60 protein-coding genes (2 of these 60 only partly in view) are annotated in these 53427 nt (G+C 72.0%); 31 read left to right on the top strand and 29 right to left on the bottom strand.

What is annotated here, in order from left to right:
- On the top strand, positions 1–679 hold the 3' portion of the coding sequence (locus ACZ7HT_RS13215) for a C40 family peptidase (protein ID WP_471164068.1). It extends 323 nt beyond the left edge of the window; 679 of the gene's 1002 nt are visible here — the last part of the coding sequence; its start codon lies beyond the left edge, outside the window; it ends in the stop codon at positions 677–679.
- Between the two features lie 233 nt (positions 680–912).
- On the top strand, positions 913–1635 hold the full coding sequence (locus ACZ7HT_RS13210) for a phosphatase PAP2 family protein (RefSeq protein ID WP_471164014.1): 723 nt from the start codon (positions 913–915) through the stop codon (positions 1633–1635).
- Here the strand turns inward: ACZ7HT_RS13210 and ACZ7HT_RS13205 are convergent.
- Positions 1632–1787, bottom strand: coding sequence for a hypothetical protein (locus ACZ7HT_RS13205; RefSeq protein WP_471164012.1), 156 nt, complete (start codon positions 1785–1787; stop codon positions 1632–1634). The genes ACZ7HT_RS13210 and ACZ7HT_RS13205 overlap by 4 nt on opposite strands.
- 130 nt (positions 1788–1917) lie before the next feature.
- Here ACZ7HT_RS13205 and ACZ7HT_RS13200 point away from each other — a divergent pair, with 130 nt between their 5' ends.
- Both ACZ7HT_RS13200 and ACZ7HT_RS13195 read left to right on the top strand, forming a co-directional pair.
- A complete protein-coding gene (locus tag ACZ7HT_RS13200; protein ID WP_471164010.1) occupies positions 1918–2760 on the top strand; it encodes an SCO4651 family lipoprotein in 843 nt (280 codons plus the stop codon).
- A 122-nt stretch (positions 2761–2882) separates the two neighbouring features.
- On the top strand, positions 2883–3068 hold the full coding sequence (locus ACZ7HT_RS13195; RefSeq protein WP_471164007.1) for a hypothetical protein: 186 nt from the start codon (positions 2883–2885) through the stop codon (positions 3066–3068).
- 184 nt (positions 3069–3252) lie between these two features.
- Here the strand turns inward: ACZ7HT_RS13195 and ACZ7HT_RS13190 are convergent, their stop codons facing one another.
- Positions 3253–3615: a metal-sensitive transcriptional regulator gene (locus ACZ7HT_RS13190; RefSeq protein WP_471164004.1), complete on the bottom strand. Its 363-nt coding sequence runs from the start codon at positions 3613–3615 to the stop codon at positions 3253–3255.
- A 194-nt stretch (positions 3616–3809) separates the two neighbouring features.
- On the opposite strand from ACZ7HT_RS13190, the gene ACZ7HT_RS13185 reads away from it, so the two are divergent.
- Positions 3810–4430 (top strand): DUF47 domain-containing protein, encoded by a 621-nt coding sequence (locus ACZ7HT_RS13185; RefSeq protein WP_116159771.1) that lies wholly within the window; start codon positions 3810–3812, stop codon positions 4428–4430.
- A gap of 5 nt (positions 4431–4435) precedes the next feature.
- On the top strand, positions 4436–5434 hold the full coding sequence (locus ACZ7HT_RS13180) for an inorganic phosphate transporter (RefSeq protein WP_471164001.1): 999 nt from the start codon (positions 4436–4438) through the stop codon (positions 5432–5434).
- 102 nt (positions 5435–5536) lie between these two features.
- Here ACZ7HT_RS13180 and pstB read toward each other — a convergent pair whose 3' ends face one another.
- The 11 genes from pstB to mshD all read right to left on the bottom strand — a co-directional run bounded on the left by pstB (position 5537) and on the right by mshD (position 17283).
- Positions 5537–6313, bottom strand: a complete 777-nt coding sequence (gene pstB, locus ACZ7HT_RS13175; RefSeq protein ID WP_266894552.1) for a phosphate ABC transporter ATP-binding protein PstB — start codon at positions 6311–6313, stop codon at positions 5537–5539.
- A gap of 53 nt (positions 6314–6366) precedes the next feature.
- Positions 6367–7443: a phosphate ABC transporter permease PstA gene (pstA, locus tag ACZ7HT_RS13170; RefSeq protein WP_471163997.1), complete on the bottom strand. Its 1077-nt coding sequence runs from the start codon at positions 7441–7443 to the stop codon at positions 6367–6369.
- Positions 7440–8414, bottom strand: coding sequence for a phosphate ABC transporter permease subunit PstC (gene pstC, locus ACZ7HT_RS13165; protein WP_471163994.1), 975 nt, complete (start codon positions 8412–8414; stop codon positions 7440–7442). The genes pstA and pstC overlap by 4 nt, the downstream gene beginning before the upstream one ends.
- A gap of 123 nt (positions 8415–8537) precedes the next feature.
- The gene (gene pstS, locus ACZ7HT_RS13160) at positions 8538–9686 is read right to left on the bottom strand and encodes a phosphate ABC transporter substrate-binding protein PstS (protein ID WP_471163991.1); all 1149 of its coding nucleotides are present in this window, start codon (positions 9684–9686) and stop codon (positions 8538–8540) included.
- Between the two features lie 415 nt (positions 9687–10101).
- Positions 10102–10518 carry an NUDIX hydrolase gene (locus ACZ7HT_RS13155; protein WP_471163988.1) on the bottom strand — a complete coding sequence of 139 codons (417 nt, stop codon included), beginning with the start codon at positions 10516–10518 and terminating at the stop codon, positions 10102–10104.
- Positions 10515–11498, bottom strand: coding sequence for a CHAD domain-containing protein (locus tag ACZ7HT_RS13150; RefSeq protein WP_471163985.1), 984 nt, complete (start codon positions 11496–11498; stop codon positions 10515–10517). Before ACZ7HT_RS13150 ends, ACZ7HT_RS13155 begins: the two co-directional genes overlap by 4 nt.
- Positions 11485–13788 (bottom strand): RNA degradosome polyphosphate kinase, encoded by a 2304-nt coding sequence (locus ACZ7HT_RS13145; RefSeq protein WP_471163983.1) that lies wholly within the window; start codon positions 13786–13788, stop codon positions 11485–11487. The genes ACZ7HT_RS13150 and ACZ7HT_RS13145 overlap by 14 nt, the downstream gene beginning before the upstream one ends.
- Positions 13789–14088: 300 nt before the next feature.
- Positions 14089–15057: an ABC transporter permease gene (locus tag ACZ7HT_RS13140; RefSeq protein WP_471163980.1), complete on the bottom strand. Its 969-nt coding sequence runs from the start codon at positions 15055–15057 to the stop codon at positions 14089–14091.
- Positions 15054–15887: an ATP-binding cassette domain-containing protein gene (locus ACZ7HT_RS13135; RefSeq protein WP_471163977.1), complete on the bottom strand. Its 834-nt coding sequence runs from the start codon at positions 15885–15887 to the stop codon at positions 15054–15056. Before ACZ7HT_RS13135 ends, ACZ7HT_RS13140 begins: the two co-directional genes overlap by 4 nt.
- Positions 15884–16267, bottom strand: a complete 384-nt coding sequence (locus ACZ7HT_RS13130) for a GntR family transcriptional regulator (RefSeq protein ID WP_389236998.1) — start codon at positions 16265–16267, stop codon at positions 15884–15886. The genes ACZ7HT_RS13135 and ACZ7HT_RS13130 overlap by 4 nt, the downstream gene beginning before the upstream one ends.
- Positions 16268–16356: 89 nt before the next feature.
- On the bottom strand, positions 16357–17283 hold the full coding sequence (gene mshD, locus ACZ7HT_RS13125; protein ID WP_471163972.1) for a mycothiol synthase: 927 nt from the start codon (positions 17281–17283) through the stop codon (positions 16357–16359).
- A gap of 151 nt (positions 17284–17434) precedes the next feature.
- Between mshD and ACZ7HT_RS13120 the strand changes: the two genes are divergently transcribed.
- Both ACZ7HT_RS13120 and ACZ7HT_RS13115 read left to right on the top strand, forming a co-directional pair.
- A complete protein-coding gene (locus ACZ7HT_RS13120; protein WP_471163970.1) occupies positions 17435–19267 on the top strand; it encodes a bifunctional metallophosphatase/5'-nucleotidase in 1833 nt (610 codons plus the stop codon).
- A gap of 129 nt (positions 19268–19396) precedes the next feature.
- Positions 19397–20230 (top strand): phosphatidylinositol-specific phospholipase C, encoded by an 834-nt coding sequence (locus ACZ7HT_RS13115; RefSeq protein WP_471163967.1) that lies wholly within the window; start codon positions 19397–19399, stop codon positions 20228–20230.
- Between the two features lie 13 nt (positions 20231–20243).
- On the opposite strand, the gene ACZ7HT_RS13110 is transcribed toward ACZ7HT_RS13115, so the two are convergent.
- From ACZ7HT_RS13110 to ACZ7HT_RS13090, 5 genes are all read right to left on the bottom strand, one after another.
- On the bottom strand, positions 20244–21638 hold the full coding sequence (locus tag ACZ7HT_RS13110) for a sensor histidine kinase (protein WP_471163964.1): 1395 nt from the start codon (positions 21636–21638) through the stop codon (positions 20244–20246).
- Positions 21635–22354, bottom strand: a complete 720-nt coding sequence (locus tag ACZ7HT_RS13105; protein WP_471163960.1) for a response regulator transcription factor — start codon at positions 22352–22354, stop codon at positions 21635–21637. The genes ACZ7HT_RS13110 and ACZ7HT_RS13105 overlap by 4 nt, the downstream gene beginning before the upstream one ends.
- A 32-nt stretch (positions 22355–22386) precedes the next feature.
- Positions 22387–23490 (bottom strand): S1C family serine protease, encoded by a 1104-nt coding sequence (locus ACZ7HT_RS13100; protein ID WP_471163958.1) that lies wholly within the window; start codon positions 23488–23490, stop codon positions 22387–22389.
- A 196-nt stretch (positions 23491–23686) separates the two neighbouring features.
- The gene (locus ACZ7HT_RS13095) at positions 23687–24712 is read right to left on the bottom strand and encodes a LacI family DNA-binding transcriptional regulator (protein WP_471163955.1); all 1026 of its coding nucleotides are present in this window, start codon (positions 24710–24712) and stop codon (positions 23687–23689) included.
- A 24-nt stretch (positions 24713–24736) separates the two neighbouring features.
- Positions 24737–25567 carry a response regulator transcription factor gene (locus ACZ7HT_RS13090; RefSeq protein ID WP_471163953.1) on the bottom strand — a complete coding sequence of 277 codons (831 nt, stop codon included), beginning with the start codon at positions 25565–25567 and terminating at the stop codon, positions 24737–24739.
- 221 nt (positions 25568–25788) lie between these two features.
- On the opposite strand from ACZ7HT_RS13090, the gene ACZ7HT_RS13085 reads away from it, so the two are divergent.
- The 8 genes from ACZ7HT_RS13085 to ACZ7HT_RS13050 all read left to right on the top strand — a co-directional run bounded on the left by ACZ7HT_RS13085 (position 25789) and on the right by ACZ7HT_RS13050 (position 30879).
- The gene (locus ACZ7HT_RS13085) at positions 25789–26595 is read left to right on the top strand and encodes an alpha/beta hydrolase (RefSeq protein WP_471163950.1); all 807 of its coding nucleotides are present in this window, start codon (positions 25789–25791) and stop codon (positions 26593–26595) included.
- A 45-nt stretch (positions 26596–26640) separates the two neighbouring features.
- On the top strand, positions 26641–26895 hold the full coding sequence (locus ACZ7HT_RS13080; protein WP_116159753.1) for a MoaD/ThiS family protein: 255 nt from the start codon (positions 26641–26643) through the stop codon (positions 26893–26895).
- An 11-nt stretch (positions 26896–26906) separates the two neighbouring features.
- Positions 26907–28061 carry a hypothetical protein gene (locus ACZ7HT_RS13075; RefSeq protein WP_471163947.1) on the top strand — a complete coding sequence of 385 codons (1155 nt, stop codon included), beginning with the start codon at positions 26907–26909 and terminating at the stop codon, positions 28059–28061.
- A gap of 121 nt (positions 28062–28182) precedes the next feature.
- Positions 28183–28869 carry an LmeA family phospholipid-binding protein gene (locus ACZ7HT_RS13070; RefSeq protein ID WP_471163945.1) on the top strand — a complete coding sequence of 229 codons (687 nt, stop codon included), beginning with the start codon at positions 28183–28185 and terminating at the stop codon, positions 28867–28869.
- 184 nt (positions 28870–29053) lie between these two features.
- Positions 29054–29134 (top strand): putative leader peptide, encoded by an 81-nt coding sequence (locus ACZ7HT_RS13065; protein ID WP_350497993.1) that lies wholly within the window; start codon positions 29054–29056, stop codon positions 29132–29134.
- A 192-nt stretch (positions 29135–29326) separates the two neighbouring features.
- Positions 29327–30166, top strand: coding sequence for a sulfurtransferase (locus ACZ7HT_RS13060; RefSeq protein WP_471163942.1), 840 nt, complete (start codon positions 29327–29329; stop codon positions 30164–30166).
- Positions 30167–30198: 32 nt separating this feature from the next.
- Positions 30199–30489 carry a DUF1416 domain-containing protein gene (locus ACZ7HT_RS13055; protein ID WP_399700891.1) on the top strand — a complete coding sequence of 97 codons (291 nt, stop codon included), beginning with the start codon at positions 30199–30201 and terminating at the stop codon, positions 30487–30489.
- An 87-nt stretch (positions 30490–30576) separates the two neighbouring features.
- Positions 30577–30879, top strand: a complete 303-nt coding sequence (locus ACZ7HT_RS13050) for a DUF3099 domain-containing protein (RefSeq protein WP_471163938.1) — start codon at positions 30577–30579, stop codon at positions 30877–30879.
- A 27-nt stretch (positions 30880–30906) separates the two neighbouring features.
- On the opposite strand, the gene ACZ7HT_RS13045 is transcribed toward ACZ7HT_RS13050, so the two are convergent.
- Positions 30907–31269, bottom strand: coding sequence for a DsrE family protein (locus ACZ7HT_RS13045; protein WP_471163935.1), 363 nt, complete (start codon positions 31267–31269; stop codon positions 30907–30909).
- Between the two features lie 103 nt (positions 31270–31372).
- On the opposite strand from ACZ7HT_RS13045, the gene ACZ7HT_RS13040 reads away from it, so the two are divergent.
- The 6 genes from ACZ7HT_RS13040 (at position 31373) to ygfZ (ending at position 36057) form a co-directional block, all read left to right on the top strand.
- Entirely contained in the window at positions 31373–32179 is an 807-nt protein-coding gene (locus ACZ7HT_RS13040) for a hypothetical protein (protein WP_471163932.1), read from the top strand.
- A complete protein-coding gene (locus ACZ7HT_RS13035) occupies positions 32176–32964 on the top strand; it encodes a hypothetical protein (protein ID WP_471163929.1) in 789 nt (262 codons plus the stop codon). Before ACZ7HT_RS13040 ends, ACZ7HT_RS13035 begins: the two co-directional genes overlap by 4 nt.
- Positions 32961–33806, top strand: a complete 846-nt coding sequence (locus ACZ7HT_RS13030; RefSeq protein ID WP_471163926.1) for a hypothetical protein — start codon at positions 32961–32963, stop codon at positions 33804–33806. Before ACZ7HT_RS13035 ends, ACZ7HT_RS13030 begins: the two co-directional genes overlap by 4 nt.
- Positions 33807–34031: 225 nt before the next feature.
- On the top strand, positions 34032–34604 hold the full coding sequence (locus ACZ7HT_RS13025) for a heme-binding beta-barrel domain-containing protein (RefSeq protein WP_359517670.1): 573 nt from the start codon (positions 34032–34034) through the stop codon (positions 34602–34604).
- A 39-nt stretch (positions 34605–34643) separates the two neighbouring features.
- Positions 34644–35081 (top strand): Fur family transcriptional regulator, encoded by a 438-nt coding sequence (locus ACZ7HT_RS13020; RefSeq protein WP_356900873.1) that lies wholly within the window; start codon positions 34644–34646, stop codon positions 35079–35081.
- A gap of 10 nt (positions 35082–35091) precedes the next feature.
- Entirely contained in the window at positions 35092–36057 is a 966-nt protein-coding gene (ygfZ, locus tag ACZ7HT_RS13015; protein WP_471163921.1) for a CAF17-like 4Fe-4S cluster assembly/insertion protein YgfZ, read from the top strand.
- Here the strand turns inward: ygfZ and dtd are convergent, their stop codons facing one another.
- Positions 36058–36483 carry a D-aminoacyl-tRNA deacylase gene (dtd, locus tag ACZ7HT_RS13010; protein ID WP_471163917.1) on the bottom strand — a complete coding sequence of 142 codons (426 nt, stop codon included), beginning with the start codon at positions 36481–36483 and terminating at the stop codon, positions 36058–36060.
- 131 nt (positions 36484–36614) lie between these two features.
- Between dtd and ACZ7HT_RS13005 the strand changes: the two genes are divergently transcribed.
- From ACZ7HT_RS13005 to ACZ7HT_RS12990, 4 genes are all read left to right on the top strand, one after another.
- Entirely contained in the window at positions 36615–37229 is a 615-nt protein-coding gene (locus ACZ7HT_RS13005; RefSeq protein WP_471163915.1) for an RsiG family protein, read from the top strand.
- Positions 37230–37364: 135 nt separating this feature from the next.
- Positions 37365–38609: a GNAT family N-acetyltransferase gene (locus tag ACZ7HT_RS13000; RefSeq protein WP_471163913.1), complete on the top strand. Its 1245-nt coding sequence runs from the start codon at positions 37365–37367 to the stop codon at positions 38607–38609.
- Between the two features lie 82 nt (positions 38610–38691).
- Positions 38692–39324: a TetR/AcrR family transcriptional regulator gene (locus ACZ7HT_RS12995; RefSeq protein WP_471163911.1), complete on the top strand. Its 633-nt coding sequence runs from the start codon at positions 38692–38694 to the stop codon at positions 39322–39324.
- A gap of 62 nt (positions 39325–39386) precedes the next feature.
- Positions 39387–41471, top strand: a complete 2085-nt coding sequence (locus ACZ7HT_RS12990; RefSeq protein ID WP_471163908.1) for a HelD family protein — start codon at positions 39387–39389, stop codon at positions 41469–41471.
- Positions 41472–41534: 63 nt separating this feature from the next.
- On the opposite strand, the gene ACZ7HT_RS12985 is transcribed toward ACZ7HT_RS12990, so the two are convergent.
- From ACZ7HT_RS12985 to ACZ7HT_RS12965, 5 genes are all read right to left on the bottom strand, one after another.
- The gene (locus ACZ7HT_RS12985; RefSeq protein WP_471163906.1) at positions 41535–42968 is read right to left on the bottom strand and encodes an MFS transporter; all 1434 of its coding nucleotides are present in this window, start codon (positions 42966–42968) and stop codon (positions 41535–41537) included.
- Between the two features lie 89 nt (positions 42969–43057).
- Positions 43058–43543, bottom strand: a complete 486-nt coding sequence (locus ACZ7HT_RS12980) for a MarR family winged helix-turn-helix transcriptional regulator (protein ID WP_471163903.1) — start codon at positions 43541–43543, stop codon at positions 43058–43060.
- A 93-nt stretch (positions 43544–43636) separates the two neighbouring features.
- Positions 43637–44206, bottom strand: a complete 570-nt coding sequence (locus ACZ7HT_RS12975) for a DinB family protein (protein ID WP_471163900.1) — start codon at positions 44204–44206, stop codon at positions 43637–43639.
- Between the two features lie 92 nt (positions 44207–44298).
- Positions 44299–44715 (bottom strand): VOC family protein, encoded by a 417-nt coding sequence (locus ACZ7HT_RS12970; RefSeq protein ID WP_471163898.1) that lies wholly within the window; start codon positions 44713–44715, stop codon positions 44299–44301.
- A gap of 10 nt (positions 44716–44725) precedes the next feature.
- Positions 44726–45202: a helix-turn-helix domain-containing protein gene (locus ACZ7HT_RS12965; RefSeq protein ID WP_471164064.1), complete on the bottom strand. Its 477-nt coding sequence runs from the start codon at positions 45200–45202 to the stop codon at positions 44726–44728.
- A gap of 109 nt (positions 45203–45311) precedes the next feature.
- On the opposite strand from ACZ7HT_RS12965, the gene ACZ7HT_RS12960 reads away from it, so the two are divergent.
- From ACZ7HT_RS12960 to ACZ7HT_RS12950, 3 genes are all read left to right on the top strand, one after another.
- The gene (locus ACZ7HT_RS12960) at positions 45312–45716 is read left to right on the top strand and encodes a helix-turn-helix domain-containing protein (RefSeq protein ID WP_471163895.1); all 405 of its coding nucleotides are present in this window, start codon (positions 45312–45314) and stop codon (positions 45714–45716) included.
- 27 nt (positions 45717–45743) lie between these two features.
- Entirely contained in the window at positions 45744–46316 is a 573-nt protein-coding gene (locus ACZ7HT_RS12955; protein WP_471163892.1) for a hypothetical protein, read from the top strand.
- Positions 46317–46404: 88 nt separating this feature from the next.
- Positions 46405–46752, top strand: a complete 348-nt coding sequence (locus ACZ7HT_RS12950; RefSeq protein ID WP_471163889.1) for a DUF2516 family protein — start codon at positions 46405–46407, stop codon at positions 46750–46752.
- Between the two features lie 28 nt (positions 46753–46780).
- On the opposite strand, the gene ACZ7HT_RS12945 is transcribed toward ACZ7HT_RS12950, so the two are convergent.
- The 3 genes from ACZ7HT_RS12945 to ACZ7HT_RS12935 form a co-directional block, all read right to left on the bottom strand.
- Positions 46781–48016 carry a PP2C family protein-serine/threonine phosphatase gene (locus ACZ7HT_RS12945; protein ID WP_471163886.1) on the bottom strand — a complete coding sequence of 412 codons (1236 nt, stop codon included), beginning with the start codon at positions 48014–48016 and terminating at the stop codon, positions 46781–46783.
- Between the two features lie 443 nt (positions 48017–48459).
- Entirely contained in the window at positions 48460–49509 is a 1050-nt protein-coding gene (locus ACZ7HT_RS12940; RefSeq protein WP_471163882.1) for a C40 family peptidase, read from the bottom strand.
- A gap of 234 nt (positions 49510–49743) precedes the next feature.
- On the bottom strand, positions 49744–50538 hold the full coding sequence (locus ACZ7HT_RS12935; RefSeq protein ID WP_471163879.1) for a class I SAM-dependent methyltransferase: 795 nt from the start codon (positions 50536–50538) through the stop codon (positions 49744–49746).
- 276 nt (positions 50539–50814) lie between these two features.
- On the opposite strand from ACZ7HT_RS12935, the gene mshA reads away from it, so the two are divergent.
- On the top strand, positions 50815–52182 hold the full coding sequence (mshA, locus tag ACZ7HT_RS12930; protein ID WP_471163876.1) for a D-inositol-3-phosphate glycosyltransferase: 1368 nt from the start codon (positions 50815–50817) through the stop codon (positions 52180–52182).
- Positions 52175–52669, top strand: a complete 495-nt coding sequence (locus tag ACZ7HT_RS12925; RefSeq protein ID WP_471163873.1) for a type III secretion system chaperone family protein — start codon at positions 52175–52177, stop codon at positions 52667–52669. Before mshA ends, ACZ7HT_RS12925 begins: the two co-directional genes overlap by 8 nt.
- 6 nt (positions 52670–52675) lie before the next feature.
- On the opposite strand, the gene ACZ7HT_RS12920 is transcribed toward ACZ7HT_RS12925, so the two are convergent.
- A protein-coding gene (locus tag ACZ7HT_RS12920) for an AraC family transcriptional regulator (protein ID WP_471164061.1) crosses the window boundary here: on the bottom strand, positions 52676–53427 show its 3' portion. 151 nt of this gene lie beyond the right edge of the window; the window shows 752 of its 903 coding nt (coding positions 152–903); its start codon lies off the right edge, out of view; it ends in the stop codon at positions 52676–52678.

Raw genomic sequence — 53427 nt, 5'->3', positions numbered from 1 at the left:
CGGGGACGGCGACCGGGACATCTGGGACCCGAAGGACGCCATCCCCTCCGCCGCCTCGTACGACTGCGAACTGGCGCGCTACGTGAAGGACGTGCCGGGGGACCCGGCGAGCAACATGCTGGCCGCGTACAACGCGGGCGCGTACCGGGTGATCCGGCACGGCGGCGTGCCGCCCATCAGCGAGACGCAGAACTACGTGCGCATCATCCGGTCCCTGGAGAAGAGCTTCGCCCGCCCGGTGGGCCGCGTCGCGCCCTCGCAGCAGGCCGCGTCCGCCATCCAGTACGCGCAGGAGAAGCTGGGCACCCCGTACCTCTGGGGCGGTACGGGCACGGCCGCGCAGAACGGGCGGTTCGACTGCTCCGGGCTCACGCAGGCCGCGTACGACAGCGTCGGCGTGCAGCTGCCGCGCGTCGCCAACGACCAGTACAACGCGGGACCGCACCCGAGCAGGGGCGAGCTACTCCCCGGCGACCTGGTGTTCTTCTCGGACGACCTGACCAACTCGCGGGCCATCCGGCACGTCGGCATCTACGTCGGCGGCGGCTACATGATCGACGCCCCGCGCACCGGCGCGGTGATCCGGTTCGACCGGATCGACACCCCTGACTACTTCGGGGCCACCCGGGTCACCAGGGAGGGCGCGGCGGCGCTGCCCACCCATCTCCCGCAGACCTGAGGGAAGCAGACGAGCCGTCGGACGGCCGGCGGCTCGACTCAGGGCGTATCGGGCATGGCCGGAACTCTCCGTCATGCACGGGCCCTGAGCTGCGGTCGGCCGTCACTCTTGTATAACGTCGTCGTGATCCACCGGAGACAGCGGAACGTGCGCCTCAGGCGGTTCGTTCCCTGATCCGACCACTCTGACCACGGGGGTTGGAAACCAGACACGAGAGCAAGGGGCCGCAGCAGATGGCTGGACTCGCATCGGACGGCTCGAACCCCGATGTCGGCCTGCTCTACGACATCAACGGACTGGCCAAGGCCGCTCCGCCGTGGTTCGACCGCGTCATGGAGGTCGTCGGCGAGTACGGGATCGTGCTCGCGATGGTCCTCGTCGTGCTCTGGTGCTGGTGGAGCGTCCGCCGGCGCGGCACCCTCGCCGACTCCGTCTCGGCCGTCGCCGGCCTCGTCTGGGCCCCGCTGGCCGCCGGCATCGCCCTGCTGGTCAACATCCCCATCCGCGGCTTCGTGGAGCGCCCCAGACCCTTCAAGGACCATCAGGGCCTCGAAGTCCTCGTCGCCGGGAAGACCGACTTCTCCTTCGTCAGCGACCACGCCACGCTGACGATGGCGCTCGGCGTCGGCCTCTTCGTCGCCCACCGCAAGTTCGGCCTCGCCGCCATCGCCCTCGCCCTCGCCGAGGGCTTCGCCCGGGTCTACATGGGCGTGCACTACCCGACCGACGTGATCGGCGGCTTCGCCCTCGGCACGGCCGTGGCGCTGCTCCTCGCCCCCGTCGCGCTCGCCCTGCTCACGCCCGTCGTCTCCGCCGTCGCCCGCTCCGGCCGCGCCGCCCGGCTCGTCCGCTCCCGCCGCGCCGACGCGCCGCGCCGCCCCGAGGCCGTCGGCATCCCCGAGCCCCGCGTCGGCGGCCCCGCCGGCGGCACCGGCCAGAAGGACCTGGCCGCCTAGGAGCCGCTGGTACGGAGGTGCTCCGCGGCGTCCGTACGGGCCTTGTCGCGGGATCTGCGGGCCGGGCCCGTCCAGCCGCAGCTGCACCGTGCCAGCGCGAACGAGCCGCGCTCCGTCGTCGTCGTGGTGTGGGGGGAACCCTGCGCGTGCACCCCACCACCGTACTGCGCGTGACGGCTCGCCCCCACCGTCGTTATGCGGATCGGGTGTCCCCGGACCCGCGGGTCCCGGGGAGGCGCGGGTCCCGGGCAAACAGCGGTGAGGCGTTGGGGGTTGGCGGCGATGGTGGAGCAGGGGTACGGGCGTCCGCGGGGCTCGGGGAGCGGGGCGCTCGCCGTCACCGCCGTGCTGGTCGGCTCCCTCGTCACGGCCGCGGCGGTCACGGGCTGTGCCGCCCCCGGGGACCCGAAGTCGGCGGCCGACCCCGCCCTCGCCGTACGGAACGCCGCCGACGCGCTGGCGAGGGCCGGCACCTCCAAGGCCAGCACCTCCATGGAGATGGCCGCCGGCGGGACCCGGGTCACCATCAGGGGCGAGGGCGGCTACGACTTCCGGCGCCGCACCGGACGGCTCCAGGTGCTGCTGCCGAAGGACCCCGCAGGGGCGAGCGAGCACCGGCCGATCACCGAGCTCCTCACTCCCGGCGCGCTCTACATGAAGAACCGGGGCGCCGGAGTGCCCGCCGACAAGTGGGTCCGCGTCGACACCACCACCCTCGACGACGGGAACCTCGTCACCGGCGGGGCCACCGACCCGGCCGCCGCGGCGGAGCTGCTGCGGGGCGCCCGCGAGGTCACGTACCTCGGCGAGGTCGAACTGGCGGGGGTGAAAGTCGGCCACTACCGGGGGGTCGCCGACATCGCCCATGCCGCCCGGGCCGCCTCGCCGCAGCTGCGCGGGGCGCTCGCCGCGGCGGCGAAAGGGTTCGCCAAGGACACGGTGCCCTTCGACGCGTACCTCGACGCGGAGGGGAGGCTGCGGAAGGTGCGCCACCAGTTCAGCTTCAGCAACCAGGGCCGGATCGTCGCGGTCGCCTCGACGACCCTGCTGTACGGCTTCGGGGTCCCCGTCGAGGTGACGCTGCCGGACCGCCGCGACATCTACGCCGGGAAGATCGAGACCTGACCGGGCGCCCCGGTGGCGGCACGGACCATCGGCAAAATGGTCCAGACGTGTCATGCGCGGTGCGTGGGCCCGTCCCTACGCTGGGATGCCGTTGGGAGACCGACGCCGGCAGGAAGAGGTGGATGCGCGTGGCCCCGCCCGGTACAGCAACCGTGCCCGCAGACCCGGACTGCGTCGCCCTCGCCGAGATCGAGCTCTGCGGCGAGCTGATCATCGCGGCGTCGGCCGCCGACGGGGAGCGGCTGAGCGCCGACCGGATCGACGAGGTGCTGAGGGTGGAGGCGGAGCGGGCGGCGGAGGAGGGCTGACGGTGCGGTCCGCCCCGCCGGCCCCGGAGGAGCGCCAGCCGTACGGTCCGCCCCGACCGGAGCGGTGGGACTGCAGCGGTACGCTCCCGCCCCGACCGGAGCCGTGGGACTCCGGCCGTACGGTCTCGTCCCGCCTCGCCCGGAGCGGTGGGACTCCGGCCCGTACGCTCCCGCCCCGCCCGCCTCAGGTGCGCATCATGCGGGCGATGGCCTTCGTGGCCTCCTCGACCTTCTCGTCGATGCCCGAGCCGGTGGCCGCCGCGTCCGCGACGCAGTGCCGCAGGTGCTCCTCCAGGAGCTGGAGGGCGAAGGACTGGAGCGCCTTCGTCGAGGCGGAGACCTGCGTGAGTATGTCGATGCAGTAGACGTCCTCGTCGACCATCCGCTGGAGGCCCCGGATCTGGCCCTCGATCCGGCGCAGCCGCTTGAGGTGCTCGTCCTTCTGCTTGTGGTAGCCGTGCACGCCGTGCGCGTGGTCGGCCGGCTCGACGGCGCCGACGGCCCCGACGGAATCGGGGGTGACCTGGTCCGCCTCGGTGGTCGTCATCGCGTCCTCCCGTTGTCCAGATAAGGGGTGGTATACCCCTCGTGGGTATATGGTACCGATCCCCGCCGGTCCGGGCGGGGGCCCGCTGCAGTTCACTGTGCCTGATGGGCGACACTGAGAGACGCCGGTTAGCCGTGGCCGGATGATGCGCCTAGCATCAGCCTGACCGAATTCCAGCACCCCGAGGACCTCACGTGCGATTTCGTCTGACCCCCAGGGAGACGAGCTTCTACGACATGTTCGCCGCGTCCGCGGACAACATCGTCACGGGCTCCAAGCTCCTGATGGAACTGCTCGGAGCGGAGCCTTCCGCCCGGGCCGAGATCGCGGAGCGGATGCGGGCAGCGGAGCACGCCGGTGACGACGCCACCCACGCGATCTTCCACCAGCTGAACTCCTCCTTCATCACACCGTTCGACCGCGAGGACATCTACTCCCTCGCTTCGTCCCTCGACGACATCATGGACTTCATGGAAGAGGCCGTCGACCTGGTCGTCCTCTACAACATCGAAGAGCTCCCCAAGGGTGTCGAGCAGCAGATCGAGGTCCTGGCCCGGGCGGCCGAGCTGACCGCCGAGGCCATGCCGAACCTGCGGACGATGGCGAACCTCACCGAGTACTGGATCGAGGTCAACCGTCTCGAGAACCAGGCGGACCAGATCCACCGCAAGCTGCTCGCCCACCTCTTCAACGGCAAGTACGACGCCATCGAGGTGCTGAAGCTCAAGCAGGTCGTGGATGTGCTGGAAGAGGCGGCCGACGCCTTCGAGCACGTGGCCAACACGGTGGAGACCATCGCGGTCAAGGAGTCCTGAGCTTCGTGGACACCTTCGCTCTGATCGTGACCATCGGTGTCGCGCTCGGCTTCACGTATACGAACGGCTTCCACGATTCCGCCAATGCCATCGCCACCTCGGTGTCGACCCGGGCGCTGACCCCCCGGGCGGCGCTGGCGATGGCGGCCGTCATGAACCTCGCGGGTGCCTTCCTCGGCCAGGGGGTCGCCCACACCGTCAGCAAGGGCATCATCGAGACGCCCACCGGCGACAAGGGGATGGGCATCCTCTTCGCCGCGCTGCTCGGCGCGATCGTCTGGAACCTGGTCACCTGGTACTTCGGTCTTCCCTCGTCCTCCTCGCACGCGCTGTTCGGCGGCATGGTGGGCGCGGCGCTCGCGGGTGGCACGGAGGTCATCTGGTCGGGTGTCCTGGACAAGGTCGTCATCCCGATGTTCCTCTCGCCGGTGATCGGTCTGATCGTCGGTTACCTGGTGATGACCGCGATCCTGTGGATGTTCCGCAGGGCCAACCCGCACAAGGCCAAGCGCGGCTTCCGTATCGCGCAGACCGTGTCGGCGGCCGGCATGGCCCTCGGCCACGGTCTGCAGGACGCGCAGAAGACGATGGGCATCGTCGTGATGGCCCTGGTCATCGCGGACGTCCAGGGGGCCGACGACCCGATCCCGGTGTGGGTGAAGATCGTCTGCGCGGTGATGCTCTCCCTCGGCACGTACGCGGGTGGCTGGCGGATCATGCGGACCCTCGGCCGCAAGATCATCGAGCTGGACCCGCCGCAGGGCTTCGCCGCCGAGACGACCGGTGCGTCGATCATGTTCGGCGCGGGCCTGATGTTCGGCGCGCCGATCTCCACGACGCACGTCATCACCTCGGCGATCATGGGCGTGGGCGCGACGAAGCGGATCAACGCGGTCCGCTGGGGCGTCGCCAAGAACATCGTCATGGGCTGGTTCATCACGATGCCGGCGGCAGCCCTTGTCGCTGCCGCGAGCTATTACGTGGTGCAGCTGCTCTTCGGGTAGGACCCCTGGTCGTACGCGAAATGGTTGGGCCCGGCTCCCCTGTGGGGGAGCCGGGCCCTTCGTCTTGTGGTGGCACCGCCATGCAGCACCACAAGACGGGTCTTAGCCGAAGCGGCCGGAGATGTAGTCCTCGGTCGCCTGGACGCTGGGGTTGGAGAAGATGCGCTCGGTGTCGTCCAGCTCGATCAGCTTGCCGGGCTGGCCGACGGCCGCCAGGTTGAAGAAGGCCGTACGGTCCGAGACGCGGGCCGCCTGCTGCATGTTGTGCGTCACGATGACGATCGTGAAGCGCTCCTTCAGCTCCCCGATCAGGTCCTCGATGGCGAGGGTGGAGATCGGGTCGAGGGCGGAGCAGGGCTCGTCCATCAGCAGGACGTCCGGCTCGACCGCGATGGCGCGGGCGATGCACAGGCGCTGCTGCTGGCCGCCGGAGAGGCCGGAGCCCGGCTTGTTCAGGCGGTCCTTGACCTCGTTCCAGAGGTTGGCGCCCTTGAGGGACCGCTCGACGATGTCGTTGAGCTGCGACTTCTTGTACTTGCCGTTGAGGCGCAGGCCCGCCGCCACGTTGTCGAAGATCGACATGGTGGGGAAGGGGTTGGGGCGCTGGAAGACCATGCCGACCGTGCGGCGCACGGCGACCGGGTCGACGTTCGTCCCGTACAGGTTCTCGTCGTCGAGCATCACCTTGCCCTCGACGCGGCCGCCGGGGGTGACCTCGTGCATGCGGTTCAGGGTGCGCAGGAAGGTGGACTTGCCGCAGCCGGACGGGCCGATGAAGGCCGTCACGGAGCGGGGCTCGACGGTCATCGAGATGTCGTCGATCGCCTTGTGGGCGCCGTAGTAGGCGGAGAGGCCGCTGACGTCGATTCGCTTGGCCATATCAATTCACTTCCAGAGGGCCGCCACTCGGCGGCAGCCGAATATCGGATGCCTCAGCGGCCGGTCTTCGGGGCCTTCCAGCGGGCGATGCCGCGGGCCACCAGGTTGAGGATCATGACGAAGGCGATCAGGACGAGCGCGGCGGCCCAGGCGCGGGCCACGGCGGCGTCGGTGCCGACCGCGTACTGCTCGTACACGTAGAGCGGCAGGGAGGACTGGGCGCCTTCGAAGGGGTTCGGGTTGATGAGCCTCGTACCGAACACGAGGAGCAGGACCGGGGCCGTCTCACCGGTGATGCGGGCCACCGCGAGCATGACGCCCGTGGTGATGCCGCCGATCGCGGTGGGCAGGACCACCTTCAGGATGGTGCGCCACTTGGGGATGCCGAGGGCGAGGGAGGCCTCGCGGAGCTCGTTCGGGACGAGCTTGAGCATCTCCTCGGTGGAGCGGACCACGACCGGCATCATCAGGATGGCCAGGGCCATCGAGCCCGCGAAACCGGAGGGGCCGAAGCCGAGCATCAGGTTCCAGGTGGCGAGGATGAAGAGGCCGGCGACGATCGACGGGATGCCCGTCATGACGTCGACGAAGAAGGTGACGGCCTTGGCGAGCTTGCCGCCGGCGGCGTACTCGACGAGGTAGACGGCGGTCAGGAGGCCGATCGGCGCGGCGATCAGGGTGGCGATGCCGACCTGCTCGATGGTGCCGAGCAGTGCGTGGTAGACGCCGCCGCCGGCCTCGGCGTCGAGGACGCCGTTCATCGAGTGGGTCAGGAAGTAGACGTCGAGGACCTGGGCGCCCTTGCTGATCGTGACCCAGGCGAGGGAGACCAGCGGGATCACGGCGAGGACGAAGCAGACCCAGACGAGGCTGGTGGCGACGCGGTCCTTGGCCTGGCGGCGGCCCTCGACCTTGGTGGTCACGGCGAAGGTGACGAGGACGAAGAGCAGCGCGGCGATCAGGCCCCACTGGACCTTGCTGTGCCAGCCGGCGCCGAGGCCGATGCCGATGGCTCCGGCGATGGAGCCGGCGGCGATGGCGGCCGGGGTCCAGCGGGGGAGCCGGGCGTGCGAGAGCGGATCGCGGCGCGGGGCGACCGAGACCGGACGATCCTGTATGGCGTGGCTCATGCCGCTGCCCCCGAGTACTCCTTGCGGCGGCCGATGATCCAGCGGGCGGCGCCGTTGACCAGCAGGGTGATGGCGAAGAGGACGAGACCGGAGGCGATGAGCGCGTCCCGGCCGAACTCGTTGGCCTCGTTGAACTTGGCGGCGATGTTCTGCGCGAAGGTGCCGCCGCCCGGGTCGAGCAGGTGGCCCGAGATGACGAAGCTGGGGGAGAGGACCACGGCGACGGCCATGGTCTCGCCGAGTGCGCGGCCGAGGCCCAGCATGGAGGCGGAGATGATGCCGGAGCGGCCGAAGGGCAGCACCGACATGCGGATGACCTCCCAGCGCGTGGCGCCGAGGGCGAGGGCGGCTTCCTCGTGCATCTTCGGGACCTGGAGGAAGACCTCACGGGTCACGTTGGTGATGATCGGAAGGATCATGATCGCCAGGAGGATGCCCACGGTGAAGATGTTGCGGGCGACGCCGTCCTGGGACTTGTCGAAGATGTACGTCCAGCCCATGAACTGGTCGAGCCACTTGTTGAGGCCGTCCAGGTACGGGACGAGGAAGATCGCGCCCCACAGGCCGTAGATGATGCTGGGCACGGCGGCGAGCAGGTCGACGACGTACGCGAGCGGCTTGGCCAGCTTGCGCGGGGCGTAGTGCGAGATGAAGAGGGCGATCCCGATCGCGACGGGCACGGCGATGACCATCGCGATGACCGAGGAGACCAGGGTGCCGAAGGCGAGGACGGCGATGCCGAAGACCGGCGGGGTGTTCGCCGGGTTCCACTCGAAGGTGGTGAAGAAGTTCGTGCTGTCCTTCGAGATGGCGAGGGCGGCACGGTAGGTGAGGAAGACCGCGATCGCGGCCATGATCACGAGGAGGGTGATGCCGGAGCCTCGGGACAGACCGCTGAAGATGCGGTCCCCGGGGCGGGTCGCGCTGCTGGCGCGCCGGCTCCTCTGTATGTCGGGTGAGGTGGTAGCCATCGGTTTTCTCCGGTCTGCGGGTCCCGTACGTCTCTTGCGGGGGTACGGGGGCCCTGGCGGCGGTGCACCGGATGCCGGGGCCGGCCCCTCCACGGGAGGTGAGGGGCCGGGCCCGGCCGGGGGTCAGGACAGGGTGGGGACGATCGCGCGGACCTTGGCCGCGATCTCGGCCGGGAGCGGGGCGTAGCCGGCGTCGGAGAGGACCTTCTGGCCCTCCTCGCTGGCGGTGTAGGTGAGGAACGCCTTCAGGGTCGGCAGGGTGTCCGCCTTGTTGCCCTTGTCGCAGGCGATCTCGTACGTGACCAGGGTGATCGGGTAGGCACCCTCGGCCTTGGTGGTGTAGTCGAGGGAGAGGGCCAGGTCGCTGCCGGTGCCCTTGACCTTGGCGGCGGCGATGGCCTTCGAGGCGTTCTCGGTGGTCGCGGCGACCGGGGCGGAGGCGCCGGTGTTGATGCTGACCGTGGAGATCTTGTTGGCGGTCGCGTAGGAGAGCTCGAAGTAGCCGATGGAGCCCTCGGCGTCCTTGACCGCGGTGGCGACACCGGAGGAGCCGTTGGCGGCCTGGCCACCCGGGGCGGGCCACGACTTCGTCTTCGGGTCGTACTTCCAGTCGGCCTTCGCGGTGGCCGAGAGGTACTTGCCCAGGTTCTGGGTGGTGCCCGACTCGTCCGAGCGGTGGAAGGCCTGGATGGTGGTGTCGGGGAGCTTGGCGCCCGGGTTCAGCTTGGCGATCTCCGGGGCGTTCCACTTGGTGATCTTCGTGTCGAAGATCTTCGCCAGGGTGGGGGCGTCCAGGACCAGGTTGTCCACGCCGTCCAGCTTGTAGCCGATGGCGATGGGGCCGCCGACCATCGGCAGGTTGATGCCCTTGCCGCCCTTGCAGACCTTCTGCGAGTCGGCGACCTCTTCGGGCTTCAGGGCGGAGTCGGAGCCGGCGAAGGTGACCTGGGCCTGGTTGAACTTGGTGATGCCGCCGCCGGAACCGATGGCCTGGTAGTTGACCTCGACGCCGGAGCACGCGGCCTGGAAGTTCTTGACCCACAGGTCCATCGCGTTCTTCTGCGCGCTGGAGCCGGCGGCCAGGAGCTGGCCCTTGGCACCGTCACACGCGATGTTCGACGCGGCACCGGCGGCGGAGGACTTGGTGCCGCCGTCCTTGGTCGGGGTCTCCGTGTTGTTGTCCGAGCCACACGCCGAGAGGACGAGCGCACCGGAGACGACGAGGGCACCGATCGCGGAGGCGCGAAGCCCGTTCTTGCGCGAAAGCTTCACTTTCGGGTGTTCCTTCCAGAAGCCGCCTTGTCGCGGACCGTGGTGTCCTGAACGTTCTACGGCGGCGTGTGTCGGTTGGTGGGTGCATCGCTGTGCTCCGTGCACCGTGTAAGGCCGAAATTAGGCAGAACAGGTGAAGCGGTCGACGGGGGAGGGTGAACGGGAAGTGAACCGTGCCGGAAGCGCCGGTGCGGGGCCCTTGGGCGGGCGGCGGGGGTGGTGGGGGTGGTGCGTCGCCGTCGCGGGCGGTCGCTCCGCACCCGTGTGGGCCGGGCCCACGGGGGCGGTGCCCCCCGCCCGTGTGCGTCCCGCCCGCCGGGACGGTGCCCCGCCCACGCCCGTGAGGGCGCGGGGCCACACGGGAGTGGGCCGAGGCGCTGATCGGGCAGGTGTGGCCCGCGGTGGGGCGGGCTCGTCAAGGGTGGGGGGTGGCCATGGCTGCGTCCAGGAGGTCGCGGTCTCTCGGTTGGGTGAGGCGCGGGCGGGCCGAGGCCGGGGGAAGCCAGACGAGGGCGTCGATCTCCTTGGTGGGGATGAAGCCGCCGTCCAGCGCCCGGGCCGACCAGTACGCGACCTCCTTGGGCCGGCCGTCCACCGTGTAGTGGGCGGTCGGCAGGCGGGGGCCGAGCTCGCAGCGCCGGCCCGTCTCCTCCAGGACCTCGCGCAGCGCGCACGCCTCCGCCGTCTCGCCGCGCTTCCGCTTGCCCTTGGGGTGCGACCAGTCGTCCCACTTGGGCCGGTGGACGAGGGCGATCTCGATGCCCTGGCCGGAAATCGCCGGACGCCACAGGACGCAGCCCGCCGCCAGGATGGGAGGGGGAGTGGTGGTCATGGGACGGGGGCCGTCGTTCGCCGCCACGCGCGCTGGAAGGCGAAGCGTGCCGCCTCCACCTCGTGGCGTTGGTCGGCGTGGAGGACGCCGAGGGCGTAGGCCGTCGCGGGGGCGATGCGCGGGGTGCGGGCCGCCGTGGCCGCCGCCGAAGCGGCCTCCGCCGCGTCGCGGTGCCGGTCCAGGGCCCGGGCCGCCTCGTACAGGACGGCGTCGGGTTCGCCGCCGGTGTGCAGCGCCTCGGTGGCGTACCGGTGCAGGCGGAGCAGGAGCCGGGTCTGGTGCCAGGGCGCGTCCTGGGCCTCGCCGGCGGCGAGGGCGAGGGCGTCGGCGTTGTACGGGTGGGCCGCCCGGGTGAGGGGGAGCGCGGCGACCGCGTCCAGGAGGCGGCGTTCGGCGAGGTCGGCGGGGGCGTCGATGACCTCGGCGGCCGGGGCCGCGCCCGCAGGCCCGAGCGGGACCTCCGAGGCGAGCAGCGCGACGGCGTCCGCGACCGCGTGGAAGCGGGCGGAGCCGAGCGCCTGGAGGGTGGCCGAGTGGGCGCGCGTACGGGCCAGGGTCAGCTGGCGTTCGAGGAGCGCGCCGGCCCGGGCGGCGCCGACCGTGAGGCCCGCGCCCTCCGAGCCGCGGGCGGCCGGCACCGGCCCGCTGCCGCTCGACAGGCGGGACAGTGCGTCCACCAGGCGGACGAGCCGTGACGTGCAGGCCTGCTCCAGGGCCAGCGTCCCGGACAGCCAGGCCAGCTCGGGGCGCAGCTGGTCGGCCCAGGCCGTGTCGAGCAGCGGCCGGAAGGTGTGGAGGGTGCCGCTGATCCGGCGGGCCGCCCCCCGCAGCGTACGGGCGGCCTCCTCCGCTCCGGCCGTGTCGGAGCCGCTCTCGGTGTGCAGGCGCAGGCCGCGGAGGAAGTCCGCGGCCCGCGCGTGCAGGTAGGGGGCCAGGACCTCGCCCGCCGTGACGTCCTGCGAGTGGTCAGGGTTGTGCACGCCGGCGCCTCCGCGCGTCGATGAGCATCTCCTGGACGTGCCGCAGCGGCCGGCCTTCGGGGTCGGTCGCGTGCCGCGTCCAGTTCCCGTCGGGGCCGAGGTGCCAGGAGGAGGTGGTGTCGGACATCCCGGTCTCCAGGAGCCGGGTGAGCGCTGCCCGGTGCGCCGGGTCGGAGACCCGTACGAGGGCCTCGATCCGGCGGTCCAGGTTGCGGTGCATCATGTCGGCGCTGCCGAGCCAGACCTCGGGTTCGCCGCCGTTGCCGAAGGCGAAGATCCGGGAGTGCTCCAGGAAGCGGCCGAGGATCGAGCGGACCCGGATGTTCTCCGAGAGGCCGGTGACCCCGGGGCGTACGGCGCAGATGCCGCGGACCCAGATGTCGACGGGGACGCCGGCCCGGGAGGCCTGGTAGCAGGCGTCGATGATCGCTTCGTCGACCATCGAGTTGACCTTGATGCGGACGTACGCGGGCCGCCCGGCGCGGTGGTGCGCGATCTCCTTGTTGATCCGGGAGACCAGGCCGTCCCGCAGCGACTTCGGGGCGGTCAGCAGGCGGCGGTACGTCTCGCGGCGGGAGTAGCCGGAGAGCCGGTTGAACAGGTCGGACAGGTCCGCGCCGACCTGCGGGTCGGCGGTGAGCAGGCCCAGGTCCTCGTAGAGCCGGGCCGTCTTCGGGTGGTAGTTGCCGGTGCCGACGTGCGAGTACCGGCGGAGGAGCTCGCCCTCCTGCCGTACGACGAGGGACAGCTTGCAGTGGGTCTTCAGGCCGACGAGGCCGTAGACGACGTGGCAGCCGGCCTCCTCCAGCTTCCGCGCCCACTTGATGTTGGCCTGCTCGTCGAAGCGGGCCTTGATCTCGACGAGGACGAGGACCTGCTTGCCGGACTCGGCGGCGTCGATGAGGGCGTCGACTATCGGGGAGTCGCCGGAGGTGCGGTACAGCGTCTGCTTGATCGCGAGGACGTCCGGGTCGGCGGCCGCCTGCTCCAGGAAGGCCTGCACGGACGTCGAGAAGGAGTCGTACGGGTGGTGCAGGAGCACGTCCCGCTCGCGCAGCGCCGCGAAGATGTCGGGCGCGGACGCGGACTCGACCTCGGCGAGGTCCCGGTGGGTGCCGGCGACGAACTTCGGGTACTTCAGCTCGGGCCGGTCCTGCCCGGCGATCCCGAAGAGGCCGGTGAGGTCGAGCGGGCCGGGCAGCGGGTAGACCTCGGCGTCGGAGATCTTCAGCTCGCGGACCAGCAGGTCGAGGACGTACGGGTCGATGGACTCCTCGACCTCCAGGCGCACCGGGGGCCCGAAGCGGCGCCGCATGAGCTCCTTCTCCAAGGCCTGGAGCAGGTTCTCCGCGTCGTCCTCCTCGACCTCCAGGTCCTCGTTCCTGGTCACCCGGAACATGTGGTGCGCGAGCACCTCCATGCCGGGGAACAGCTCCTCCAGGTGCGCGGCGATGACGTCCTCCAGGGGGACGTACCGCTGCGGGGAGGCCTCCAGGAACCGGGAGAGCAGCGGCGGCACCTTCACGCGCGCGAAGTGGCGGTGCCCGCTGACCGGGTTGCGCACGACGACGGCGAGGTTGAGGGAGAGGCCCGAGATGTACGGGAAGGGGTGGGCCGGGTCCACGGCGAGCGGGGTGAGGACCGGGAAGATCTGCTGCCGGAAGAGGGTGAACAGGCGGGCCTGCTCCTTCTCCGTGAGCTCGGGCCAGCGGATCAGGTGGATGCCCTCGTCGGCGAGGGCCGGGGCCACGTCCTGCTGGTAGCAGGCGGCGTGCCGGGCCATGAGCTCGCGCGAGCGCGTCCAGATCAGGTCGAGGACCTCGCGGGGCTGGAGGCCGGAGGCGGAGCGGGTGGCGACTCCGGTGGCGATGCGGCGCTTGAGTCCGGCGACGCGGACCATGAAGAACTCGTCGAGGTTCGACGCGAAGATCGCGAGGAAGTTGGCCCGTTCGAGGAGGGGGGTCGTCGGGTCCTCGGCGAGTTCGAGGACGCGCTCGTTGAACGCGAGCCAGCTGCGTTCCCGGTCGAGGAAACGACCCTGCGGCAGGTCGTCGCCGAGCGCGCCGTCGTCCTCGTACGTGTCGGGGTCCGCGTCCAGGTCGGCGTCGATGTCGGTCACGACGGTGCCGTTGACGACGTGCGCGCGGTGCGCGGTCATGGAGCCGAGGGAGGTCGCGGCGGCGGGCGTCGCGGACGCCTTTCCGGACTGCTTTCCGGAGGCCTTTCCGGACGACTTCTCGGACGGCGCGGCGGGGGACGGGACCGGGACCTCGGCGGGCTTCTGGCTCATGGCCCCATTCTTCCGCGCGAAGGGGTGATCGGGCGCGTCGGAGCGGGCCGTGGGGGCGGGCAGTCTCCCTTTGGGGAGGACCACCCGGCCGGGAGTGGACACGGAGCGCTTCATTGCGTGAGCGTCGCAAGCGCGTCTGAATGGCCGGTAACGACGACATGTCGTACGGGAATCGGGGGCGGGGCCCTTGTCAGGGCCCCCGCCCCCGCTTTGTCTACGCGTGTCCGCGGTGTCCTCTACGGGCGCCGGGAGTGGTTTCCACGGGTGCCCGGAGTGGTTCTACGGGTGCCTGGCGCGGTTCTACGGGTGCCGGGAGCGCAGGACGCGGAAGGCGGCGAGGGCCGCGAGGGCGGCGACGGCGAGACAGATGGCGGTCTCGACGAGCTGGAGGGGCCAGTAGTGCGAGGCGGGGTGGATGTCGAGGAACTCGGTGATCCCGCCCTGGTCGGTCATGCACCGCTTGATCGTGTCCGGCTGGGCGATGACGCAGTCCTCCCAGAGGATGCGCTCACCGGATGCCGTGAGCATGCCGCGGTCCAGTGGCCAGGCATGGCCCTCGGCCGACAGTCCGGCGCCGGTCAGCGTCCGGATCGGCCAAAGGAACTCGCGCAGCCGGGAGAGGACGGCCAGGCTCACGCCGGTGACGAGCGCGGCGAGACTCATCGCGGCGACGGTGCGCCGGACGAGGACGCCGACGGCCGTACCCAGGGCGAGCCCCAGGAGGGCGTGCGCCACCGGCACGATGCCGAACGAGACGAACATCGTCGGCTCGTACCAGTACGTGGGGAAGTCCGAGGCCGGTCCCGTCGACCACGACCAGTAGAAGACCAGGCTCAGGAGGGGGACGACCGTGAGCGTGAGTGCGGCGGGGACCGCGATCTTGGCGGCGAGCCAGCGTGCCGGGCTGACGGACTGGGTCCACGCCAGCTTGTACGTGCCGGACTCCAGCTCGCGGGCGAGCATCGGGCCCGCGACGAAGGCCCCGAGCAGACCGGGCAGGACGAGCATGCCCAGGGCCGTGTACTCGACGAGATGCCGGGCGGACCACCCGTCGTCGACGAAGTCGCGCTCAGCCTGGAAACAGGGGCCGTCCAAGTCGTCGGGGGTGCAGCCCGCCGCTCGCAGCGCGTCCACCGCGCTGTCCCACCACATCCGCGAGGCGACCAGGACCGCCACCGCGCAGGCCGCGAGGGCCAGCGACCACCACAGCGCCCGCCGGTGCTGCCGGAACGTCACCCAGTGCGGGCCCTTGAGGGCGAGGGTGCTCATGCCGGGACTCCTTCGGTGGTGCGGAGGTGGGCGAGGAGGAGTTCCTCCAGGGAGGGGTCCGTGGTGTCCCAGGGGCCTTCGACGGGGCCCTCGCGGCGGACCAGCGCGGTGAGCTGACGGCCCGTCGTCCGGGAGTCGATGACCGTGTGCGGGGCGAGGTCGGCGACCGGGCCGGTCAGCAGGGTGTGCGCGGCGAGCAGGTCGTCGATGGCGCCGTCGAGGCGGATGCGGCCGTCCTGTACGAGGAGCAGGTGGTCGCAGGTGCCCTCCAGCTCGGTGAGGATGTGCGAGGACATGACGACGGTCGTGCCCCGTTCCGCGGCGTCGGCCAGGAGCGCGCCCATGAGTTCGCGCCGGGCGAGGGGGTCGAGGTCCGCCATGGGCTCGTCCAGGAGCAGCAGTTCGGGCCGTTTGCCGAGGGCGAGGGCGAGGGCGAGCCGGGTGCGCTGCCCGCCGGAGAGGGAGCGGACCCGGGCGTTCCCGGGCAGCGGGCCGGCGATGCGCTCGGCGGCGGCCGGGTCCCAGCGGTCCGGGTTGAGCTCGCGGCCCAGGCGCAGCGTCTCGGCGACGGTGAGCTGCCCGTACAGGGGCTTGTCCTGGGCGACGTACGCGAGGCGGTCCCGCGCGGGGGCGGTGATCCTGCCTTCCGTGGGGCGCAGCAGGCCCGCGGCCAGGCCGAGGAGGGTCGACTTTCCCGCCCCGTTGGGGCCGACGACGGCGACGACGCGGCCGGCGGGCAGGGCGAACGCGCAGTCCCTCAGCGCCCAGCCTCCGCCGCGCCGTCGGTAGCGCATGCCGAGGCCGTCCGCCTCGATGACAGGATCCGTCATTCGTCCCCCTCGAAGTGTTCCTTCAGTACGGATGTGAAGAGCGCGGCCACGTCCTCCCGGTCGAGTCCCGCGGCGCGTGCCCGGCGGGCCCAGTCGGTGAGTTCGCCGCGCAGCGGCGAGTCGGCGGGGCCGGTGCCGAGGGTGGCGCGGACGAAGGTGCCGAGTCCGCGGCGGGCCTCGACGAGGCCTTCGCGTTCGAGTTCGCGGTAGGCCTTGAGGACCGTGTTGGGGTTGATGGCCGTCGCTTCGACGACCTCGCGTGCGGTGGGCAGCCGGTCGCCTGGTTCCAGGAGGCCCATCCGGAGGGCCTGCTTCGTCTGCTGGACGATCTGGAGGTAGGTGGCGACGCCGCTGCGCCGGTCGATGCGGTACTCGAGCACGATCCCTTCCACCACCCTTTCACTAATCAAGTAGTGAAAGGGTGGTGGAAAGAAGGGGGCGGTGTCAACCGCCCCCTGCCCGGGAGGTGTTAAGACTCCGTGCGGTACATCAGGTCCACCTCGTGCGTCGTGAAACCGATGCCTTCGTAGACCCGTACCGCCGCCGTGTTGTCCGCGTCCACGTACAGCATCGCCGTCGGCAGGCCCTGTGCCGCCAGGTGGCGCAGGCCGATCGCGGTCAGGGCCTTGCCGAGGCCGCCGCCCTGGGCGTCCGGCAGGATGCCGACCACGTACACCTCGCCGAGCTGCTCCTCGGCGTGCGTCTTCGTCCAGTGGAAGCCGATCAGGCGGCCGTCCCTCTCCGCGAGGAAGAAGCCCTTCGGGTCGAACCACGGCTCGGCCATCCGGTCGTCCAGGTCCCGCTGCGTGAGCGAGCCCTGCTCCGGGTGGTGCGCGAAGGCGGCGGCGTTGACGGCGAGCCAGGCCGCGTCGTCCTGGCCCGGGGTGAAGGTGCGGACGGTCACGCCCTCGGGCAGCACCGGCTCCGGGATGTCGAGCGGCACCAGGGGGCGGCGCAGCTGGCGCAGCTCGCGGAAGAGCGTCAGGCCGAGGACCTGGGCGAGGTGCCGGGCCGCCGACTTCCCGCCGTGCGCCCAGACCCGCAGGCGCTTGCCGGAGGTGTTGAGCAGCTCGGTGCCGAGCGCCCGGCCGTGGCCGCGGCCCCGGTGGGAGGGGTGGACGACGAGCTCGGCGGCCGGGGCCTCGATCGGGTCGGTCTCCTCCAGCTGGGCGTAGCCGTAGAGGTGGGTGCCGACGGTGAGGAGGAGGTGCCGCACGCCTTCGCGCCCGCCGTGCCGCAGGTAGAGCCGCCCCTGCTCGGACACGGCGTGCATGCCGTCGGCCCGCTCGGCGGCCTCGAGCAGATCCAGGACGTCCTGGATCTGCTCGGCCGTGAGCTCGTCATACGTGTGGATCTGCCGTCCCGGTTCGAGGGCCGGCGCCGTGTCGGAAGTCATGGCTACGAGCCTACGGCGACACTTCGTCAGCCAGCGGCAACTGTCTTGTAACCAGCCACCCCCTGTTGCGCTACGCGCGTTGACTCTAGGCTGCTCGCGCAACGGGGAGTAGATCAAGGCCGCGAAACGGGGCAAGGGGACTAGGGGAGAGATGGCAGCGACACCGAGGAAGAACAAGACGGTACGGCGAATTCTCGCCGCCGGAGCGGGGATTGCGACCGTCGGAGCGCTCGTCGCCGCGATGCCGTCGGCCGGTGCGGCCGGGGGCGAGTACGCCGCCGGGCGGGGGACCAACGGCAAGGGCTGGGGCCGGATGGTCGACGTCCAGCTGCTGTCCTTCAACGACCTGCACGGCAATCTGGAGCCGCCGGCCGGCTCGTCCGGGCAGGTCACCCGGACCAAGGAGGACGGGACGACGGAGAAGATCGACGCCGGTGGTGTCGAGTACCTGGCGACGCACCTGCGCCAGGCCCGTGAGGGGAACCGTTACTCCATCACGGCGGCGGCCGGTGACATGATCGGCGCCTCGCCGCTGCTGTCCGGTCTCTTCCACGACGAGCCGACGATCGAGGCCCTGAACGACCTCGACCTGGACGTCACCTCGGTCGGCAACCACGAGTTCGACGAGGGCGCGCGCGAGCTGGCCCGCATGCAGAACGGCGGCTGTCACCCGACCGCCGGCTGTTTCGTCGAGGGCAAGACCTTCGAGGGCGCCGACTTCCCGTACCTCGCGGCGAACGTGACGGACGAGAAGACGGGCAAGCCGATCCTCGACCCGTACTTCGTCTGGGAGAAGGACGGCGTCAAGATCGGCTTCATCGGCGTGACCCTGGAGGGCACCCCGAACGTCGTCACCGCCGAGGGCGTCAAGGGCCTGAAGTTCGGCGACGAGGTCGAGGCGATCAACAAGTACACGAAGATCCTGGAGCGCAAGGGCGTCAAGTCCATCGTCGCCCTGGTCCACGAGGGCGGCATGCCGGCCTCCGCCTCGTACAACTACAACTGCGACGGTGACGGGGACGGTGACGGCGAGGGCGTCTCCGGCGCGATCGTCGACATCGCCAAGAACGTCTCCCCGCAGGTCGACGCGCTGGTCACCGGCCACACGCACCAGGCGTACGTGTGCAGCATCCCGGACCCGGCGGGCAACCCGCGCCTGGTCACCTCGGCGTCCTCGTTCGGCAAGCTGTACACGGACACGACGCTGACGTACGACCGCGCCACGAAGGACATCGTGCGCACGGCGGTCGCCTCCGCCAACCACGTCGTCTCGCGTGACGTGCCGAAGGCCGAGGACATCTCCCAGCTGATCTCCGACTGGAAGGCGCTCGCCGCCCCGGTCGCGAACCGGCCGCAGGGCTTCATCGCCGCCGACATCAACGGCCGCGGCTCCACGGCGTACGAGAAGCCGCTCGGCGACGTCATCGCCGACGCGCAGCTGGAGGGCCTGTCCCCGGCCGACAAGGGCGGCGCGCAGCTGGCCCTGATGAACCCGGGCGGCATCCGCGCGGACCTCGTCTACAAGCAGTCCGGCGCCGAGGGCGACGGCGTGGTGACGTACGGCGAGTCGTTCACCGTGCAGCCCTTCACCAACATGATGAACGTGGTCGACCTGACCGGCGCGAACCTCATCGCCGCGCTGAAGCAGCAGGTCAGCGGCTCGAACCTGAACTCGATCAAGATCCTCCAGGTGTCGAAGGGCCTGACCTACACGCTCGACATGACGAAGACGGGCGCGGACCGCGTCGTCGACGGCACGATCAAGCTGAACGGTGAGGCGATCGACCCGGCGAAGACCTACCGCGTCGCGATCAACGAGTTCCTCGCGGGCGGCGGCGACGGCTTCGCGGCCCTGGCGACCGGCACGAACAAGCTGGTCGGCGCCTCGGACCTGGACGTCTTCAATGCCTACCTGGCGGGCCACTCCTCGGCGGCCAACCCGCTGCCGGTCCCGGCCGCGGACCGCATCACGGTCGTGAAGTAACCCCGAAGGACCCCTGAGAGGGGGCGGCGACCCGCTTCGGCGGACCGCCGCCCCCTTTCGCGCACCCGCTCTGGTGATGTTGTTGTGGACCTGTCATAGTGCCGGGTCATGGAGCGACGACGCTTACTCATGGGAGCTCTGGGGGCCGGGGCCGCACTGTTCGTCGGGGCGCCCAGCGCCTCCGCCGTGGACGTGCGCGCGTGGATGGCGGCGCACGGGGACGGGACCGACCTGCGACGGCTCACCATCCCCGGGACGCACGACTCGGGGGCCCGGTTCGGCGGGCCCTGGAGCGAGTGCCAGAACACGACCATCGCCCAGCAGCTGGACAGCGGTGTCCGGTTCCTGGACGTGCGGTGCCGGGTGACCGGAGGCTCCTTCGCCATCCACCACGGGGCCTCCTACCAGAACATGATGTTCGGGGACGTCCTCGTCGCCTGCCGGGACTTCCTCGCCGCGCACCCCTCCGAGACCGTCCTCATGCGGGTCAAGCAGGAGTACTCCGAGGAGTCCGACGCCACCTTCCGCGCCGTCTTCGACGACTACCTCGACGGAAGGGGATGGCGTTCCCTCTTCCGGATCGGGAACGCGCTGCCCCTCCTCGGCGAGGCACGCGGACGGGTCGTCCTGCTCGCCGACAACGGCGGCCTTCCCGGACTCCGGTGGGCCGACCCGGCGGTCTTCTCCGTCCAGGACGACTGGAACGCCCTGCCCGACGCCAAGTACCCCAAGATCCAGGCCCAGTTCCGCGCCGCCGCCACCCAGCCGGGCCGGCTCTACGTGAACTTCGTCAGCACCTCCGCGTACCTGCCGCCCCGCTGGAACTCCGACCGCCTCAACCCGTGGGTCCACGGCTTCGTGGACAGCGCCGAACTGGCGGGAAAGACCGGACTCGGCATCGTGCCCCTGGACTTCCCCAACACCCGGACGGGACTCGTCGAGGCCCTCCTCCGGCACAACTAGCGACTACCGGCTCTCACAGCTCCGGCGGGGGCGTCGGCGCCCCCGGCAGCCGCAGTCGCGCCACCGTGCCGCCGCCCTCCGCCGGTTCCAGGGACACCGAGCCGCCCGCCTGCTGCACCGTGCGCGCCACGATCGACAGACCCAGGCCCGAGCCCGGGAGGCTGCGGGCCGACGGGGAGCGCCAGAAGCGGTCGAAGACGTGCGGCAGCTCGTCCGGGGGGATGCCGGGGCCGTGGTCGCGGACGGTCAGCTCGCCCCGCATCAGGGTCACCTCGACCGTGCCCCGGGGCGGCGAGAACTTCACCGCGTTGTCCAGGACGTTCACCAGCGCCCGTTCAAGCGCCGGCGACTCCGCCCGTACGTACCAGGGCGCGAGGTCCGTGTCGAAGGTGAGCTCCGGGCCGCGCAGCCGCGCCCGGTCCAGGGCCGTCCGCAGGATCGCGTGGAGCGGGACCACTTCGAGCGGGTGGCCCGGCTGCACCGCGTCCGGGCGGGCCAGCTCCTGGAGGTCGCCGATCAGCGCGGCCAGCTCCGTCATCTGCGCCTTCACCGAGGCCATCAGCGCCCGCCGGTCGTCCGGCGGGATCGCCCGGCCGGTCTCCTCGCTGCGCGCGAGGAGTTCGACGTTCGTACGGAGGGAGGTCAGCGGCGTCCGCAGTTCGTGGCCCGCGTCCGCGATCAGCTGCGCCTGCCGGTCCCGGGAGCTCGCGAGCGCCGCCGTCATCGCGTTGAAGGAGCGGGAGAGCCGGGCGATCTCGTCCTCGCCCTCCACCGGGATCCGGACGGTGAGGTCCTCGGTCGCCGCGACGTGCTCGACCGCGCCGGTCAGCCGGTTCACCGGTTCGAGGCCGGTCCGCGCGACCCACAGCCCGGCCGCGCCCGCGCCGACGACGCCGATCCCGGAGACCAGGAGCAGCACCCAGCGGAGCGTGGACATCGAGTTGTCGATCTCGGAGAGCGGGCGGGCGACGGAGACCGCGATGCCGATGGGGCCGTCCTGCGGGTAGGTGTAGACCCGCATCTCGCGGCCGGACTCGTCCTTCACCGTGCGCAGCACGTCGTCGAGCCGCCCGCGCGCCACCGCGAGCTCGCCGGCCCCGGCGGGGATCGCGGCCTCGCCCGAGGTGCAGACGCTGCCGTCGGCGAGGATGACCTGCACGGTGTACGAGCCCGCGAGCGGCGGCGGCGTCGCGCCCTGGCGGCACAGCGCGAGCAGGCCCTGCACGCCGTTGGTGTCCAGGCGGGTGCTGCGCAGCGAGGAGTCCAGTTCGGCCTCCAGCTGCGCCCGCGTCACGAACCAGCAGGCCGCCGACACCGCCGCCACCGCCACCGCCACGGCGAACGCGGTGAGCAGCGCGAGGCGTGACCGCAGCGGGCGGGAACGGAACCAGGCCACGGGTCCGGTCATTCCCCGCCTCCTCCGCGCAGCGCGTAGCCCACGCCCCGGACGGTGTGGACGAGGCGCGGCTCGCCGCCGGCCTCGGTCTTGCGGCGCAGATACATCACGTACACGTCCAGCGAGTTGGAACTGGGTTCGAAGTCGAAGCCCCACACGGCCTTCAGGATCTGCTCCCGGGTGAGGACCTGGCGCGGGTGCGCGAGGAACATCTCCAGGAGGGTGAACTCGGTGCGCGTCAGCTCCACGGTCCGCCCGCCGCGGGTCACCTCGCGCGTGGCCAGGTTCATCCGCAGGTCCTCGAAGGCGAGGACGTCGGCCTCGGCGGGCGCGGCGGCGGACGCCGCGGCGTAGGAGCTGCGGCGGAGCAGGGCCCGGATGCGGGCGAACAGCTCGTCCAGCTCGAAGGGCTTCACGAGGTAGTCGTCGGCGCCGGCGTCGAGGCCGGTGACCCGGTCGCCGACGGTGTCGCGGGCGGTGAGCATCAGGATCGGCACGGTCGAGCCGGAGGCCCGGATCCGGCGGGCCGCCGTGAGACCGTCCATGCGGGGCATCTGGACGTCGAGGACGACGAGATCGGGGGCGTACGACTCCATCGAGGCGAGCGCGTCGAGCCCGTCGACGGCGTCCCGCGTCGCGTACCCCTCGAAGGCGAGGCTGCGGCGCAGGGCCTCCCGCACGGCGGGCTCGTCGTCGACGATGAGGATGCGCTCGGCTTCGTTCGTCATGGGGTCAGCGTCGCATGCCGTCCGTATGCCGTTCAGCTGCCGCCGCCCGCGCGGAGGCCGTCCAGGTCGGCCTTCACCGTGTCGATCGGGATCGCGAATCCGAGACCGACGCTTCCGGCGGTGGAACCGCTCGAAGAACTGGGCGAATACATGGCCGAATTGATTCCGATGATCTCGCCGTTCATATTGATCAGCGCACCGCCGGAATTCCCGGGATTGAGCGAGGCGTCGGTCTGGATCGCCTTGTACGTGGTCTTCGACGAGCCGGTGTCGCCGTTGAACTGCTGCCCGCCGAACTCGAACGGCCAGCCCTGGCGCGGGTCCTCCTGCTGCTGCTCCTGGCCGCCGTCCTCCTTCGCGACGGTCACGTCCCGGTCGAGCGCGGAGACGATGCCGCTCGTGACGGTGCCGGTGAGGCCCTCGGGGGAGCCGATCGCGACGACCTCGTCGCCGACCTTCAGCTTCGAGGAGTCGCCGAGCGTGGCGGCCTTGAGACCGGAGGCGCCCTGGAGCTTGATCAGGGCCAGGTCCTTGTCGGGGTCGGTGCCGACGACCTGCGCCGGGTACGTCTTGCCGTCGCTGAGCTGCACGGTGACCTGGGAGGCGCCGGAGACGACGTGGTTGTTGGTGACGATCTCGCCGTCGGAGGTGATGATCACGCCCGAGCCGGTGGACTTGCCGGAGTTCGAGGTCGCGGAGATCTCCACGATGGAGGGGGAGACGGCCTCGGCGACCCCGGCGACCGTGCCCTTGGTGCCGGTGGAGACGTTGGTGCCGCTCACGACGGGGGCGGAGGCGCTCACCGAGGGGTCGGAGGTGAGCTGCTGCACCAGCGTCGCCGTGCCGCCGCCGACCGCCGCGGCCGCGATGGCCACGGCCGCCATGAGCCCGACGCCGCGCTTGGCGCGGCGCCGGGGAGAGGGGACCGGAGCGGGGACGGCGGCGACGAGCGTCGGGTCCACCGGCGGCGGGGTGTGCCCGCCCGAGGGCCAGACGGTCGTGCCCGGCCCGGTGGCGATCGGCTGCGTCCGCTCGTACGGGCCCTGCGGGCCCTGCGGGGCCTGCGCCGGCTCGTACGGCGGCCTCGGTGGGTAGTACGGCTGCTGCTGCGGCTGCTGCTCCTGGAAGTCCGTCATGGCTATGACTCTCGGATCCGTACATGAGAGCCGCCTGAGGACCGGCTGAGAAGCCCGACAGAACCCCGTATGTCCCGTATAAAGACGGGTCCCGCGGTGGAGAGACGGGTCCCGCGGTGAGCGCGGGGTCCCGCGGTGGGAAGACGGGTCCCGCAGTGAGCGCCGGGTCCCGCGGTGGAAGCCGGGTCCCCTCGTCCTACCCGTGGCAGCCGCAGGAGCGGCGGACGATCAGGGCCGACGGGAAGAGCTTCACGCGTTCGCGGCGCGAGCCCGCCACGCGGATCGAGTCGTCGAGGACCAGGTCCACGGCCGCGCGGGCCATCGCGGGGCGGTCCGAGGAGACCGTGGTCAGCGGCGGGTCGGTGAGCGCCGCCTCCTTCACGTCGTCGAAGCCCGCGACCGCCAGCTCCGTCGGCACCTCTATGCGCAGCTCGCGGGCGGCCCGCAGGACGCCGAAGGCCTGGTCGTCGGTCGAGCAGAAGATGGCCGGGGGCCGGTCGGGGCCGGCGAGCAGCTTGAGGGCGACCTGGTAGGCGTCGTACCGGTTGTACGGCGCCTCGAAGAGCCGGCCCTCGGTCGGGAGGCCCGCCTCCTGCATGGCGCGCCGCCAGCCCTCGACGTGGTCGGCGACCGGGTCGCCGACGGCCGGGGTGTTCGGCACGCCTCCGAGGCACGCCACGTACGGGTGACCGTGCTCCAGGAGGTGCCGGGTGGCGAGCTGCGCGCCGCCGATGTCGTCGGTGACGACGGCCACGTCGTCGATCGCCTCGGGCCGCTCGTGCAGCAGCACCACGCGCGCGTCCCAGGCCTCGATCTCGCTCGCGGCCTGCTCGCTCATGCCCTGGCTGACCAGGATCAGTCCGGAGACCCGCATGCCGAGGAAGGCACGCAGGTAGTGGACCTCGCGCTCGGTCCGGTAGTCGGAGTTGCCGACGAGGACCATCTTCCCGCGCTCGGCGGCGGCCTGCTCGACCGCGTGCGCCATCTCGCCGAAGAACGGCTGCCGCGCGTCGGGGACGATCATGCCTATGAGGTCCGTGCGCCGCGAGGCCATCGCCTGCGCCACCCGGTCGGGCCGGTAGCCCAGCTCCTTGATGGCGGCGAGGACACGCTCGCGCGTGGCCGGGGCGACCGGCCGGGGTCCGTTGTTGATGACGTAGCTCACGACCGCGGTAGAAGTACCTGCAAGTCGCGCTACGTCATCCCGCGTCACCTTGGCCACGCGCGGCAGTCTACGCGGGGGGACCTACCTACCGGCAGGTCGCACTGTGGCATCTGCCACGTTCCTGTCCTCCGGGAGGGTGATGAGCTCCGTGGCGGCCTTGACCCCGGCGTTCGCGCGGGCCTTCTCCCGGTCGCGCGTGCTCTCGGGCTTGGTGCGGGCCTCCTCGGCCGCCCGCTCGACCTTCTCGGGCGTGACGAAGCGGTAGCCGACGTTCCGGACGGTGCCGATGAGCGACTCGTGCTCGGGGCCGAGCTTGGCCCGCAGCCGCCGCACATGGACGTCGACCGTACGGGTGCCGCCGAAGTAGTCGTACCCCCACACCTCCTGGAGGAGCTGCGCGCGCGTGAAGACCCGGCCCGGGTGCTGGGCCAGGTACTTGAGCAGCTCGAACTCCTTGAAGGTCAGGTCCAGGACCCGGCCCTTGAGCTTCGCGCTGTACGTCGCCTCGTCGACCGACAGGTCGCCGTTGCGGATCTCCATCGGGGAGTCGTCCGCGACGATCTGCTGGCGGCCCATCGCGAGCCGGAGCCGTGCCTCGACCTCGGCGGGGCCCGCCGTGTCGAGGAGGACGTCGTCGATGCCCCAGTCGGCGGTGACGGCCGCGAGACCGCCCTCCGTGACGACGAGGATCAGCGGACAGCCAGGCCCGGTGGAGCGCAGCAGCTGGCAGAGCGAGCGCACCTGCGGGAGGTCGCGCCGGCCGTCGACGAGGATCACGTCCGCGCCGGGTGTGTCCACGAGGGCGGGGCCCTCGGCCGGGGCGACCCGGACGTTGTGCAGCAGCAGGCCGAGGGCGGGGAGCACCTCGGTCGACGGCTGGAGGGCGTTCGTCAGGAGCAGCAGAGAACTCATCGGCCTCCACCTACCCGGGTCGTCGTCGATCCGTCGGTCGTCGTTCGCTCGTCCATGACGTCGGTTCCTCCTCGGTCCCTGCGAGGACGTCTATGTGTGCTCACGTGTGGCTCTCGCGCGCCCTGAGAGCTTTTGTTCATCCGTCCGTAACAACGGTCGGAAAACACAAAAGGACCCGGGGGCTGCGTCGCCCGGATCCTCTGGCAAGCAGAATAGCCCACATGAGTTCCGAGGCAGAGGGCCGATTTCACATGGTGGATGTTTCCTCGCTCACTTCCCGACCTTCGCGGTCCATGCTGCGTACCGAAGACGGTGTCCGGATCGAGGCGGTTTACGAACCCTCACGGGCAAGTGTCACCGATACGGCGGTCGTCCTCGCCCACGGCTTCACCGGGTCGGCCGACCGGCCCGCCGTCCGGCGCGCCGCCGGCGCCCTCGCGGAGCGCGGCGCCGCCGTCGTCACCTTCTCCTTCCGCGGCCACGGCCGCTCCGGCGGCCGCTCCACCGTCGGCGACCGCGAGGTCCTCGACCTGTCCGCCGCCGTCCGCTGGGCCCGTGAGCTCGGCCACGCGCGCGTGGCGACCCTCGGCTTCTCCATGGGCGGCTCCGTGGTCCTGCGGCACGCGGCCCTGGAGCGCGGCACGGAGGGCCGCGCCGACGCGGTGGCCGCCGTGTCCGCGCCCGCCCGCTGGTACTACCGGGGGACGGCCCCGATGCGCCGCGTCCACTGGGTGGTCACCCGGCCGGCGGGCCGCCTCGTCGGGCGGTACGGACTCGGCACCCGGATCGACGGCAGGGCCTGGGACCCCGTCCCCCTCTCCCCCGTGGAGGCGGTCCCGCTGATCGCGCCGACCCCGCTGCTCATCGTGCACGGCGACCGCGACGCGTACTTCCCGCTCGACCACCCGCGCATGCTGGCCGCCGCGGGCGACGCGGAACTCTGGCTGGAGCGGGGCATGGGCCACGCCGAGAACGCGGCCGACGCGCAGCTCCTCGCCCGCCTGGGGGACTGGCTCACGCGCGCATAGCCCATGATGGGGGGCGGCGCGCACACGAACGAAGGGAGCGCCGCTATGGCAGCGGGAACCATCCGCTACTGGGCCGCGGCCAAGGCGGCCGCCGGTGTCGCCGAGGAGCCGTACGACGCCGGGACCCTGGCCGAGGCACTCGACGCGGCCCGAGCGCAGCACCCGGGCGAGCTCGTCCAGGTCCTCAAGCGGTGCTCGTTCCTGGTCGACGGCGACCCCGTCGGAACCCGGAGCCATGAGACGGTACGGCTTGCCGAGGGCGGCACGGTCGAGGTGCTCCCCCCGTTCGCAGGAGGGTGAACCCCAGAGCAATGAGCAACGACCAGTACTACGGCGGGCAGCAGTACGAGCCGTACGCCGACGCCGACGGGCCGCAGAACCCCGTCGAGGTCGCCCAGACGTGGGAGGGCCAGACCTGGGACACCACGTACCAGCCGGCCGTCTCGTACGACCAGATCCAGGCGGCGCAGGCCCAGGCGCAGGCTCCCGCGAGCTACGAGCAGCCGTACCAGGAGTCGTACCGGCAGCCGTCGTACGAGCAGCAGCCCTACGAGCAGTACCCGTCGCAGGGAGGCGCGCCCGCCGCGTACTACGCGGAGCCGGTCGCCGAGCCCGCGCCCGCGCCCGAGCCCGCCCCCGTCCCGGCGCCCGCTCCGGTGGCCGACGGCGGGCCCGCGTACTCCGCGCCCACCACCTCCGGGAACGTCCGCCTCACCGACGCCCAGCGCGCCCGCGCCGAGGGCCGCTCGCCGGTGATCGAGCCCGGCATGCGGCCCGCCGCGCTCACCGCCGTCCTCGGACTCCTGCTCGCGGGCGGCGCGTCCCTCGGCTCGTACGGCCTCCTCGTCCCGCTCGTGCTGCTCCAGGGCCTCACCGCCGCCGGCTGGTTCCGGCTCAACGGCATGTGGCCCGCCCGGCAGGGCATCGCCCTCGCCTTCCTCGGCGGCCTCGTCGCCGACGCCGCCCTGCTCGCCACCGGCCGGGAGCACGCGGCCGCCGCGATCCTGGGCACGCTCGGTGTCTGGGTGCTGCTCTGCCTCGTCCTCCAGCTGCGCAGCCACGCCGACCCCGACGAGCGCATGTACGGACTGATGGCCACCATCGCCTCCGCCGCCCTGACCGTCGTCGCCACGGGGCACCTCGGCGCCGCCCCGGACGCGGTGGTCGTCGGCGGGGCCGCGGTCGCCGCCACCGTCCTCGCCCGGGCGCTGCCGCTGCCCGGACCGGTCTCCCTGATCGTCGCCCTGCTCGCCTCGGCGGGCGCCGGGATCGCGGCCGGCGGAGTCACCGACCTGGGCACCTCCGGCGCGCTCCTCGGCCTCGGCGCCGGGGTCTGCGCGCTGGTCGGCCTGCGGGCGGCCAGCTACGACTACCCGTCGCGGTTCGTCCACATGACCGCGGGCGTCGCGCTGCCGCTGACCGCCGCCGCGCCCGCCGTCTACCTGCTCGGCCGGGCCCTGGCCTGACCCGCGGCCCGTTCCGGGCAGGGGAACCAACCGGCCCTCCGACACGTCGATCTTCGTGTCGGGGGGCCGGAACTTTTCACGGGATCCGTCACAGGAACCACTACGGGGGGACGCACAGCCCATGCGAGCACTGCGGATTCTGTTGATCGTGGCCGTCGTGCTGGGCGGGATCCTCGTCGGGATCGACCGGCTGGCCGTGTCGTACGCCGAGTCGGAGGCGTCGAGCCGGGTGAAGCTCTCGGCCTCGACCAGCGACTCGATCGAGGTCGACATCAAGGGCTTCCCGTTCCTCACCCAGGTCCTGGACAAGCGGTTCGACGAGGTCGAGGTGACGGCGACCGGCGTGCAGGCGCAGGCGGGCGACAAGGACGTCCGGGTCGGCGAGCTGACCGCGACCCTGCGGGACGTGACCGTGACCGGCGACTGGGCGGGCGCGAAGGCGGGCTCGGCGAGCGGCACGGCCCTCATCTCGTACGCGGACCTCACCGCCGCCTCCGACCGCGAGGCGACCGTCGCCTACGGCGGGAACGGCAAGGTGAAGGTCACCGGCAGCGTGAAGATCCTGGGCCGCACCCTGACCCGTTCGGTCCTGTCCACGGTGACCGTCGTGGACGGCGACACCATCCGTGTCCGCGCCGACGAGGTGCCGGGCGCGGGGATTCCGGGCGTCGAGGACCTGGTCCGCGCGCGCACCGACTTCGAGCGCCCGATCGGCATGATCGCCGGGATGAAGGTGGAGAAGGTCGAGCCGCGTCCGGACGGCCTGGCGGTCACCGTGACCGGCAAGGACGTCGTCCTGGCGGGCTGACGGGGGCCCTTGGTCACATGCTGAGACAGGGCCGTCCGATCCGCAGAAGGTGAAGCGGACACCTCGGTCCGGAGGCGTCCGAAGCCCCCTCCCGGCGTGATCACGTCTCGCATCTCGGACGATCGCGTCTCAAAATACGACACACCGGTGACACGGCCGCCTGTCCGTCCCTACGATCGAGGGCATGAAGCGACAGGCGGATCTCACGAAGCGGCGGGCAGTAGACCTGTGCCGCGTCGCCGCCATGCTCTGTCGCTCAGTCTGAGCGGGACGCCAACTCCCGTATCCCTCAGGCCCGTCGACGGATGTCGGGGCCGCCCCTGTGCAGCGCCGTACGCACGTCCGCAGTCCGTATGCCCATATGCCCGTATGTCCGTACGTCCGCGACGACCCGTACCGCAGCACACATCCGCACCACCGCAGCACACCCCCGCACACTGCCCCGGAGGAGAACAGCATGGCTCGCAGCGACGTCCTGGTCGACGCGGACTGGGTCGAGGCCAACCTCGACAACCCGCAGGTCGCCATCGTCGAGGTCGACGAGGACACCTCGGCCTACGAGAAGAACCACATCCGCAACGCCATCCGCATCGACTGGACCAAGGACCTGCAGGACCCGGTCCGCCGCGACTTCATCGACCAGGAGGGCTTCGAGAAGCTCCTCTCGGCCAAGGGCATCGCGAACGACACCACGGTCGTCCTCTACGGCGGCAACAACAACTGGTTCGCCTCCTACGCCTACTGGTACTTCAAGCTCTACGGCCACCAGGACGTCAAGCTCCTCGACGGCGGCCGCAAGAAGTGGGAGCTCGACTCCCGTGACCTCGTCGCCGAGGTGCCGGCCCGCCCGGCCACCGCGTACAAGGCCCAGGCCCAGGACTCCTCCATCCGCGCCTTCCGTGACGACGTCGTCGCCGCGATCGGCTCGCAGAACCTGGTCGACGTCCGCTCGCCCGACGAGTTCTCCGGCAAGCTGCTCGCCCCGGCGCACCTCCCGCAGGAGCAGTCGCAGCGCCCCGGCCACGTGCCGAGCGCCCGCAACATCCCGTGGTCGAAGAACGCCAACGACGACGGCACCTTCAAGTCGGACGACGAGCTCAAGGCCCTCTACGAGGCCGAGCAGGTCGACCTGGCGAAGGACACCATCGCCTACTGCCGCATCGGCGAGCGCTCCGCGCTCACCTGGTTCGTCCTGCACGAGCTGCTCGAGGTCACGAACGTCAAGAACTACGACGGCTCCTGGACCGAGTACGGCTCCCTCGTCGGCGTGCCGATCGAGCTCGGCGCCAACAAGTAACCCCACTTCTTCTTCAGGACAGGACAGCGAACATGTGTGGAGCTCAGGTCGGCGGTCCCGACGTCAGCACGCTCAAGCCCGGTGAGACGGCCATCCAGGGCCAGGTGACCAAGAACGGCGAGCCCGTCACCGGTTACGTGCGCCTCCTCGACGGCTCCGGGGAGTTCACCGCCGAGGTCCCGACCTCGGCCACCGGCCAGTTCCGCTTCTACGCGGCGACCGGCGAGTGGACCCTCCGCGCGCTGGTCCCCGGCGCCCAGGCCGACCGCAAGGTCGTCGTCACGGAGACGGGCAGCCTGACGGACGTCGCCATCGCGGTGTGACGTCACACCACTGAACGGCCGGAGGGCCGTGCCTCCTGGGGGGTTGGACGCCTATACCAGGACTAGAGGCACGGCCCTTCGGCTTCTGTGCTTTCCGGCCATCGCGCCCGGTCGTACGCTGAAGGTGTGTACGCGCGACGTCGGCACGTCTACTTCTGGATGATGGGCGCCTGCCTGGCCCTGTTCGTGGGCGCCTGGGCCGTCGTGCGGCTCTTCTCGATGCCGGTCGCCATCGGCATGTGCGTCGTCGCCATGCTCATCCCCCCGGTCGCCGCGATGGTCGCGAACCGCCGGGGCCCCGAGGACCGCTGGTGGGACGATCCCTCGGGCGACCCCAAGTCGGACGAGTGGTGGGACGAACTCGACGGCAAGAAGCGCCGGGAGCCGTAGCTTCCTGGCCCAGTAGGCCTAGGAGGCCTAGTAGACGAGGGCCTGGGTCTCGTCGGACATCGCCTCCTGGACGAAGACCTGGGCGCCGGCGATGCGGACGCCGTCCAGGACGTCCTTCTCCGTGATCTCGCGGCGCGCCGCGCACTGCGTGCAGAGCGTGATGCGGCCGGCCGCCAGGATCGAGTCGATCAGGTCCGGCAGCGGTGCGGCGTGTGGGAGCTCGAACTCCGCCGCGCGGCCCGGGAGGGCGAACCAGGCGGACTCGCCGGTCAGCCAGAGCGAGACCTCGACACCGCTGGCGACGGCGACGGCGGCCACCGTGAAGGCCTGGGAGCAGCGTTCGGGGGCGTCGGCCCCTGCGGTCACCTTGATCACGAGCTTCTTCGCCATATACCGAACTGTAATGCGCGGCACTGCAACCTCATGCGCCCCTCACGTGTCAGGTGGGTGCGCGGGTGACGGAATCCGCGCTTCAGGTCTCGTGGGGGGACTCTTGGATATCGAAGAAAGTATCCAAAATACGGATACAACGTCACAGCCGGAGTCGGAAACGGCGACGGAACCCGCACCTCCGGTCCAGCGGCCGCGCCGCCGCATCGCCCGTACCGCCGGACTGATCGCCGTCGCCGCCGTCATCGGCCTCGCCGGCGGCACCGCCGTCGGCTACGGCATCCAGGCCGACCGCGAACCGACCGCCCTCCCGCCGCTGAACCAGCCGGGCCTCGCCTACCCGTCGAAGCCGCTGCCGAAGGGGCAGGAACCGGAGCCGCTGTCCGCCTCGGAGGACCGCCAGGCGAAGGCGCAGGGCGACCTGCGGAAGCTGCTGGTGCCGAGGCCGGCGGGCGCGCGGGCCGACGGGGAGGACGGGTGGCAGTCGCTGGACGCGTACGCCGACGGGTTCACCCGCCCCGACGGGGTGCTCGAGGACGAACTCGCCACGGGCATCCGCCGCATCGCCACGCGCGCGTGGCGGGTCGGCGCGTACAAGAGGGTCGAGATCAAGCTCGCGCAGTACCGCGCCGACGCCCAGCTCGGGGCCGTCAAGCAGATGTCGGGCCAGCGGGACCTCGCCCAGAGGGACGACAAGTCCGCCTCGCCCGGAAGCGAGGTGAAGGGCTCCACGAACGGCCGCTACTTCGTCTACCCGGTACGCCGGAGGGCGGGGTACCTGGACGCGTACGAGGCCCGGGCCTTCATCCAGCGCGGTGACATCGCGATCACGATCCTCATGTACGACACACACAAGATCGCCGAGAGCGAGATCCGCTCTCTGGCCGAGCGGCAACTGGGGCGCCTGTGAGCGAGAAGTCGGGTAACCGCAAGCGCCGGACCCTGAAGAACGTCCTGGTCGCCGCGCTCGTGCTGGGGATCGTCGGCGGCGCGGCCGCGTACACCGCAGTGACCGTCGACCGCGCCGACCGGACCGCCCCCACGGTGGCGTGGGCGGGGCCCACCACGACCACGACCTCCGAGGACCCCGCCGCCGGCTTCCTGCGCGGCCGGGCGTCGACACCGCTGAGCAAGCTCCTCCTGCCGGTGCCGGAGGGCTATGTGCTCGGGTCGGACATCGAGGGGTACGGCAACGACGCCGAGGTGTCGGACAAGGAGGCTCGGGCTCTCCTCAGGCTGACGGGCGAGGGCTTCTACGGCAAGAAGCGCCGCGCGTACGAGAAGGAGGTCGACCGGCTCGGCATCCAGGGCATGGCGATGCGCTCGTACGCCGACGAGCGCAGCACCTTCCAGGCCGAGCTGCTCATCCTGCACATGAAGGACAAGAACACGGTCCGCAAGTTCTTCGAGGTCCGCAAGGGGATCTCCGAGATCCTGGAGATGCGCAAGGGGCCGAAGATCAAGGAGTACGACAAGAACGCCGTCTGCTTCCTGGGGCCCGAGCCCGAGAAGCCCGTGCAGCACGGCAGCGAGCGGCGGACGCCGGACCTGCAGGACATGGTCTGCTCGGCGTACGACGGTGAGTTCATGATCACCGTCCGGGCGTACGGATCCCCGCCCTTCGACCGGAAGGCCGTGGCCGACCTCGTCGAGAAGCAGCTGCGCCACATCGCATCCCCGGGGGAGTACGTATGACCGAGCAGCAGGCCGAGACGGCCGCCGACGCGGTGGCAGCCTCCCCGGATCCGGTGGCCGAGGCCGCGCCGGCCGCTCCGCGGCGGTCCCGGCGCGTCCTGTGGGCCGTCGCCCGCTGGACGGCCGCCGTCGTCGTGTGCGGCGGCGTGGGCGCCGGTACCGCCATGGGGATCACCGCGCTCGACCGCACCGACGTGCCCGGTCTCGCGACCGAGAACGACGGCCGCTGGGAGTACCCGAAGCTCCGGCTTCCGGCGCTGCCCGCGGACCGGCCGCGGCCCTTCACCGACGGCAACGAGGGCGAGATCCACTACGCCGACGTGCGCGAGCTGCTGCTGCCCGCGCCGGCCGGCGCGACGGCCGACCCGCAGCTGAACGGCGGCTTCGTGCCCATGGACTCCTACCTCCCGTTCTACGGAAAGGAGTCCCGCGGCGAGCTGAAGCGAACCCTGACGGACTCCACCCTGCGGCACATCGCCGCCCGGGCCTGGAGGACTCCGGACGGCACCCGCACCACGATCCACCTGCTCCGGTTCAGCTCGGTGGCGTACGCCGAGGCGTACCAGTACAAGGTCGTTGCGGACTACGCGAAGGACGGCCTGAAGGCGCTGCCGGACGGGGTGGGGGGCGCCTTCCTGGAGCCCTTCCCGGACGCCCTCGACGTGGGGGGCACCAGGGTCTACGCCCTCCGGGAGAAGAAGCCGTACGGCCCCGAGGAGGTCCGCTGGGCCTACCTCCAGGCCGGCGACACGCTCGCGCTGATCACCCAGACCCGCAAGGGCGAGGTGCTCGACGTGCCGTTCCGGCAGACCGTCATCCTGCAGAACCAGCTGCTCGGCTGATCGTCCGCGAGACCCACCTCACCGAGTGGGCCGGACCCCCGCCCACTAAGCTGGGGTCCGGCCCGTTCCGCCTTCACCGCTCAGTCGAGGAGCACCCCATGATCGCTTTCTTCGAAACCCTCCTGGTCCTGGTCGCCGTCGGCGTGATCGCCTTCGCCGGTCTGACCGTGAAGAAGCTGTACCAGGGCCAGCGCTAACCACTTCGAGAGAACGCCAGAGCTGCTCATGATCGAGATCCCGTCCGACCTCAACCCGGACCTCGTCCCCCTCGCGTTCCTGCTCGGCACGTGGGAGGGCGCGGGCGTCTCCGACTTCCCCGGCGCCGAGAAGTGCAACTTCGGCCAGTCCGTGACCTTCAGCCACGACGGCCGGGACTTCCTCGAGTACCGCTCCCACTCCTGGGTCCTGGACAACGACGGCAACAAGGTCCGCCCGCTGGAGAGCGAGAGCGGCTACTGGCGCATCGACAAGGACCGCAAGGTCGAGGTCGTCATGGTCCGCGACCAGGGCATCGTCGAGATCTGGTACGGCGAGCTCGCCGACCAGAAGCCGCAGATCGACCTGGTGACGGACGCCGTCGCCCGGACCGCGGCCTCGGGCGCGTACAGCGGCGGCAAGCGGCTCTACGGCTACGTGAAGAGCGACCTGATGTGGGTCGGCGAGAAGGCGACCCCCGAGGTCCCGCTCCGCCCGTACATGTCGGCGCACCTGAAGAAGGTCGTCACGCCGGAGGAGGTCGCGGAGATGGCCCGCAACCTGCCCGACATGCCGGACGACGGCATCGCCTTCTTCCGCTGACACATGGGGTGGCGCGCCGCGCCCTCATACACTGGGGGCGTGGTGAGCACCGACTGGAAGAGCGATCTGCGGCAGCGCGGCTACCGGCTGACGCCGCAGCGTCAGCTTGTCCTGGAGGCCGTGGACAAGCTGGAGCACGCGACCCCGGACGACATCCTCGGCGAGGTCCGCAGGACGGCCTCCGGGGTGAACATCTCCACCGTGTACCGGACCCTGGAGCTCCTGGAGGAGCTCGGTCTCGTCTCCCACGCGCATCTGGGGCACGGGGCGCCGACCTATCACCTCGCCGACCGGCACCATCATCTGCACCTGGTCTGCCGGGACTGCTCCGAGGTGATCGAGGCGGACGTCGAGGTGGCCGCCGAGTTCACGGGGAAGCTCCGCGAGACCTTCGGGTTCGAGACGGACATGAAGCACTTCGCGATCTTCGGCCGCTGCCGGGACTGTTCGAACAAGGACGCTGCCGCCGAGTCGTAGGCTCTGAGATATGAAGAGCCCTCTGTTGTCCCTGCCCGGCGCGGTTTCCGCCGAAGGCCGCGACGAAGGCGTCGCCGCGCACTACGGCGACCTGTTCCGCGAGCAGCGCGCCCTCGCCGAAGGCAACGGCTTCGTCGACCTCTCGCACCGGGGAGTCGTCGCCGTCTCCGGCGACGACCGGCTGAGCTGGCTGCACCTGCTCGTCACCCAGCACATGACCGAGCTGCCGCCCGGGCAGGCGACCGAGGCGCTGATCCTCTCCGCGAACGGGCACATCGAGCACGCCCTGTACCTCGTCGACGACGGCGCGACGGTGTGGGCGCACGTCGAGCCGGGGACGCGCGAGGAGCTCGTCGCGTACCTGGAGTCGATGAAGTTCTTCTACCGGGTCGAGGTCGCCGACCGGACCGACGACTTCGCCGTCGTCCACCTCCCGGCCGGTTCCATCGCCGAGGTGCCCGAGGGCGTCGTCGTACGGGAGACCCCGCACGGCCGCGATCTGTTCCTGCCCCGCGCGGGCCTGGAGTCCTTCGCGGCCTCGCACGGGCCGGCCGCCGGGATCCTCGCGTACGAGGCGCTGCGCGTCGAGGCGCACCGGCCGCGGCTCGGCTTCGAGACCGACCACCGGACCATTCCGCACGAGGTCGGCCTCATCGGCAGCGCCGTCCACCTTCAGAAGGGCTGCTACCGGGGCCAGGAGACCGTCGCCCGGGTGCAGAACCTGGGGAAGCCGCCGCGCCGCCTGGTCTTCCTGCACCTGGACGGCAGCGAGGTGCTGCTGCCCGCCCACGGCACCCCGATCCGGCTCGCGGCCGACGGGGAGGAGGGCCGGCAGCTCGGCTTCGTGACGACCGCCGTCCGCCACCACGAGCTCGGGCCGATCGCCCTCGCCCTGCTCAAGCGGAACGTACCGGTGGACGCCCCGCTGATCGCCGGCACGACGGCCGCCGCGCAGGAGACGGTCGTCGAGCCCTGATCAGACCTCGATCAGGACCGTGAACGGGCCGTTGTTCGTGAGGGAGACGCTCATCTTCGCTCCGAAGCGGCCCGTCTCCACGTGCGCGCCCAGGGCGCGCAGCTGGGCGACCACCTCGTCGACCAGGGGCTCGGCGACGGGGCCGGGAGCCGCGGCGTTCCAGGTGGGGCGGCGGCCCTTGCGGGCGTCTCCGTAGAGGGTGAACTGGGAGATGACGAGCAGCGGCGCGTTCACGTCGGAGCACGACTTCTCGCCGTCCAGTACCCGGACGGACCAGAGCTTTCTGGCCAATTGGGCGGCCTTCTCCGGGGTGTCGTCGTGGGTCACCCCGACCAGCACGCACAACCCCTCGCCGGTGATCTCCCCGACGGTCTCCCCTGCGACGACGACACTCGCGCCGTCCACCCTCTGCACCACAGCTCGCATGCGCACCAACCTACCGACCCGGTACAGAAGAGGGCCGAACGGGTGCAGAGCGCCTGCATTCGCACGTGCAGGAGTGGCACCATGCGTGTCAGGCGGTGCGGCCGACCGCACCGGTCGAGGGGACGATTCTCATGAGTGCACCTGGCACCGGGCCGACGCCGTCCGGTCCCGTACCGCTGATCAGCTCCGGAACCCGCGGCGCGGGACCGGGCGGAGGACCCGTGACGCGCCCGCCCGCGCAGCGGACCGCCGAGCCGGAGGAGCGGCCGCAGCCCGAGCTCGGCGCCCTGCGGCTGCCGGAGCTGCGGGCGCTGCGCAGGGACGCGCAGAGCGACGAGGCCGACCTGAGTTACGTACGCCGGATGCTCCAGGGCCGGATCGACATCCTGCGGGCCGAGCTGGCGCGGCGCACCGATCCGGAGGCCCCGGTCCTCGACCGGCTCTCCGAGATCCTCGCCGACGTGCCCTCGCGGCACCGCAGCTCGGCGCGGCACGTGACGCTGTCGACGCCGCGCGGCGAGGAGTACCGGCGGCTCGCGGCCGAGATGCTGTCGGAGGTCGAGCTGTCGGACCTGACGGCCCGGACCGATGGCGAGCTGCATGCGGCGATGGGCCGGCTCGCGGGGTACGAGCAGCAGGTCTCGCGCCGCCGCCAGCACCTCCAGCGGACCGCCGACGACTGCAGCGCCGAGATCGCCCGCCGCTACCGCGAGGGCGAGGCCCAGGTGGACGACCTGCTCGCCTGAGGCCCGCCCGGGCAGTACGCCGGAACTCCGGTGCGGGGCCGGCCCGCCGTGCGGGGAAAACCCCGTGCGGGGCCGCCCGCCCCGTACGGGAAAAACCCCGTGCGGGGCCGGTCACGCCGGTCGTAGGGTCGGGGGATGAGCTTCGACGTGCGCGCCGTGACGGAGTCCGAGTTCCCCGACTGGCAGCGGGCGCTGCGCACCGGGTTCCTCAGGACGCCGGTCGTCTCCGACGCGGAGGTCGCCGACCGGATGGCGGCCGCGGACCTCTCGCGCACGCTCGGTGTCTTCGACCGGGACCGGATCGTCGGGACCTTCCGGTCCTTCCGGCAGGAGGTCAGCACGGTCGGCGGCGGCAGCCTCGCCGCCGACGCGATCACGCAGGTCTCGGTCTCGCCGACGCACCGCAGGCGCGGGCTGCTCGGCCGGATGATGGCCATGGACCTCGCCGCCGCGAAGGAGCGGGGCGACGCGATCGCGACGCTGATCGCCGCCGAGTACCCGATCTACGGGCGCTTCGGCTTCGGCGCGGCGAGCTGGGCCGCCGAGTGGAGCGTCGACGTGAACCGCTCCGGTCTCGACCCGCGCCGCTCGGGCCGCCCGGAGGACGGCGGACGGATCGATCTGACCGACGGTGACGAGATCCGCAAGACCGGCCCCGAGGTGCACCGCCGCCTTGCCGGCGTCCGCGCCGGGGTCACGAACCGTGGCACACGCGACTGGGAGCAGGGCACGGGACTCGGCTACCAGAGCCACCCGTGGCGGGAGCCGTACTACGCGATGTACCGGTCGGAGTCCGGCGAGGTCGAGGGGTACGTCGCGTACTCCGCCGACGACAAGTGGGACGACGCGAAGCGCCCGGTGAACACGGCGACCGTACGGGACCTCATCGCCGTCACCCCGGCCGCCGAGCGCGCCCTGTGGCACTACCTCTGCTCGATCGACTGGATCGCCACCGTCCGCACCGGCTACCGGGCGCCCGACGACCCGCTGCCGCTGCTCCTGCCCGACCCGCGCGCGGCCGGGCTCCTGACGTACGTGGACATGCTGTGGGTCCGGGTCCTGGACGTGGTCCGGGTCCTGGAGGGCCGGACGTATCCCGTGGAGGACGGCCTCGTCCTGGAGGTGCGGGACGCCGGCGGACTGGCCGGCGGGCGGTTCCGGCTCGACGCGTCCCCGGCGGGCGCGGCCTGTGTGCGGACGTCCGCGCCGGCCGATCTCGCCCTCGACATCGCGGAGGTGGGCACGCTCGCGTTCGGTGACGAGTCGGCGGTACGGCTGTCCCGGCTCGGGCGCGTGGAGGAGCTGACGGCGGGTGCGGCCGCCCGCGCCGACCTGCTGTTCCGCACTCCGCTGCGGCCCTTCTCGCCCGACGTCTTCTGAGACCCGCTCGCCAGAGAAACCGCCAGAGAAACCGCCATTGCAGCCGCCATAAAATGGGCGCCCCATACGAAGGAGGCGCCTCGTGGCGGAGGACCGTGTGACCGGCGAGGCCGGTCTGCGCGAGCGGAAGAAGGCGCGGACCCGGCAGGCCCTCTCGGACGCGGCGATCACGCTCTTCCTGCGGAAGGGCTTCGACGCGGTGTCCGTCGCGGAGGTGGCCGCCGCCGCCGAGGTCTCGAAGCCGACCCTCTTCCGCTACTTCCCCGCCAAGGAGGACCTGGTCCTCCACCGTTTCGCCGACCACGAGGACGAGTCCGCGCGCGTGGTGGCGGGCGGGCGCGAGGACGGCAGGGCGCCGCTCGACGCGCTGGGCGAGCACCTGCTCGCCGGCCTTCAGCGGCGCGATCCGGTGACCGGGCTCTGTGACGTGCCGGCGGTCCTCGCGTACCACCGCCTCCTGTACGGGACGCCCGCCCTGCTCGCCGGGATCCACGCCTACCAGCAGCGGTCGGAGGAGGCCCTCGCGCGGGCGCTCGGCGGTGATCCCCTGGCGGCGCGGCTCGCGGCCGGGCAGATCACGGCCGTGCTGCGGATCCTGGCGAACGAGAACGTGGCGCGCCTTACGGCCGGTGAGGCGCTCGACGTGGTGGCGCGGGACGCGGTGGCCGCGGCGGGGGAGGCGTTCCGGTCGTTGCGGGAGGGGCTGCCGTACTGAGGATTCATCTGTGACTCGGTAAAAAACGTAACCCGGTAACGCTTTCCGTTAGGCTTGACGGAATGACGTCACTGGACCTTGAGCTCGCCCGCGAACGCTCCCACCACGACGCCTGCCGCGCCGCCCTGATCCGCATGACCGAGGACGTCGTCGAGCAGGTCGTCACCGGCGAGGACGTCGCCGCCTCCGGCGCCGACGCCGAAGCGCTCGGCTACCACCTGCGCAGCCGCGCCAAGGAGATGCGCGAACAGCCCCCCGGGCCCCTGTTCTTCGGCCGCCTCGACCGCGAGGACGGCCAGATCCACCACATCGGCCGCCGCCGGATCGCCGAGCACCCGGCCGCACCGCCGCTCGTCGTCGACTGGCGCGCGCCCGTCTCCCGCGCCTACTACCAGGCCGGAGCCCACGACCCGCAGGGCGTCCTGCGCCGCCGCCGCTTCGGCTGGGCCCCGAACAGCGCGGGCGCCACCGAGGACCTGACCGCCCTGGAGGACGAACGCCTCGACGGCGGCGGTACGGGGACGGGGGCGGTCAGCGCCCTTCTCACCGGGGAGATCGAGCGCCCCCGGGTGGGTCCCATGCGGGACATCGCCGCCACCATCCAGCCCGAACAGGACGACCTCGTACGCTCCGAGCCCGCCGCCTCCCTGTGCGTGCAGGGCGCGCCCGGCACCGGCAAGACCGCCGTGGGCCTGCACCGGGCCGCGTACCTCCTCTACACGCACCCGCAGCGGATCCGGCGCTCCGGCCTCCTCGTCCTCGGCCCCCACCGGGCCTTCCTCTCGTACATCGCCGAAGTGCTGCCCTCGCTCGGCGAGACCGGGATCCGGCAGGCCACCCTCGACGACGAGATCGCCCGCCACCCGGTCCGGGCCGAGGACGACGAGGCGGCGGCCCTGGTCAAGCACGACGCCCGGATGGCGGGGGTGCTGCACCGCGCGCTGTACGGCAGGGTCGACCCGGCCCCGGCGGAGGACCTGGCCGTCCCCGACGGCTCGTACCACTGGCGGCTTCCCGCGGCGCAGCTCGCCGCGATCGTCTCGGCCGTACGGGAGGAGGCGCCGCCCTACGCGACCGGCCGCGAACGGGTCCGGGCCCGGATCGTCCGGGCCCTCCAGCTCCGGGCCGAACGCCGCTCGGGGCCGATGGGCGCGGCCTGGGCGCGGCGGATCGAACGGGCGAGGGCGGTGACGGCGTTCCTCGACCGGTGCTGGCCGAAGGTGACCCCGGAGGAGGTCCTGGCGGGCGTCCTGACGGACCCGGCGGGCGCGGGCGCTTCGACGGACGCGGCGGACGCGGCGGGCGCGGCGGGCGCGGGCGCTTCGACGGATCCGGTGCCCGGGGGCGTCTCGGCGGACCCGGCCAGCCCGGTGTTCACGGCCGCCGAGCTCGCCGCCGTCCGCTGGGCGCGGCCGCCGCGTTCGTACCGTTCCGCGCGCTGGACCGCCGCCGACCTCGTCCTCCTCGACGAGCTCGCGGGCCTCATCGAACGCCCCGAGAGCTACGGGCACGTCGTCGTCGACGAGGCGCAGGACCTCTCGCCCATGCAGTGCCGGGCCATCGCCCGCCGCACCGAGTTCGGTTCGCTCACCGTCCTCGGGGACCTCGCCCAGGGCACCACCCCGTGGGCCGCCCGCGACTGGGACGAGCAGCTGGCGCACCTGGGCAAGCCCGGGACGCCCGTCGTGCCGCTCACCCTCGGCTACCGGGTCCCGGCGGCGATCGTCGACCTCGCCAACCGGCTCCTGCCGCGGCTCGGCGCCGGCGTGCCCGCGGGGCGTTCGGTGCGCCGGGACGGCGAGGTGACGGTCCACCGGACGGCGGAGCTCGCCGCCGGGGTCCGCGAGGCCGTGCGGGCCGCGCTCGCCGCGGAGGGTTCGGTGGGGGTCATCACGGCCGACCACTTCGTCGACGCGGTGGCCCAGGAGGTGAAGGGGCACGGGGAGCGGGTGTCCGTGCTGCCCGCGACCGTCGTCAAGGGCCTGGAGTTCGACCACGTCGTGGTCGTCGAACCGGCCGCGATCGTGGCGGCCGAGGCGCGCGGCCTGAACCGGCTGTACGTGGTGCTCACCCGGGCCGTGTCGCGCCTGGCCCTTGTGCACGAGGCGGAGCTGCCGGAGTGTCTGGACCCCCGTACAGGGAGGTGAGTTCGGCGCCGAGCCGGGCGAGGGCGGTGCGGGCCCGGACCGTCGCGGGTGACCGGCCGGTCCTCATGCGGCCATGGTCATCTGCCGGGTGTTCTCGGGGACGCGAGGGCGCAGGACGGTGAGGGCGACGGTCAGGGCGAGGAGCAGGAGCCCGGCGCCGACGCCGAAGGCGAGGTGGTAACCGCCGGTCAGGGCCTCGGCGTCGGGCTTTCCGGCCGCTGTGAGGGACTCGGTGCGGGCGGCGGCCAGGGTGGAGAGGACCGCGACGCCGAGGGCCATGCCGATCTGCTGCGTGGTGTTGAAGACACCGGAGGCCAGGCCGGCGTCCGACTCCTCCGCGCCGGACATGGCGAGCGCGGTGAGGGCGGGGAGCGCGAGGCCGAAGCCCGCGGCGAGCAGCATCACGGGGAGCAGGTCGGTGGCGTACGAGGCGTGGACGGGGACGCGGGCCAGGAGGCCGAGGACGCCGACGAGCAGCACGAGGCCGGTGACCAGGATGTTCCGCTCGCCGAAGCGGGCGATGAGCGGGGCCGAGACGCCGAGCGAGACGGCGCCGATGACGAGGGCGGCGGGCAGCATCGCGAAGCCGGTCCCGGCGGCTCCGTACCCGAGGACCTTCTGCAGGTAGAGGGCGACGAGGACCTGGAAGGAGAACAGCGCGGCGACCATCAGCATCTGGACGGCGTTCGCGCCGGCGACGCTGCGGGAGCGGAGGATCCGCAGCGGCATGAGGGGGTTCGCGGCCTTCGCCTGGCGGATCAGGAAGCCGGCCAGGAGGGTGAGGGCGAGGGCCCCGAAGCCGAGGGTGTGCGCCGAACCGGCCCCGTACTCCTCGATCTTGACGACGGCGTAGATCCCGGCCATGAGCCCGGCGGTCACGAGCAGTGCGCCGAGCACGTCGGCGCCGGCCTTCGGGCCCTGGGCGCGGTCGGCGGGGAGGGCGCGGACGGCGACGAGCACGGTGGCGACGCCGATGGGGAGGTTGATGAAGAAGATCCAGTTCCAGGCTAGGGCGTCGGTGAGGATGCCGCCGAGGACCTGGCCGAGGGAGGCGCCGGCGGCGCCGGTGAAGCTGAACACGGCGATGGCGCGGGCGCGTTCGCGGGGTTCGGTGAAGAGGGTGACGAGGATGCCGAGGCCGACGGCGGAGGCCGCCGCGCTGCCGACGCCCTGGAGGAAGCGGGCGGCGATGAGGACGGCGGGGGAGGCGGCGACGCCGGCGAGGAGCGAGGCGGCGGTGAAGATCCCGGTGCCCGCGAGGAACATCCGCTTGCGGCCGGCGAGGTCGCCGAGGCGGCCGGCGAGGAGGAGGAGCGAACCGAAGGCGATCAGGTAGGCGTTGACGACCCAGCTGAGGCCGGCGGGGGTGAAGCCGAGGTCGCCCTGGATGGCGGGCATGGCGACGGTGACGATGCTGCCGTCGAGGACGGTCATCAGCATGCCGGTGGCGAGGACGCCGAGGGCGAGGCGGGGGCGAGTGGGTGTGGTGGCAGGCATGGGGATCTCTCCTGTTCGTCGGAGGCGACAGGAGAGACGCTAGCAGAAGGTTTTGTTGCAGACTATTTTTTACGGGAGGAGTTCGAGTCTCATGCGCGCTGACGGGCCCGGCGGGCGGGCCGGGGGCTCTCGACGGGCGTCGCGAGATGGTCGGTGGCCAGCCGGTCGAGGGCCCGCACGAGAGCCTCGCGCTCGTCGTCCGGCAGCGAGGAGAGGGCGCTCTCGTGCACCCCGTCGACGATCTTCTGGCTCTCGCGCGCGACCTCGGCCCCCGCCTCGGTCACCGCGATGATCCGCGCCCGGCGGTCGGTGGCGGACGGCCTGCGCTCGGCGAGCCCGGCCTTCTCCAGGGCGTCGACGGTCACCACCATCGTCGTCTTGTCCATGTCCCCGATCTCGGCGAGCTGCGCCTGCGTCCGCTCCTCCTCCAGCGCGTGCACCAGCACGCAGTGCATCCGCGGGGTGAGCCCGATCTCCGCGAGCGCGGCCGCCATCCGCGTCCGGAGCACGTGACTGGTGTGATCGAGGAGGTAGGAGAGGTCGGGCTCGGTGCGGGCGGGGGCCATGGAGGTCATGCCTGCCAGCGTAACGAGAACCGGTCCGTCGCGGATGGTCACGAAGCGGACGAGTCTGGGGGCCGCCCCGCCCCGCGTGGCCCGCAGGGGCGGCTACAGCCCCCGCGTGCCGTCGATGCGTTCGCGGAGGAGGTCCGCGTGGCCGTTGTGGCGGGCGTACTCCTCGATCAGGTGGATGAGGACCCAGCGCAGGGAGACCTTGCCGCGCCAGGCGTCCTGGGCCGTGACGTCGAGGTGCGGGGCCCCGGCCGTGAAGCGGTCGGAGTAGGCCACCGCCGCCCGCCAGGCCTCCCAGGCCTCCGCGACGGCCGCCGGGTCCGCCGAGGCCTCCTCGAAGTCCCCGTCGGGGGAGTCCGGGGAGGAGAAGAGGGGGCCCGCGTCCTCCTCCCCGGCGAGCACCTCGCGGAACCAGTGGCGCTCGATGTCGGCCATGTGCCGGACCAGGCCGAGCAGCGAGAGGGTGGACGGTTCCACGGACCGGTGAACGAGCTCCTCCTCCAGGCCCGCGCACCTGAGGGCCAGGGTCGCGCGCTGGTCCGCCAGGAATCCGGCGAGCATCGGCAGCTCGTCCCCGGTCGCCGGGCCGGTGAAACGGCCGGGCCCCGGCGTCGCCGTCTCGTCGAGGACGTCCGCTCGCCGCCGGGGGATGCGCTCAACTGCCATGGTGTCCCTCCCTGTCGGTGCCTCCGTACATGCTGGCACGGCGGCGCCCCCTGCCCCTGGACGGGGAGGGGGCGGGCCCGGGTCGGAGGAGGTCAGGCCTTGGGCTGGGCGAAGCGGATCATGTTGCCGGACGGGTCGCGGAAGGCGCAGTCGCGGACGCCGTAGTGCTGGTCGACCGGCTCCTGGAGGACGTCGCCGCCGGCCGCCCGGACACGTTCGAAGGTGGCGTCGACGTCCTCCGTCGAGAAGATCACGCCACGCAGGTGACCCTTGGCGAGGAGCTCCCTGACCGCCTCGCGGTCGGCCTCCGAGGCGTTGGGGTCGGGGAGCGGGGTCTCCAGGACGACTGCCACGTCCGGCTGCGCGGGCGAGCCGAGGGTCACCCAGCGCATCCCCTCGTAGCCGACGTCGTTGCGGACCTCGAGGCCGACCGCGTCGCGGTAGAAGGCGAGCGCCTTGTCGGCGTCGTCGACGGTGATGAAGCACTGCGAGAGCTTGGTGTCGTTCATGCCGTCGACGCTACGGCGAGGCGCTCGATCCCGCTTCTCCGTTCCTGATCGGTTCGCTCCTGCCCTTCGCCGACGCCTTCGCCGAGCCCTTCACCGGCCGGGTGAGCACCTTGGCGACGCACGCCGGCATGGCGGCGCCCTCCTCGTGGCTCCGCGCGCGGTACGCGCTCGGCGTCTCGCCCACCAGCTCCGTGAAGCGCGAGCTGAACGACCCGAGCGACGTACAGCCGACCTCGAAGCAGACCTCGGTCACGCTCAGGTCCCCCCGCCGCAGCAGCGCCTTCGCCCGCTCGACGCGCCGCGTCATGAGGTAGCTGTACGGCGTCTCGCCGAACGCGGTGCGGAAGCTGCGCGCGAAGTGCCCCGTCGACATCAGGGCGATCCGGGCCAGCGCCGGGACGTCCAGCGGCGACGCGTAGTCGCGGTCCATCGTGTCCCGCGCGCGGCGCAGTCTTTTCAGGTCGTCCAGGTCCACGCCGCCCAGCATGGCACGCACGTACGGCATCCATGCATGCACGCATGGATGGATGGCACCGGCGCGCGACTATTGCAAGCAGCTGCTTGCAATAGTTAGCAAAGGCTGGCATGGTCGGGGCATGGCATCGCTCAACGTCGGCAATCTCGGTGAGTACCTCCGCGAACAGCGGCGGACCGCGCAGCTCTCCCTGCGGCAGCTCGCCGACGCCGCCGGGGTGTCGAATCCCTACCTCAGCCAGATCGAGCGCGGGCTGCGCAAGCCCAGCGCCGAGGTCCTGCAGCAGGTCGCGAAGGCCCTGCGGATCTCCGCCGAGACGCTGTACGTACGGGCCGGGATCCTCGACGAGAAGGAGCGGGAGGAGCTGGAGACGCGCGCCGTCATCCTGGCCGATCCCTCGATCAACGAGCGGCAGAAGCAGGTGCTGCTCCAGATCTACGACTCCTTCCGCAAGGAGAACGCCGCCGACGCCGCCGAGCAGGCGGCCGCAGCAGGCGCCCCCGATGCCGCAACGCCTTCGAGCTAGTACGTCACATCCGGGAGGAACACCAGCATGGCCATCATCGACGAACTGCGTACCCCTCTCTACTTCGCCGCCGGCACCGCCGACCTCGCCGTGCAGCAGGCCAAGAAGGTTCCCGGCCTGATCGAGCAGCTCGCCGCCGAGGCGCCCGCCCGCATCGACGCCGTACGGAAGACCGACCCGAAGGCCGTGCAGGAGAAGGTGTCCACGCAGGCCAAGGAGGCCCAGGCCACCGTCCAGTCGAAGCTCGCCGAGGTCGTCGGCAGCCTCGACACCGACCTCAAGAAGCTCGGCGAGACCTGCCAGGACCTGGCCCTGCGCGGGGTCGGCGTCGCCGCCGAGTACGCGGTCAAGGCGCGCGAGAAGTACGAGGAGGTCGCCGCCCACGGCGAGGAGGCCGTCAAGGCGTGGCGCGGCGAGGTCGCCGAGGAGATCACCGAGATCGCCGTCGTCGTCGAGCCGGAGGCGGAGGCGGAGGAGAAGGCGGAGGCGAAGGCTGACGAGGAGGCCCCGGCGGCCGAGGCCGAGCCCAAGCCCGCGCGGAAGGCCACCGCCCGCAAGACCACCGCCAAGAAGACGGCCGTCTCCGCCGAGAAGGAGTAGGGCGGGCACCAATTCGGGTACGCGGTGCGTTGTACCGGGTACCTTGACCGCGAGGCGCTCATTCCATTTCCACTAGGCGGTGCTCAGCATGTTGCGCGCGGGATTCGACTCCCTTCTCAACCTGGTGATCTTCCTGGTCTTCACCGGCTTCGCCGTCGCCGCGCTCGTCTTCGCCGCCATGGCGCGCGAGGACGCCTACCGCGCCGCCGAGAAGCAGACGAAGAAGTTCTGGCTGATCATCCTGGCCATCAACCTCGCCCTGAACCTGCTGCTGCCGATGCTGTTCCTGCAGATCGCGGGCCTGATCGCCGCCATCGTCTTCATGGTGGACGTGCGGCCGGCGCTCGCTCGGGTCTCCGGCGGAGGCCGGGGCGGCCGCCCCGGCGGCGGCTCCAGCAGCGACGGACCGTACGGTCCCTACAACGGCGGCCGGTAAGGCGCGAGAACACCTCAGGACCCGGGTCTCAGACCCGGGTCCTGTCCCTTTCCAGGGCCAGGACGGCGACGTCGTCCGTCAGCTCGCCGCCGTTCAGGGAGCGGACCTCCGTCACGGCCGCCTCCAGGAGCTCCTCGCCCCGCAGGCCCGAGGCCAGCTGGCGGTTGATCATCTCGACCATCCCGTCCTGGCCGAGCCGCGGTGAGCCGGGGCCGGCCGAGCGGCCCTCGATGAGCCCGTCCGTGTACATGAGCAGGCTCCACGCCCCGCCCAGCTCTACCTGTCGGCGCGGCCAGCGGGCGCGCGGCAGCAGTCCGAGGGCCGGGCCCCCGTCCTCGTACGGGAGGAGGCGCGCGGCCCGCCCCTGCCGGGCGATCAGCGGCGAGGGGTGGCCGGCCAGGCAGAGCCCGGCCCGGCGGCCGTCGGGCGCGATGTCGACGGTGCAGAGGGTCGCGAAGATCTCGTCGCTCTCCCGCTCGTGCTCCAGGACCTGCTGCATCGTCGAGAGCAGCTCGTCCCCGCACAGGCCCGCGAAGGTCAGGGCCCGCCAGGCGATCCGCAGCTCGACGCCGAGGGCGGCCTCGTCGGGGCCGTGCCCGCAGACGTCGCCGATCATGGCGTGGACGGTGCCGTCGGGGGTGCGGACGGTGTCGTAGAAGTCGCCGCCGAGCAGGGCGCGGGAACGGCCGGGCCGGTAGCGGGAGGCGAACCGCAGCTCGGAGCCCTCCAGGAGCGGGGTGGGCAGGAGGCCGCGTTCGAGGCGGGCGTTCTCCTGGGCGCGCAGCCGGGACTCGGCGAGCTTCACCTGGACGGCGTCGGCCCGCTTGCGTTCGACGGCGTAGCGGATGGCCCGGCTGAGCAGCCGTCCGTCGAGCTCCTCGCGGAAGAGGTGGTCCTGGGCCCCGACGCGTACCGCCTCGGCCGCCAGTTCGGCGTCGGCGGAGGCCGCGAGCGCGAGGACGGCGTGGCGCGGGGCGAGGCGCAGGATGTGGCGCAGCGGGGCGAGCGGGTCGTCGCCGGCGGCGGCGCGGGGTCCGGGCAGCGAGAGGTCGACGAGGACGCAGTGGACGTCGTCGGTGAGGAGCCGCTCGGCCTCGGTGAGGTTCCGGGCGGTACGGATGCGGACCCGGGTGCCGGCGGCGTCGGCCGCGTCGAGCAGTTCGGGTACGGCGAGGGCACCCGCCGGGTCGTCCTCGACGACCAGGAGAGTGAGATCGGTGCGATCGGTGCCTGTGACTGTGCCTGTCATGGGAGTGGCGTCCATTGGGGTGGTGTCGCCGGGTCCCGCAGCGGCAGAGACGTTTCTCTGACGCGGTACGGATACGGGCATCGGTCCGGGTTTCCTTCCCTCCCCCCGAGGGTGCGCAGGGCGCCGGGTGGCGTCCCGCCCGTCCCGGACCATAGCGGTAGGGCGGTGCGCAGCGGAATGGTGATCAGCCTGTGAGAGCGCGCGCCGTGCTTGGCATATGCCGCGGAAGGGGAGGTACTTGCCCCCGTTCGGTCCGCACGGGGGGCTCGGGTCCCATGAGAAAGGTCACGCGCCGCGCGTGGCTCCCGTCACGCCCGGCGCGCGGCGAAGGCGGCCCGCGTCACGAAGGCGGACCAAGCCCTGGAGCGCCCCGTGACGGGGCCGCCGTCACGGGGGACGGACGCCGCGTTATGGGGCCGCCGTCGCGAAGGACGGACGCCCCGTGAGGGGGCCCGTCGTCACGAAGGGCGGACCACCCCGAGGATCTCCATCGTGCCCGCGCCCGTGAGGGTCACGTTCCGGCCGGGGCGCGGGGCGTGCACGATCGTCCCGTTCCCGACGTACATCCCGATGTGGCTGGCGTCCTTGAAGTAGACGATCAGGTCGCCGGGCCGCATGTCCTTGATGTCCACGTGCGGAAGCAGCCGCCACTGCTCCTGCGAGGTGCGCGGGATGTTCCGGCCGGCCGCGCCCCAGGCGCTCTGGGTCAGCCCGGAGCAGTCGTACGACCTCGGTCCCTCGGCGCCCCAGACGTACGGCTTGCCGATCTGCGCCGTCGCGAACTCCACCGCCTTCCTGCCCTCCGCGGTCGCGCCCTGCGTCAGGCCGTCGAGGACACCGGTGCCGAGCCAGGTCGTCTGGGCCCGGAGCTGCGCCTGCTCCTCCAGGATCCGGAGCCGCTCGCGCTCCTCGGCGGCGAGCTCGGACTCCAGCTTCTTGGCGGCGGCGATCTTGTCGTTGATCTCCTTCTTCGCCTTCGCCTGACGGACGCGGTTGGACTCCAGCTTGGTCCAGTTCGTGCCGGCGTCCTTGGCGTACGTGTCCAACTCGGCCTGGGCGCGGGTCATCTCGCCCAGGAGGTCGGTGGTGGCCTTGGCGCCGGCCTGGAGCCGGCCGGTGGCGTCGAGGAAGAGTTGCGGGTCGTTCGTGAGGACGAGCTGTGCGCCGTCCGGGAGGCCGCCGTTGCGGTACTGGGCGCGGGCCTGCGCGCCGGCCTTGGCCTTGAGGTCCTCGATCTTCTGGCGGCCGTCCACGATCATCCGGGCGAGCCGGACGATCTCGGCGGACTGCTCCTTGGTCTTCTCCTCGGCGAGGTTGTACGCGTCGGTGGCGACGGCCGCCTTGCGGTACAGGTCGTCGATCTCCTCGCGGACCTCCTCCAGGTTCTTCTTCGGCGGCGGAGGCGGGAGCGGGGCGGCGGAGGCCTGGAGGGTCAGTGCGGGAGAGGCCAGCACGGTCAGGGCGCAGATCACGGTGATCGCGGCGGTGGCGTGGCGGCGTCGGTTCACGAGCTCCCCCTCGAGTGACCCAAATCTGATTTACCGTCAGTAACTTGTGGTGACCTGGCGATAGTGCCATGCGAAACCGGAAAGCGACAGGGGAAACCGGGGCCTGTCGGGCCTGATCCCCTCACGGGGGACGAGTGACGCGGGTGCGACGTTCCCCGCGTACGGGAAATTCAGCGGGAGTTGGCGAAAACGGGGGAGGCGTCCGCCTGGCGTACCGTCACGGGCACTCGTGCCTCACAGGCGCGGCGCCAGCGCGTCCCAGCGGACCGTCACCTCGCCCTGGCGCCAGCGGCGCGGGCCGTCCGTCAGGGGCCAGTCCGCCGCCAGGTCGCGGACGGAGCGGATCCACCGCTGCCGGGCGCCCAGCGAGGCGTACGGGGCGGCCGCGGCCCAGGCCCGGTCGAAGTCCCGCAGGAAGGCGTGCACCGGCTCGCCCGGCACGTTCCGGTGGATGAGCGCCTTCGGCAGCCGCTCCGCGAGGTCCGAGGGCCGGTCGAGCGATCCCAGCCGGGTCGCGAAGGTCACCGTGCGGGGCCCGTCCGCGTCGAGCGCCACCCACACGTGCCGGCGCCCGATCTCGTCGCAGGTCCCCTCCACGAGCAGCCCGCCGGGCGCGAGCCGCCCGCAGAGCCGGGCCCAGACGGCCGCGACCTGGTCCTCGTCGTACTGGCGCAGCACGTTCGCGGCCCGGATCAGGGCGACCCGGCCGGGCACCGGCACCTCGAAGCCGCCGTGCAGGAAGGAGAGGCCCTCCCGCTCGTACGGCTTCGCGGCCTCGACGCGGGCGGGCTCGATCTCGATGCCGTAGAGCCGGGTGCGGGGCTCGGCGGTGCGCAGCCGGGCCAGGAGCTCCACGGCGGTCCAGGGGGCGGCCCCGTACCCGAGGTCGACGGCGAGCGGCGGCTCGGGGAAGCGGCGCAGGGCGGGGCCGTGGACGGCGGCGATCCAGCGGTCCATGCGGCGCAGCCGGTTCGGGTTGGTGGTCCCGCGGGTCGGCGTGCCGACCGGGCGGGTGGTGCGCGGGGCCATGCCACGAGCGTAAGGGGTACGGGGAGGGCCTCCGGCCGGGAGCCGGGGTGACGCGGGCGGCCCCGCCGGGGCGACGGGTGCGGTCCCGCCCCGCCCCCGGCCCACCGCCCCCGTCCCGTCCTGTAGGCCCCGCCTCCGCCCGGCAACGAATTGGCAAAGCGGTGCGTCGGTGGAAATGAACCGGGGTGTTCCCGTGTTGTCGCAGGTGGAGGACGTAGCGCGCCCTCCACCTGCCATGCCCGCCCAGCGCAGTCCCCGAGCGGAAGGACCGCCGACGTGAGCCAGTACGTGTCCCGGTTCGCCGGTACCCGGCACCGGCACCCGGCGCCGGCCAGGCTCCGGCTCCCCGGCCGGCACCGCACCCCCCGGCGCGTGGCCATGCTCAGCGTCCACACCTCGCCGCTGCACCAGCCCGGCACGGGCGACGCGGGCGGCATGAACGTCTACATCGTCGAGCTGGCGAAACGTCTCGCCGCCATCGACATCGAGGTGGAGATCTTCACCCGGGCCACCACCGGCGGCCTCCCCCCGGTCGTCGAGCTGACCCCGGGCGTCCTCGTCCGGCACGTCGACGCCGGCCCGTACGAGGGCCTGGCCAAGGAGGAGCTGCCCGCGCAGCTCTGTGCCTTCACGCACGGCGTGATGCAGGCGTGGGCGGGCCACCGCCCCGGCCACTACGACCTGGTCCACTCCCACTACTGGCTCTCCGGCCACGTCGGCTGGCTGGCCGCCGAGCGCTGGGGCGTCCCGCTCGTCCACGCCATGCACACCATGGCGAAGGTCAAGAACGCCGCGCTCGCCGAGGGCGACACCCCCGAGCCCGCCGCGCGGGTGATCGGCGAGACGCAGATCGTCGCGGCCGCCGACCGGCTGATCGCCAACACGGCCGAGGAGGCCGACGAGCTCGCCCGCTTCTACGAGGCGGACCCCGGCAAGATCGCGGTCGTGCACCCGGGCGTCAACCTCGACCACTTCCGCCCGGCGGACGGCCGCGCCGCCGCCCGCGCCCGGCTCGGTCTGCCGCAGGACGCGTTCATCCCCGTCTTCGCCGGCCGGATACAGCCGCTGAAGGCCCCGGACATCCTGCTCCGCGCGGCCGCCCAGCTGCTGGACCAGGACCCTTCCCTCCGTACCCGCATGGTCGTCCCGGTGGTCGGCGGCCCGAGCGGCAGCGGTCTCGCCAAGCCCGAGCAGCTGCAGAAGCTGGCCGCCCGGCTCGGCATCTCGGACGTCGTGCGCTTCCACCCGCCGGTGGGCCAGGACCGGCTCGCGGACTGGTTCCGCGCGGCGAGCGTCCTCGTCATGCCCTCGTACAGCGAGTCCTTCGGCCTGGTCGCGATCGAGGCGCAGGCGGCGGGCACCCCGGTCGTCGCGGCGGCGGTCGGCGGTCTGCCCGTGGCCGTACGGGACGAGGTGACCGGTTTCCTGGTGCAGGGGCACGACCCGGCGGACTACGCCCGCGCGCTGGGCCGCTTCGCGTCGGACCCGGCCCTGGCGGCGTCGATGGGCGCGGCGGCCGCCCGGCACGCCGAGTCCTTCGGCTGGGACACGGCGGCCTCGGGAACGGCGGATGTGTACACGGCTGCCATGCACGACCACCGGCTGCGCGAGAACCGCCGTCGCGTACGCTCGCACCATGGCTGAGGACGTTCGGCGGATCATCGAGGACACGTTCAACGACGCGGAGCTGGACTGGGAGTCTCCTGAGCCCGGCTCGTACGTCGTGAAGCTCCCGGGCACGCGCAAGCTGTTCACCACCCTGTCGCTCAAGGTGGGCCGCCACTCCCTCTCCCTCAACGCCTTCGTCATCCGGCACCCGGACGAGAACGAGGCGGGCGTCCACCGCTGGCTCCTGGAGCGCAACCTCCGCCTGTACGGGGTGGGTTACGCGGTCGACCCGCTCGGCGACGTCTACCTCGCCGGCAAGCTCCCGCTCTCCGCCGTCACCCCGGAGGAGCTGGACCGCCTGCTCGGCTCGGTCCTGGAGGCGGCGGACGGCGACTTCAACACCCTCCTGGAACTGGGCTTCGCGTCGGCGATCCGCCGCGAGTACGAGTGGCGGGTCTCGCGCGGCGAGTCGACCCGTAACCTCGACGCCTTCAAGAACCTGACCCAGAAGCCGACGGGCTGAGCCGGCCTAGCCGCCGTTCCTGTACCGCCCCGGCGTCGTGCCGAACTCCCTGCGGAAGGCATGGGACAGGGCGTACGGCGAGGCGTAGCCGACGCGGCGGGCGACGGTGGCCAGCGGGTCGCCGGTGTCCCGGAGCAGCGCGGCGGCGCGGGTCAGCCGCCACCAGGTGAGGTACGCCATCGGGGGCCGGCCCACGAGGGAGGTGAAGCGCCGGGCGAGGGTGGGCCGGGAGACGCCCGCCTCGGCCGCGAGCCGGTCGACGGTCCAGGGCGCGGCCGGGTCGGAGTGCAGCGCGCGCAGCGCGGCGGCCGCCACCGGGTCGCCCAGGGCGGCCGGCCACGCGCCGGCCGTGCTCTCGGCCGCCCAGGACCGGATCATGTACACGAACAGCAGGTCGAGCAGGCTGGGGAGCGCGAGGGAGGCGCCCGGCCGCCGTCCGTCCAGCTCGCCCTCCAGGAGGCCGATCGCGGCCCGGAGTTCCGGGTGCTCGCCGGCGCGGGCCGGCAGGTGGACGAGCGGCGGGAGCTCCGCGAGCAGCGGGTGCGCGTGGCTGCGGTCGAGGCGGTACTTGCCGCAGAGCATGTCGACCTCGCGCGTTCGGGGCGGCCGCGGGAGGCTTCCGCCGGCCCAGCGCTCGAAGGGGACCGCCCGCGCGACCGTCTCCGCGTCGGCGGGCGCGTCGGCGATGACGTGCCCGGTGCCGTGCGGGAGCAGCACCGCGTCGCCCGCGCCGAGCGCGACCGGTTCGCCGCCGTCGG

It is taken from the genome of Streptomyces sp. NPDC037410, from assembly GCF_055602235.1.
This window is presented reverse-complemented; position numbering and strand designations above follow the sequence as displayed.

What these genes read in the sequence shown, in the direction of transcription:
- ACZ7HT_RS12990 (WP_471163908.1), top strand. Translation starts at nt 39,387, where the DNA reads ATGACGTCACTGGACCTTGAGCTCGCCCGCGAACGCTCCCACCACGAC.
- ACZ7HT_RS12945 (WP_471163886.1), bottom strand. Translation starts at nt 48,016, where the DNA reads ATGGACGCCACTCCCATGACAGGCACAGTCACAGGCACCGATCGCACC.
- ACZ7HT_RS13140 (WP_471163980.1), bottom strand. Translation starts at nt 15,057, where the DNA reads ATGAGCACCCTCGCCCTCAAGGGCCCGCACTGGGTGACGTTCCGGCAG.
- ACZ7HT_RS13200 (WP_471164010.1), top strand. Translation starts at nt 1,918, where the DNA reads ATGGTGGAGCAGGGGTACGGGCGTCCGCGGGGCTCGGGGAGCGGGGCG.
- ACZ7HT_RS13065 (WP_350497993.1), top strand. Translation starts at nt 29,054, where the DNA reads ATGAAGCGACAGGCGGATCTCACGAAGCGGCGGGCAGTAGACCTGTGC.
- ACZ7HT_RS13080 (WP_116159753.1), top strand. Translation starts at nt 26,641, where the DNA reads ATGGCAGCGGGAACCATCCGCTACTGGGCCGCGGCCAAGGCGGCCGCC.
- ACZ7HT_RS12975 (WP_471163900.1), bottom strand. Translation starts at nt 44,206, where the DNA reads ATGGCAGTTGAGCGCATCCCCCGGCGGCGAGCGGACGTCCTCGACGAG.
- ACZ7HT_RS13210 (WP_471164014.1), top strand. Translation starts at nt 913, where the DNA reads ATGGCTGGACTCGCATCGGACGGCTCGAACCCCGATGTCGGCCTGCTC.
- ACZ7HT_RS13135 (WP_471163977.1), bottom strand. Translation starts at nt 15,887, where the DNA reads ATGACGGATCCTGTCATCGAGGCGGACGGCCTCGGCATGCGCTACCGA.
- ACZ7HT_RS13045 (WP_471163935.1), bottom strand. Translation starts at nt 31,269, where the DNA reads ATGGCGAAGAAGCTCGTGATCAAGGTGACCGCAGGGGCCGACGCCCCC.
- ACZ7HT_RS13195 (WP_471164007.1), top strand. Translation starts at nt 2,883, where the DNA reads ATGCGCGTGGCCCCGCCCGGTACAGCAACCGTGCCCGCAGACCCGGAC.
- ACZ7HT_RS13105 (WP_471163960.1), bottom strand. Translation starts at nt 22,354, where the DNA reads ATGACGAACGAAGCCGAGCGCATCCTCATCGTCGACGACGAGCCCGCC.
- dtd (WP_471163917.1), bottom strand. Translation starts at nt 36,483, where the DNA reads ATGCGAGCTGTGGTGCAGAGGGTGGACGGCGCGAGTGTCGTCGTCGCA.
- pstB (WP_266894552.1), bottom strand. Translation starts at nt 6,313, where the DNA reads ATGGCCAAGCGAATCGACGTCAGCGGCCTCTCCGCCTACTACGGCGCC.
- ACZ7HT_RS13110 (WP_471163964.1), bottom strand. Translation starts at nt 21,638, where the DNA reads ATGACCGGACCCGTGGCCTGGTTCCGTTCCCGCCCGCTGCGGTCACGC.
- ACZ7HT_RS13100 (WP_471163958.1), bottom strand. Translation starts at nt 23,490, where the DNA reads ATGACGGACTTCCAGGAGCAGCAGCCGCAGCAGCAGCCGTACTACCCA.
- ACZ7HT_RS13090 (WP_471163953.1), bottom strand. Translation starts at nt 25,567, where the DNA reads ATGAGTTCTCTGCTGCTCCTGACGAACGCCCTCCAGCCGTCGACCGAG.
- ACZ7HT_RS12985 (WP_471163906.1), bottom strand. Translation starts at nt 42,968, where the DNA reads ATGCCTGCCACCACACCCACTCGCCCCCGCCTCGCCCTCGGCGTCCTC.
- ACZ7HT_RS13060 (WP_471163942.1), top strand. Translation starts at nt 29,327, where the DNA reads ATGGCTCGCAGCGACGTCCTGGTCGACGCGGACTGGGTCGAGGCCAAC.
- ACZ7HT_RS12970 (WP_471163898.1), bottom strand. Translation starts at nt 44,715, where the DNA reads ATGAACGACACCAAGCTCTCGCAGTGCTTCATCACCGTCGACGACGCC.
- ACZ7HT_RS13145 (WP_471163983.1), bottom strand. Translation starts at nt 13,788, where the DNA reads ATGAGCCAGAAGCCCGCCGAGGTCCCGGTCCCGTCCCCCGCCGCGCCG.
- pstC (WP_471163994.1), bottom strand. Translation starts at nt 8,414, where the DNA reads ATGGCTACCACCTCACCCGACATACAGAGGAGCCGGCGCGCCAGCAGC.
- ACZ7HT_RS12925 (WP_471163873.1), top strand. Translation starts at nt 52,175, where the DNA reads ATGGCTGAGGACGTTCGGCGGATCATCGAGGACACGTTCAACGACGCG.
- mshD (WP_471163972.1), bottom strand. Translation starts at nt 17,283, where the DNA reads ATGACTTCCGACACGGCGCCGGCCCTCGAACCGGGACGGCAGATCCAC.
- ACZ7HT_RS13120 (WP_471163970.1), top strand. Translation starts at nt 17,435, where the DNA reads ATGGCAGCGACACCGAGGAAGAACAAGACGGTACGGCGAATTCTCGCC.
- ACZ7HT_RS12955 (WP_471163892.1), top strand. Translation starts at nt 45,744, where the DNA reads ATGGCCATCATCGACGAACTGCGTACCCCTCTCTACTTCGCCGCCGGC.
- ACZ7HT_RS13000 (WP_471163913.1), top strand. Translation starts at nt 37,365, where the DNA reads ATGAGCTTCGACGTGCGCGCCGTGACGGAGTCCGAGTTCCCCGACTGG.
- ACZ7HT_RS13005 (WP_471163915.1), top strand. Translation starts at nt 36,615, where the DNA reads ATGAGTGCACCTGGCACCGGGCCGACGCCGTCCGGTCCCGTACCGCTG.
- ACZ7HT_RS12950 (WP_471163889.1), top strand. Translation starts at nt 46,405, where the DNA reads ATGTTGCGCGCGGGATTCGACTCCCTTCTCAACCTGGTGATCTTCCTG.
- ACZ7HT_RS13070 (WP_471163945.1), top strand. Translation starts at nt 28,183, where the DNA reads ATGCGAGCACTGCGGATTCTGTTGATCGTGGCCGTCGTGCTGGGCGGG.
- ACZ7HT_RS12935 (WP_471163879.1), bottom strand. Translation starts at nt 50,538, where the DNA reads ATGGCCCCGCGCACCACCCGCCCGGTCGGCACGCCGACCCGCGGGACC.
- ACZ7HT_RS13155 (WP_471163988.1), bottom strand. Translation starts at nt 10,518, where the DNA reads ATGACCACCACTCCCCCTCCCATCCTGGCGGCGGGCTGCGTCCTGTGG.
- ygfZ (WP_471163921.1), top strand. Translation starts at nt 35,092, where the DNA reads ATGAAGAGCCCTCTGTTGTCCCTGCCCGGCGCGGTTTCCGCCGAAGGC.
- ACZ7HT_RS13055 (WP_399700891.1), top strand. Translation starts at nt 30,199, where the DNA reads ATGTGTGGAGCTCAGGTCGGCGGTCCCGACGTCAGCACGCTCAAGCCC.
- ACZ7HT_RS13085 (WP_471163950.1), top strand. Translation starts at nt 25,789, where the DNA reads ATGAGTTCCGAGGCAGAGGGCCGATTTCACATGGTGGATGTTTCCTCG.
- ACZ7HT_RS13075 (WP_471163947.1), top strand. Translation starts at nt 26,907, where the DNA reads ATGAGCAACGACCAGTACTACGGCGGGCAGCAGTACGAGCCGTACGCC.
- ACZ7HT_RS13190 (WP_471164004.1), bottom strand. Translation starts at nt 3,615, where the DNA reads ATGACGACCACCGAGGCGGACCAGGTCACCCCCGATTCCGTCGGGGCC.
- ACZ7HT_RS13030 (WP_471163926.1), top strand. Translation starts at nt 32,961, where the DNA reads ATGACCGAGCAGCAGGCCGAGACGGCCGCCGACGCGGTGGCAGCCTCC.
- ACZ7HT_RS13025 (WP_359517670.1), top strand. Translation starts at nt 34,032, where the DNA reads ATGATCGAGATCCCGTCCGACCTCAACCCGGACCTCGTCCCCCTCGCG.
- ACZ7HT_RS12980 (WP_471163903.1), bottom strand. Translation starts at nt 43,543, where the DNA reads ATGACCTCCATGGCCCCCGCCCGCACCGAGCCCGACCTCTCCTACCTC.
- ACZ7HT_RS13115 (WP_471163967.1), top strand. Translation starts at nt 19,397, where the DNA reads ATGGGAGCTCTGGGGGCCGGGGCCGCACTGTTCGTCGGGGCGCCCAGC.
- pstA (WP_471163997.1), bottom strand. Translation starts at nt 7,443, where the DNA reads ATGAGCCACGCCATACAGGATCGTCCGGTCTCGGTCGCCCCGCGCCGC.
- ACZ7HT_RS12965 (WP_471164064.1), bottom strand. Translation starts at nt 45,202, where the DNA reads ATGCTGGGCGGCGTGGACCTGGACGACCTGAAAAGACTGCGCCGCGCG.
- ACZ7HT_RS12960 (WP_471163895.1), top strand. Translation starts at nt 45,312, where the DNA reads ATGGCATCGCTCAACGTCGGCAATCTCGGTGAGTACCTCCGCGAACAG.